The organism is Nonomuraea wenchangensis (assembly GCF_900111685.1).
Classification (GTDB): Bacteria; Actinomycetota; Actinomycetes; order Streptosporangiales; family Streptosporangiaceae; genus Nonomuraea; species Nonomuraea wenchangensis.
Genome location: NZ_FOHX01000010.1, coordinates 113,391 through 171,061, shown reverse-complemented (window position 1 = coordinate 171,061; position 57,671 = coordinate 113,391). Strand labels below are relative to the sequence as shown.

Below are 57,671 nucleotides of genomic sequence, written 5' to 3'. Positions count from 1 at the left end.
GGGAGCGCGGAGGAGTACTCAGGAGACCGGTCCAGATCCCCATGACGGCTTCCTCGGTCGGTGTCATTACCGTTCTCCGGAGGTTCAGAGGGCAGGGCTGTCTATTTGGGAGCGCTCCCAATTCAGACCCCGGGAGCGCCCCCAGAACGAGCCTGGAATCACGACACATCATTGTCAAGGGAACAGTCTCTGTAATGTTTCCGAAACTGGCTTGTAAGGAACCGCAGCTAGAAGGGTTATCGTCCGGTTTCAAGGGCTATTTCCATCAAATTTTCAACTGTCGTTGACCGCGACCGGAAAGCCTCCTTACGCTGACGAAGCCGTGGGAGCGTTCCCATGAAATCCGCCTGTCCCCCGCCTGTCCGACGAAGGATGGCGCATGCGCGAACTCCGCGAACCGAACGACACCATGACGGCTCTGGTCGAGGCGCAGGACCCGGTCCGGGTGGCCGTGGTGGACGGCGCGGCCCGCTGGACCTACGGCGAGCTGGACGCCACCGCCAACCGCCTGGCCCACCGCCTGGCCGAGGCCGGCGTGGGGCGCGGGGATGTCGTCGCCCTGTACGCCGGCCGCTCGGCCCCCACCCTGGCCGCCATGCTCGCCGTGCTCAAGGCCGGAGCCGCCTACCTCCCCCTCGACCCGGATTACCCCGACGCGCGGGTGCGGTTCGTCCTGGAGGACTCCGGCGCGCGGACCGTCCTGGTGCCGGACGAGCTGCGCGAACGCCTGCCCACGGTCAGCACGGCGTCCGTTTTATCCCTTGACGACGATTCATCCGCATATAGCGCGGTAAATGTAAAGGTGGCGGTTGATCCGATGGATCCTGCCTACCTGCTCTACACCTCCGGATCCACCGGCCGCCCCAAAGGCGTCGCCGTTCCGCACCGGGCGCTGCTGAACTTCCTCATCGCCATGCGCGACCTGCTGAACTCCGGCGAGGACGACATCTGGCTGGCGCTCACGTCGCTGTCGTTCGACATCTCGGGGCTGGAGCTGTATCTGCCGCTCGTCACCGGCGGGCGGACCGTGATCGCCGAGCCCGCCGCCGCCCGCGACGGTGACCGCCTGGCCGGGCTGATCCGCGCCGAGGGCGTCACGCACGTGCAGGCCACGCCCTCGGGATGGCGGGTGCTGCTGGCCGCCGGGTACGCGGACCCGCACGTCACGGCCCTGGTCGGCGGCGAGGCGCTGACCGTGCCGCTGGCCCGCGAGCTGCGGGCGCGTACGGGACGCCTGTTCAACGTGTACGGCCCCACCGAGACGACGATCTGGTCCACCGCGTGGGAGGTCCCCGAGGAGCCCGTCGACGTCTCCATCGGCCACCCGATCGCGAACACCCAGGTCCACGTCCTGGACGAGCGCGGCGAGCCGGCGGAGACCGGCGAGCTGTACCTCGGCGGCCACGGCCTGGCACTCGGCTACCACCGCCGCCCGGCCCTGACCGCCGAGCGGTTCGTCCCCGACCCGTACGGCCCCCCGGGCAGCCGCCTCTACCGGACCGGCGACCTCGTGCGCGTGGAGCCCGGCGGGCTGCGTTACCTCGGGCGTACCGACACCCAGGTCAAGCTGCGCGGCCACCGCATCGAGCTGGGCGAGATCGAGTCGGCGCTGGAGGACCTGCCCGGCGTCCGGCAGGCCGTCGCCGCCGTCCACCAGGACACCCTCATCGCCTACCTCACCGGCGACGCCCCCGCCGACGTGCGGGAACGCCTCGCCGAACGGCTGCCGGCGCCCATGGTGCCCGCGCTCGTCGTACCGATGGAGTCGCTGCCCCTCACCCCCAACGGGAAGGTGGACCGCAAGGCCCTGCCGGAGCCGGCCGCGCCGGAGGCGGGGGCGGGGGCCGCGCCTCGGACGGCGGCCGAGCGGGCGGTGGCGGAGGTCTTCGCCGAGGTCCTCGACCTGCCCCCGGGGCTCGGGGTGGAGGACGACTTCTTCCTGCTGGGCGGGCACTCGTTGCTGGCCGCCAGGGCGGCGGCCAGGATCACCCGGCGGCTCGGCGTCGAGGCGCCGGTGGCGGCGCTGTTCGCGCACCCGACGGTGGCGGGGTTCGCGCGGGCGCTGGAGGAGCGGGCGGCCCCGTCGGCGCCGCTCCGGCCGCGCCCCGCGGGCACCGCGCCGCCGCTGTCGCCGAGCCAGGAGCGGCTGTGGTTCATGTACCGGCTCGACCCTGAGGACGCCTCCTACAACATCTACCTGGCGCGGCGGCTGCGCGGCCCGCTCGACGACGGCCGCCTGACGGACGCGCTGACCCGCGTCGCGGCCAGGCACGAGCCGCTGCGCACCCGCTTCGCCGAGGTGGACGGCATGCCCGTCGCGGTGGTCGAGCCGCCGGGGCCGGTGCCGGTCGAGCGGCTGGACCTGTCGGCGCTGCCGGAGGACGAGCGGGAGGCGGCGGCCCTGCGGCTGGTGACAGAACGGGTGAACGCGCCCCTGGACCTGGCCGCCGCGCCGCCGGTGCGGGCCACGCTGATCCGGCTCTCGGCGGCGGAGCACGTGTTGTGCGTGGTGTTCAGCCACATGATCGGCGACGGCTGGTCGCAGAACGTGCTGCTGTCCGACCTCGCCGCCTGCTACGCCGGTCACGAGCTGCCCGCCCTGTCGGTCGGCTACGGGGACGTCGTGCACTGGCGGCGTGAACGGGAGGCGGCGGGCGCGGGCGAGACGGCGCTGGCGTACTGGCGGGAGCGGCTGGCGGGCGCGCCGCCGCTGGAGCTGCCCGCCGACCGGCCCCGCTCCCCCGGCCTGGCCCGGCGGGGCGCGTTCCACCGGGCCAGACTGCCGCGCGAGACGGTCGCGGCGCTGGAGGAGCTCGGCCGGCGTACGGGGACGACGCTGTTCATGGTGCTGCTGGCGGCGTACCAGGCGCTGCTGGGCCGGCACGCCGGGCAGGACGACCTGACGGTCGGCACGGCGGTCGCCGGGCGGGACCGGGTGGAGCTGGAGCCGCTGATCGGCTTCCTGGCCGACACGCTGGTGCTGCGCGCCGACCTGTCGGGCGACCCGGCGTTCACCGAGTTGCTGGCGCGGACCAGGGAGTCGGTGCTCGGCGCGCTCGGGCACGGTGACGTGCCGATGGAGCGGCTGGGCGTGGGCGACGGCCGGGCGCTGTTCGGGACCATGATGATCCTGCACACGCAGGACGACGGCGCGCCGGTGCCGGTGGGCGAGGCCACGGCCGAGGTGTTCCACGCCGCGTACGCGCCGGCGCGCTTCGACCTGACGCTGGACGCCTGGCCCGCCGAGGGCGCGCTGGACCTGGTCTTCGGGTACGAGGCCGCGCTGTTCGACGCGCCGACCGTCGAGCGCCTGGCCGGCCGTTTCGCCGCGCTGCTGGCCGGCGTCGTCGCCGAGCCGGAGGCGCGCCTGTCGCGGCTGGCCCGGGTGACGGGCGAGGAGCGGGAGCGGCTGGTGCGCGGCCCGAACGACACCGCGATGCCGCTGCCCGCCGTGCCCGGCCTCCTGCCGCTGATCGAGGCGCGGGACCCGGATCGGGTGGCCGTGGTGGACGGCGCGGCCCGCTGGACCTACGGCGAGCTGGACGCCACCGCCAACCGCCTGGCCCACCGCCTGGCCGAGATCGGCGTGGGGCGCGGGGACGTGGTCGCCCTGTACGCCGGCCGCTCCGCCCCCGCCCTGGCCGCCATGCTCGCCGTGCTCAAGGCCGGAGCCGCCTACCTCCCCCTCGACCCGGACTATCCGGACGCCCGGGTGCGGTTCGTCCTGGAGGACTCCGGCGCGCGGGCGGTGCTCGTTCCCGACGAGCTGCGGGAACGTGTCCCGGCCGCCGCCGCCGCCGTCGTGCTGTCCCTCGATGCCGACTTGTCCGGATACAGCGCGGCGAAGCCGGAGGTGACGATACAGCCTGAGGATCCCGCCTACCTGCTCTACACCTCCGGGTCCACCGGCCGCCCCAAAGGGGTCGCCGTTCCGCACCGGGCGCTGCTGAACCTCCTGGTCTCCATGCGCGACCTCCTGGGCTCCGGCGAGGACGACGCCTGGCTGGCGCTCACGTCGCTGTCGTTCGACATCTCGGGGCTGGAGCTGTACCTGCCGCTGATCACCGGCGGCCGTACCGTGATCGCCGGGCCGGAGGCGGCCCTGGACGGGGCGCTGCTGGCCGGCCTCGTCCGCGCCGAGGGCGTCACGCACGTGCAGGCCACCCCGTCGGGGTGGCGGGTGCTGCTCGCCGGGGGCTTCAGCGCCCTGGAGGTCACCGCGCTCGCGGGCGGGGAGGCGCTGAGCGAGCCCCTGGCGCGGGAGCTGCGGGCGCGTACGCGGCGGCTGTTCAACGTGTACGGCCCCACCGAGACGACGATCTGGTCCACGGCCTGGGAGGTGCCGCCGGACGCCGGGCACGTCCTCGTCGGCCGCCCGATCGGCAACACCCAGGTCTACGTCCTGGACGAGCACGGCGAGCCGGCGCACACCGGCGAGCTGCATCTCGGCGGGCACGGCCTGGCACTCGGCTACCACCGCCGGCCCGCCCTGACCGCCGAGCGGTTCGTCCCCGACCCGTTCGGACCGGCGGGCGGGCGGCTCTACCGGACCGGCGACGTCGTACGGCTGCGCACCGACGGCACCCTCCAGTACGTGGGCCGCACCGACACCCAGGTCAAGCTGCGCGGCCACCGCATCGAGCTGGGCGAGATCGAGTCCGCGCTGGAGGACCTGCCCGGCGTCCGGCAGGCCGTCGCCGCCGTCCACCAGGACACCCTCATCGCCTACCTCACCGGCGACGCCCCCGCCGACGTGCGGGAACGCCTCGCCGAACGGCTCCCGGGACCCATGGTGCCCTCGCTCGTCGTACCGATGGAGTCGCTGCCCCTCACCCCCAACGGCAAGATCGACCGCGCGGCGCTGCCCGTGCCGGGGACGCGGGCGGGCGAGGACGTCCCGCCGCGGCCACGCGAGACCGGCGTGGCGCCGCCGCTGTCGCCCGCGCAGGAACGGCTCTGGTTCCTGCACTCGTACCTGGAGGGGGACACCTCCAGCCACCTGAGCGAGGCGCGCCGGCTGCGCGGTCCCCTGGACGAGGACGCGTTGGCCGCCGCCGTCGCGGCGCTGCCCGCCCGGCACGAGGCGCTGCGCACCCGCTACGAGGCCGACGCCGAGGGCCGGCCGCGCGCCGTCGTACAGGACGCGCACGCCCTGCCGCTCGCCCGTCACGACCTGACCGCGCGGCCCCGTACCGTCGCGGAGCCGGTCGCGGCGGAGCTGGTGGCGCGGATCGCCGGGGAGCCGTTCGACCTGGGGGCGGCGCCGCCGGTGCGGGCGGCGCTGATCCGCCTGGCCGCCGACGACCACGTGCTCTGCCTGGCCGCGCACCCGATCGCGGCCGACGAATGGACACTGCCGATGCTGCTGGCCGACCTGGCCGCGCTGTACGAGGGCCGGGACCTCCCCGCGCCGCCCGTACAGGCGGGCGACGTCACGCTCTGGCGGGCGCGCCGCGAGCGGCTGGCCGAGCCGGCGCTGGAGCAGTGGTGCGCCCGGCTGGCCGGGGCCCCGGTCCTCGACCTGCCACTGGACCGGCCCCGGCCCGCCGTCACCTCCTCGCGGGCCGGCGCCTGCCACGAGGTGCGGCTGAGCGGCGGCCTGACCGCGGAGCTGCGCCGGCTCGGCGCGCAGGCCGGGGGCGGGCTGTCCACGGTGCTGCTGGCCGCGTACCAGGTGCTGCTGGCCCGGCAGACCGGGCAGACCGGCTTCATGATCGGCCGCCCGGTGCCGGGGCGGGAGCGGCCCGAGCTCTCCCGGGTCGCCGGGCACCTCACCCGGCATCTGGTGCTGCGCGGCGACCTGTCCGGCGACCCCGGCTTCGCCGAGCTGCTGCGGCGTACGCGGGAGGCCGAACGGGAGGCGGACGAGCACGCCGACCTCTCCCCCGAACGGCTCGTCACCGCGCTCGGCGTGGAACGGGACCCCGGCCGCGAGCCGCTGTTCCAGACCACGCTCACCGTGCGCGAGCAGGCCCCGCCCGAGGCCGCCTTCGGCGAGCCGTTCGCGCCGCGCCCCGCCGACCTCGCCTACGACCTGGCGCTGGAGGCCCGGCCGGACGGCGACGGCCTGGTCCTGGCCTTCCATCACGACCCGGAGGTGCTGACGGAGGCCACCGCGGCACGGCTGGCCGGCCGGTTCCTGACGCTGCTCGGCGCCGCGGCGAGGGACCCCGCCCGGCGCCTGTCCGAACTGCCCGCGCCGGACGGACCGGCAAACCTGGACGAACCAGGCGAGCGGGTGCTGGATCCGTGGGGCTGCCCCGTGCCGCCGGACGCCATCGGGGAGCTGTGGCGGGGCGGGGTCCGTACCGGTGAGCGGGTCAGGCGGCACCCGGACGGGCGGCTGGAACGCGTGCCCGCCCCGCCCACCGTCGGCACCGCAGGGGCCGGCGCGCGACCCGCCTACGTCGCGCCGCGCACCGACGCCGAGGCGCTGGTCGCCGAGGTCTGGGGCGAGCTGCTCGGCGTCGCCCGCGTCGGCGTGGACGACGACTTCTTCCGGCTCGGCGGCCACTCCCTGCTGGCCGTGCGGGCCGCCGCCCGGCTGCGCGCCACCGTCGAGGTGGACGTGCCGATCAGGACGTTCTTCACGCACCGCACGCTGGCCGGGTTCGCGGCGGCGACGGAGGAGATCCTGCTGGCCGAGCTGGAGGAGCTGTCCGAGGAGGAGGCACTGCGCCTGCTCGACCCCACGGAGGTCCTGTGACCACGCTCTCCTCCCCCGGCGGCCTGTCGCCCGCCAAGCGGGCGCTGCTGGCCCAGCGGCTGCGGCGGCGGGACGCCGCCACCACGGTCCCGCCGCGCCCGCCCGGCACGCCGCCGCCGCTGTCGCACGCGCAGGAGCGGCTGTGGTTCCTGGAGCAGTACGCGCCCGGCACCGCCGCCTACACCGTCTCCTGCACGGCGCGGGTGACCGGCGAGCTGGACGCGGAGGCGCTGCGCCGCGCGGTGCGCGAGGTGGCGGCCAGGCACGAGAGCCTGCGCAGCCGGTTCACAACTGCCGAGGACGGCACGCCGCTGCTGGTGATCGACGCCGAGCCCGCGCCCGAGTTCCTGGTCGCGGCGGCCGGGACGCCGGAGGAGGCGCGGGCGCTGGTGTCGGCGGAGCTGGCCCGGCCGTTCGACCTGGCGGCGGGCCCGCTGCTGCGGGTCCTGCTCATCCGGCTCGGCCCCGCCGAAGCCGACGGCGCGGACGATCACGTGCTCATGCTGGCGGCGCATCACGCGGTGGCCGACGGGTGGAGCTGGGACGTGGTGCTCGGCGAGCTGTTCACGCTGCTGGCCGGCCGCGAGCCGGAGCCGCTGCCCGTCCAGTACGGCGACTACGCGCTCTGGCAGCGCGAGCGCACCGGCTCGGCCGCGTACCGGGCGGACGTGGACTACTGGCGGTCGCAGCTCGCCGGGGTGCCGGCGCTGGAGCTGCCGACGGACCTGCCGCGCCCGGCGGAGCAGACGTTCACGGGGGCGGCGCACGGGTTCCGGCTGGACGCGGAGCTGGCCGGGGCGGTGCGGGCGCTGGCCGAGTCGCTCGGGGCGACCCCGTACATGGTGCTGCTCGCCGCGTTCCAGGCGCTGCTCGGCCGGTGGTCGGGGCAGAGCTCGTTCGCGGTGGGCAGCCCGGTGAGCGGGCGCGGGCTGCCGGAGCTGGACGGCCTGGTCGGCATGTTCGTCAACACCCTCGCGCTGCGGGCCGACCTGTCGGGCGATCCGGCGTTCGACGGGCTGGTGTCGCGGGTACGGGAGACGGCGCTGGACGCCTTCGCCCACCAGGAGCTGCCGTTCGACCAGCTCGTGGGCGAGCTGAACGTGACGCGGGACGTCAGCCGGCCGGCGGTGTTCCAGGTGATGTTCGCGCTGCAGAACTACACCGCCAGGCCGGTGGACGCGGGGCCGCTGGAGCTGGCGTGGTTCCACGCCGACACCGTGACCAGCCGTTTCGACCTGAGCCTTTACCTGCACCAGGCGGCCGGGGGCGGCCTGGACGGGACGTTCGTCTACAACACGGCGCTGTTCGAGGCGGGGACCGCCGAGCGGATGGCGGCGGCGCTGGAGGCGCTGCTGCGCTCCGCCGTGGCCGCGCCGGGCACGCCGGTGTCCGGCCTGGAGATCCTGCCGGCGGACGCGCGGGCCGGGCTGGCCGCGCTGGAGACCGCCGCGCCGCCCGCGCCCCCGGAGGCGGAGCTGCTGCACGAGCTGGTGTTCGCGCAGGCCGGGCGGACCCCGGACGCGACCGCCGTGACCTTCGGCGGCGACCGGCTGACCTACCGCGAGCTGGCCGGACGGGCCCGGCGGCTGGCCGCGCATCTGCGCGCCCGCGGGGTGCGGCCCGGCGACCGGGTGGCGGTGTGCCTGGAGCAGTCGGCGGGGACGGCGGTGGCGCTGCTCGGCGTGCTGGCGGCCGGGGCGGCGTACGTGCCGCTCGATCCCGAGCAGCCGGCCGCGCGGCTCGCGTACCTGGTCGAGGACGCCGGGGTGCGCACGGCGATCACTTCGGAGGGGGCGCGCGGGGCGCTGCCCGACGGGCTGACCGAGATCGACCCGGACCGGGTGCCGGACGGGGACGCGCCCGCCGAGGCGAGGGTCGGGCCGTCGGACCTGGCGTACGTGATCTACACCTCCGGGACCACGGGACGGCCCAAGGGGGTCGCCGTGCAGCACCGGGAGGTGGTGACGTACCTGGCGGGCGTGCGCGAGCGGTTCGGCGTCGAGCCAGGGGCGTCGTTCGCGCTGCCGCAGTCGCTGGCCTTCGACTTCGGGGTGACGGTCTTCTACCTGGCGCTGATGACCGGCGGCCGGCTCGACCTGCTGCCGTCCCGTACGTCGGCGCGCGAGCTGGCCGAGCACTTCCAGACGAGCCCCGCCGACTACCTGAAGATCACCCCGTCGCACCTGGCCGCGCTGCTCGCCGAGGCCGGGCCCGCCGAGCTGCTGCCGCGCCGGCTGCTGATCCTCGGCGGCGAGGCGTCCTCGTGGGCGTGGGCGCGGGAGCTGGCGGCGTACGAGGCTCCGGGACGCGGCCGGTGCGCCGTCGTCAACCACTACGGGCCAACGGAGGCGACGGTCGGCATCACCACGTTCGCCGTGGACCCGGAGCTCCCGGCGCGGGAGACGACGCTGCCGATCGGCCGGCCGCTGCCGGGCGCGCGGGTACGGGTGCTCGACGAGCGGCTGCGCCCCGTGCCGGTGGGAGTGGTCGGCGAGCTCTGCCTCGGCGGGGACCGGCTGGCCCGCGGCTACCTGGGCCGGCCAGGACTCACCGCCGAGCGGTTCGTGCCCGACCCGGACGGCCCGCCGGGCGCCCGCCTGTACCGGACCGGAGACCTCGGGCGGTGGCTGCCGGACGGCACACTCCAGTTCCTGGGCCGCCGCGACCTGCAGGTCAAGATCCGCGGGTACCGGGTCGAGCTGGGCGAGGTCGAGACCGTGCTCGCCGAGTTCCCCGGGGTGGCGCAGGCGGTGGCCGAGCTGCGCGGGGACCGCCTGGTCGGCTACCTGCTGCCGGTGGAGGGCGGCGTGCGGGCGCCGGCCGCCGAGGTGCGCGCCTGGCTGCGCGAGCGGCTGCCCGACTACATGATCCCGGCCCGGTACGTCTGGCTCGACCACCTGCCGCTGAAGTCCCACGGCAAGGTCGACCGCGCCGCGCTGCCCGACCCCGAGGACGACCGCCCGGACGACGGCGCCGCCTTCGTCCCGCCGGACGGGCCGGTCGAGGAGGCCGTCGCGGCCGTGTGGGCCGACGTGCTCGGGCTCGCCAGGGTGGGCGCGCTGGACGACTTCTTCGAGCTGGGCGGTCACTCGCTGCTGGCCATGCGGGTGCTGGCGCGGCTGCGCAGGATCGCGCCTGAGCGGCGGGTCACGCTCATGGACCTGTTCACGCACACCACCGTCAGGGAGACGGCGGCGCTGCTCGACGGGGAGGAGCGGGCTCGCGAAGGGGACGGCGGGCTGCTGCGCCGGCTCACGCCCGCGCGCGCCGCGACGACGGCCACGCTGGTGTGCGCGCCGTACGGGGGCGGCAGCGCGGTGATCTACAAGCCGCTGGCCGACGCGCTGCCCGGCGACTGGGCGCTGTACTCGATCGCCGTCCCCGGGCACGAGCTCGGCGAGGAGGCGATGCCGCCGGAGGAGGTCGCGCGGCGCTGCGCCGAGGAGATCCTGGCCGGGATCGAGGGCCCGGTCGTGCTGTACGGGCACTGCGGGCTCGGCGCGATGATCACCGCCGAGATCGCGCGGTCGCTGCACAGTTCGGGACGCGAGGTCGAGGCGGTCTACCTGGGCGGGATCTTCCCGTTCGCCCGGCCGGGCGGCCGGACGGCCCGGCTCCGGGACCGCCTGGACGACCTGCGCGGCGACCAGGGACGCATCAACGCGCTCACGGCGGCCGGCCTGGACGTGTCGGACCTGAGCCCCGAGGAGCTGCGGCTGATCGTCCGCAACCGGCGGGAGGGCACGCGGGCGGCCGAACGCTACTTCACCCGGCTGTTCGAGGAGGACAGCGACCGGCTCGGCGCGCCGGTCATCGCCGTGGCCGGGGAACGGGACCCGATCATGGAGTTCTACCAGGAGCGCTTCCGCGAGTGGCACGTGCTGTCGCCGGTGACCGCGTGCGCGGTGCTGGACGAGGCCGCGCACTTCTTCGTCAAGTACCGGGCCGGGGAGCTCGCGGAGATCGTCACCCGGACGCACGCCGCCCTCGCCTCCGGGGAGACGGCGGGGCTGGAGCGCGGTGACGGCGGGCGGACGTGGTGGATCGAGGGCGTCTCCCACGAGACCCCGGCGGCGCTTCCCGAGGCGTCGTCCTCCGGTGCCGGGTCACGGACCGCGGGCGTCCCGGCGGCCGAGGCGAGGGCGGCCGCCGGGGGCCCGCCCTGGCGCGGGGCGGCCGGTACACCGGACCGACGCGTGGCCCCCGGGCCGCGGCCCAGCATGCGGCGCTTCTTCGCGGTGGCGGCCGGGCAGGCGGTGTCGATCGTCGGCTCGGCGCTGACCGAGTTCGCCGTCCCCCTCTGGATCTACCTGACCACGGACTCGCTCGTCGACTTCGCCCTGTTCTCGGTGCTGGCGCTGGTGCCCGGCATGATCGTCGCGCCGCTCGCCGGGACCATCGTGGACCGCAGCGACCGCCGCCGCGTGATGCTGCTCGGCGACGTGGGCGCGTTCGGCACGCAACTGCTGCTCGGCCTGCTGCTGTGGACCGGGAACCTCCAGGTGTGGCACATCTACCCGCTGCTGGTCGGCCTGTCGGTGGCGCTGGCGTTCCAGCGGGTGGCGTACCAGTCGGCCGTGCCGCAGCTCGTGCCCAAACGTTTCCTCGGCCACGCCAACGGCGTGGTCGGCATGATCAACGGCGTCGCGCAGCTCATCGTGCCGCTCGCCGCGGCCGGGCTGATGTCGCTCATCGGCCTGGAGGGCATCCTGGCCCTCGACGTGATCAGCTACGCGATCGCCATCGGCAGCCTGCTGCTCATCCGCTTCCCCGCCACGATGGCGCTGCGCCGCCGCGAGACGGTGGCCGCCGAGCTGGTCAACGGCCTGCGCTACTCGTGGGGGAACAAGGGCTTCCGGCGGATGGTGACGTTCTTCGCCGTGGTCAACCTGTTCATGGCCGCGCTGTTCCTGATGATCTCGCCGCTGGTGCTGTCGTCGGGAACGATCGCCGACGTGGGGCGGGTGTCGTTCGCCGGCGGGCTCGGGGTGTTCCTCGGCGGGCTCGTCATGGCGGTGTGGGGCGGGCCGCGGGTGCGGCGCTTCCGCGGGCAGCTCATGTTCACGCTGACGCTGGCGCTCTCGGCCGTGGTGATCGGCGCGCGGCCGGACCTCGTGGTGGTCACGGCGGGGGTGTTCGGGCTGTTCCTGTCGCTGACGCTGCTCAACGGCGTCTACACGACGATCGTGCAGGTGAAGATCCCGCAGCGCTACCACGGGCGGGTGTTCGCGCTCAACCAGCTCGTGGCCTTCTCGACGCTGCCCATCGGGTACGCCGTCGTCGCGCCGCTCGGCACGTCCCTCCTCGAACCGCTGCTCGCCGACGGCGGCGCGCTCGCGGACACCGTCGGCCGGGTCATCGGCACCGGCGAGGGCCGCGGCATCGGCCTGCTGTACGTGCTGCTCGGCGCCGCCATCGCCGCCTGCGTGCTGGTCGCCAGGCGGCGGCGGGTCCTGTGGGACTTCGACGCGCTGGTGCCCGACGCGCTGCCCGACGACCTCATCGGTTTCCAGGCCCTGCGCGAACGCGGGGCCCCGGTCAAGGAGGACGCATGGACGACTACCAGGTCGTGATCAACCACGAGGAGCAGTACTCGGTGTGGCCCGCGGACCGGGACGTACCGGCAGGCTGGCGGGCGACCGGGTTCCGCGGCGGCAAGGACGACTGCCTGGCGCACATCGAGGAGGTCTGGACCGACATGCGTCCCCTCAGCGCCCGCTGACCCGCCCGTCCCAGGAGGCCCTTCCGAGCGGATGTTGGCTATCGTGTGGAACGCTCACACTGATGTCCGCGGAAGGAGCGGGGATGCCGCAGATCCGCCCGCTCCGGCCGGGCGACCCCGAACGGGTGGCCGGCTGGCGGCTCGTCGGCGTGCTCGGCTCCGGCGGCCAGGGAACGGTCTACAAGGCGGTCGGCGACGACGGGCGCGAGGTCGCCGTCAAGCTGCTGCACAGCCATCTGAGCGGTGACGACGCCATCACCCGTGGCTTCCTGCGCGAGGTCGAGGCGGCGCGGCGGGTTGCCGCGTTCTGCACGGCGGCGGTGCTCGACGTGGGGACGGCGGACGAGCGCCCCTACATCGTGAGCGAGTACGTCGCGGGCGACACGCTGCAGCAGGTCGTCCGGTCGGAGGGGCCGCGCACCGGCGGGACGCTGGACCGGCTGGCGATCTCGACGCTGACCGCGCTGGCCGCCATCCACCAGGCCGGGATCGTGCACCGCGACTTCAAGCCGGGCAACGTGCTCATCGGGCCCGAGGGGCCCATCGTCATCGACTTCGGCATCGCCAAGGCGCTGGACGCGACGACGATGGCGTCCGGGGTGGTGGGGACGCCGACGTACATGTCGCCCGAGCAGTTCGAGGGGCAGCGGGTCGGGCCGGCGTCGGACATGTTCAGCTGGGCCGGGACCATGGTGTTCGCGGCCACCGGGCGGCCCGCCTACGCCGGGGCGACGGTCCCGGCGATCCTCAACGCCGTGCTCAGCGGCTCGCCCGACCTGGACGGGGTGCCTGAGCGGCTGGCGGAGGTGCTGCGGGCGTGCTTCGCCAGGGACCCGGCCTTACGGCCGTCGCCCACGGAGCTGATGAAGCGCCTGATGACCCACCGCGGCCCAGCCGTCCCCTTTCCCCCGCCCGGCCCTCCGGAAGGGCCCACTCCACCCGCCACCCCAACCCCCGCTGGGCCGGGCGCGGCCTTCAACGGGCCGGGCGCGCCGCCGTCGGGCCCCGAAGCCATGCCGGGCGCCGCTGGGCGCGGCGGGGTGGCGGGCGCCGCCGGGCTTGGCGGGGTGGCAGCGGGGCAGGCCGCTGCTGTGCGGGGCGACGGGGACGGCGTGCCCGCGTCGAGTCCCGTCGGCCCGTGGCCTGCGCCCCGTGGGGGTGGCGGGCCCGCGTCGGAGCCCGCAGGCCCGTGGTCGGGGCCCGGTGGGAGTGGTGTGCCCGGGACTGGGCCTGGCGGAGGCGCAGGGCGTCCGACCCCCGAGGGGTACGGGGGGTCCGGAGGGCTTCGGGGGCAGGGGACTGTCGAGGGGCGGGGCCCTAATGCGCGAGGTCGTGGGTTCCAAGGGGCGTATCACGGTGGGATGACGGATGCGGAGACGTCGCCGGGAGGTGGGCGGAAGGGGGCCAGTCGGCGGGCGGTGCTGAGCGCCGGGGCGGCGGCGTTGGCGACGGCGGCGGTGTCGGCGTTCGTCGTGCTCAGGCCGGACGGCGGCGCGGCGGGCCATGACGGGACGCTGGGTCAGCCGCCTGTTCCTGACACCGGCATCGGCACCGGCATCGGCACCGGCGCCACGGGGACGCCGCCTGCCACCGGGTCACCCGTCCCCCTCACCACCCAGACAGCCGCCACGCCGGTCGCGGCGGAGCCGTTCGGGACGTTGATCGGGGACCCGGCGGCACTGCCCTCGGGCACGGGCGCCCCGTCGGCGGCGATGGGGGCGCGCGGGCCGTTCGTGGCGCTCGGCGGCGGCAACGGCTCCGTCGTCGCCTGGGACCTCACCGCCGGCCCGGCCCGCAGGCTCGGCGACGGCGGCGCGGCGACGACGGCCGTCGCGTACGGCAACAGCCGGGGCGAGCCGGTGATCGCCTCCGGTCACGCCGACGGCCGCATGCGCCTGTGGAGCCCGTCCGGCAAGAGCCTGGCCGCGCACAAGGCCACGGATCCGATCATCGCGGTGACCGTCACGGCCGAGGGCCGGGTGGTCGCGGTGTCGCAGAAGTACGACAGCCTGCGCGACCTGCGCGGCACCGTCCGCCTGTGGGACGTCACGACCGGCAGGCAGATCGGTCCCACGAGCACCGAGCACTTCCAGGGTGTCAACGGCCTGGCCTTCGGCCGGCTGGGCGACACCGACGTGCTGGTGACGGGCGACGGCGCGAACCGGGTCCGGGTGCGTCCCCTGTCCACGGGCGTGGTGTCGGGCACGTTCAAGACCGAGGAGATCGGCGGCATCGAGCTCCTGGCGTGCGCCGAGCTGAAGGGCGAGCCGGTGCTGGTCTCCACGCATCTGGACGCCACCTTGCGCGTGTACGACCTCAAGTCGGGCAAGCGCAGGAAGAAGTGGGACTTCAGCGACCGCAGCCCCGACGACCGGGGGACGGCCGCGCTGGTGACCGGCACCCTGGGCGGCGTGCCGGTCGCGGTCGTGGCGCACACGCCGTCGGGCGGGGACGCGTTCGTGCGCGTCTGGAGCCTCGCCGACGGGGAGCTCGTCGGCGAGTTCGGCTCCGGCGAGGGCGGCGGCATCCGCGCGCTGGCGCTCGCCGAGCAGCCGGTGACCCGTCCCGTCGTCGTCGCCGTCGGCGCGGACCGCCGGCTGCGCCTGTGGAGCCTCGGCACCGGCTGAGCCGTCGTCCCGCTCCCGGCAGCCGCCCCCGCTGGTTTGCGTCCGTGCCGTGAGGTGTGATGTCGTACCGCATCGTTTCTCAGAAAGGCTGTGCCGTGCCGATCATCGTGGACCTGACCAGCGGATCCGTCGAACGCGAGCGCCGGGACGACGAGTCCGGCCACCATGACGGGACGATCCTCGGCCTGCGGCTGATGACCGAGCGCACGCCGCCCGGCCTGGACCCGTACGACCCGCGGGCGCTGCTGTTCGTGGCCGCCGGCCGGCTCGGCGGCGTCCGCGCGCCCGGTCTGGCCAAGGCGGTGTTCCTGGCCAAGTCGCCGTTGACCGGGGTGGCCGGCGAGGCGCACGCGCTCGGCCCGTTCGCGGCGGGGATGCGGGCGGCCGGGGTGCGGGCGCTGGCGGTGACCGGGCGGGCGGCGCGGCTGTCGTACCTGCTGGTGGAGGACGGCGAGGTCAGCGTGCGGGACGCGGAGGAGCTGCGTGGCCTCGGCACCGCCGCCACCACCGACGCGCTGAGGGCCAGGCACGGCCGCGACGCCTCCGTGGCGGCGATCGGCCCGGCCGGGGAGAACCTGGTCAGGTACGCGAGCGTCGTCGCCGACCTCGCCCATCCGGCCGCCCGGTACGGCATCGGCGCGGTGTTCGGCGCCAAGAACCTCAAGGCCCTGGTGTGCGCGGGCGACGCCGAGGCGGCAGTGGCCGACCCCGGGGCGCTGGCGGGCGTCGCCGCCTTCTACCGGGAGGCGCTGTCCGTCAACCGGCTGGCGGCCTGGCAGCACGGCGAGCCGGGGTTCGCGGGATGGACGGACGAGCCGCCCACGCCCGGCTACGTCGCCGTGCGCAACTTCTCCGTCACGGCCGCGACCGGGCTGCGCGCCCCTCAGGAGGGCGATTACGCGGGCCGCGCGGTGACGCTGCGCGGCGCCTGCCCGGGCTGCCCCAACGACTGCCTCAAGGTGTACGCCCCGCCGTCCGCGCCGGAGCGCCGCTCGGGCGGGCTCGGGCAGGAGGCGTTCCCTTCGCTCGGCTGGAACCTCGGCATCGACGACCTCGACACCGTGCTGGCCGCGAACGCCCTCTGCAACGACCTCGGTCTCGACCCGGTCAGCCTGGGCGGCACGCTGGCCTTCGCCATGGAGTGCGCCGGGCGCGGCCTGCTGCCCGGCGGGCCCGCCTTCGGTGACGCGGCGGCCCTGCCCGGCCTGGTCGCGGACGTGGCGCACCGGACGGGCGCGCTCGGCGAGCTGCTGGCCGGGGGCGCCGCCCGCGCGGCGGCAGCGCTGGGCCCGGAGGCCGCCCGGTACGCGATGACGGTCAAGGGCGCCGAGCTGCCCTGCTTCGATCCGCGCGTCCAGCCGGGGCTCGGTCTCGGCTACGCCCTCGCTCCCGGCGGCCCCCGCTACGACGCGCTGGAGCACGACCTGGACTTCGACCCGGTGGAGGGGCTCACGTACTGCTTCCCCGAGGCGGCGAGGATCGGGGCGGAGCCGGCGCCGGCCGGCCGCCTGGACGCCGAGCGGGGCGCGCGCACCGCCCGCCTGCTGCGGCTGTGGAGCGCCCTGGACGCGCTCAACGTGTGCCTGTTCGCCTCCTCCCCCACCCGCCCGCTGACGCTGGACCACCTGACCGGGCTGGCCGCCGCCGTGCTGGGCCGCGAGTTCCCGGTCGCGGAGCTGCTGGCGGCCGGGCAGGAGCGGCTGGACGCGATGCGCGCCTACGCCGCCAGGGAGGGCCTGGCGGGCCGCGAGGAGCTGCCCGCGCGGCTGCACGAGGAGCCGGTCGCCGAGGGGCCTTACAAGGGGGCGGTGCTGGAGCGGGAGGCGTTCGCCGAGGCGCGGGCGGCGTTCCGCGCCGAGCTCGGCTGGTAGAGCCCTGCGGGGCGCGGTGAGTTTTCGGCGTGGACGGTGTCCCATGGGGCATGAGCAAACTCCTCTACTCCGCGACGATGTCCCTGGACGGCTTCATCGCCGGGCCGGGCGGCGACATGTCCTGGCTGACCCCGTACCTCGGCCCCGATCCCTTCGCCGACGACCTCGCCGGGCGGATCGGCTCGCTCCTCGTGGGCCGGCGCACGTACGGCGGCGACGACCCGCACCGGGGCACGGAAGGCGAGGGTCAGGCGTTCGGCGGCGGCTGGAGCGGCCCGCAGGTCGTGCTGACCCACCACGCCCCCGCCGAGCCGGTGCCGGGCGTGGTGTTCGCCGGCGACCTCGGCACCGCCGTCGCCACCGCCAAGGAGGCGGCGGGCGGCAAGTACGTCAACGTGCTCGGCGCGGACGTGGCCCGGCAGTGCCTCGAGGCGGGGGTCCTGGACGAGATCCTGGTGTTCGTCGCGCCCGTCCTGCTCGGCGACGGCGTCCGCCTCTTCGACCGCCCGGGCGGCGCGCCCGTCCACCTCGAACGGCTCGGCGTCACACAGGCGCCGTCGGCCGCGCACCTGTGGTGGCGGGTCCCGACGCCGGGGTGAGCCCGTACCGCGCGGGTAGGGGCCGTCCATCCGCCCCGGAAGGAGAGGTCGATGCGGAGCGACGGCGAGCGCGCCCTGGGCGGCCTGCTGGCGGCCAGCCACCTGGCCACCATGGAGGACCTGCCGGCCCTGGTCGCCGAGCACGCCGCGACGATGGGCTTCTCCGGCACCCTGATCTACGTCGTGGACCTGCAGCAGCAGACGCTGGTGCCGCTGCCGGGTCAGCGCGACGCGGCCGGCCGCCCGCCGGAGCGGCTGGGCGTCGACACCACGCTGCCTGGCCGGGCGTTCCAGACGGTGTCTCTGGTGTACGCGATGCCGGGCCCGGGCGGCGGCCGGCGCCGGCTGTGGATGCCGCTGCTGGACGGCACCGAGCGGGTCGGGGTGCTCGGGACCGACGTGCCGGACGAGGATCCGGAGCTGGCCGAGTGGCGGGCCGCCCAGCTCGCCGCGCTGATCGCGGTGCTGGTCGTCAGCAAGCGCCCCCACAGCGACTCCTACTCCCGGCTGGTGCGGTCCCGGCCGATGACGTTGTCGGCGGAGGTCATGTGGAGCCTGCTGCCGCCGGGCACGTTCGCGAGCGAGGGCGTGGTGGTGAGCGCCGCCATGGAGCCCGCGTACGAGGTGGGCGGCGACGCCTACGACTACGCGATCGACGGGGACGTCCTGCACGTGTCGCTGTTCGACGCGATGGGGCACGACACGGCGGCCGGGCTGACCGCCTCGGTCGCGATGGCCGCGTCCCGGCACGACCGGCGCCGGGGCACGGGGCTGCCCGAGGTGAGCGAGGCGGTGGACGCGGCGATCAGGGCGCAGTTCGTCGGCCGGTACGCGACCGGCCTCCTGGCCTCGCTGGACCTGCGGACCGGCCTGCTGCGCTGGGTCAACCGGGGCCACCACCCGCCGCTGGTGATCCGGGGCGGGCGGCGGGTGGCGACGCTGGAGACCGTCCCCGTGCCCGATCCGCCGATGGGCTTCGGGCTGGGCGTGTCCAGGGGGCTGCTGCGCTACCAGCTCGAACCCGGCGACCGGCTGCTGTTCTACACCGACGGCATCGTGGAGGCGCGCAGCCCGGACGGCGAGGTGTTCGGGCTGGAGCGCTTCGCCGACTTCGTGGTGCGGCACGAGGCCGACGGCGTGTCGGCGCCGGAGACGCTGCGCCGGCTGATCCAGGCCATCCTGCGGCACCAGGGCGACCGGCTGCAGGACGACGCCACGGTGATGACCGTCGAGTGGTACGGCGAGCGGCACCGCCTCCTGACCCTGCCCTGACCTGCGGCGGCATTACCATCTCCAGTCTCTCAGCCGATCAGGAGGAGAGGTTGTCCCCAAAGGTGCCGGGTAGGCCGGAAACCGGATGTTCCCGACCAACGCAAGGAGCCCGGCGTCATGCCTTTCAACCCATTGCAGGAGCGGGGTATCCCGCTGGACAAGCAGCTGCGGAACTGGCGCGAGCTGAGCGTGACCCCCGTCGATCCCGACCACTGCGACCCCTACACGCTCTGCCGGATCATCACGATGAACGGCATCGAGATCGAGGCCATCCTGTTCAGCCACCAGCTCGCCCGGCACTGCCCGGACATCGAGCTCAAGCAGCAGCTCGCCCGCTCCCGCTACATCGAGGCCCAGCAGCAGAAGGCCGTCAACTGGCTGCTGCCCGGCGTGTCCTCGGTGCTGGAGACGACGATCTCCTACGAGCAGGTCGCCGTGGACCTGACGGCGTGGGTGGCCCGCATGGAGCCGGATCCGTACCTGCAGCAGGCCTACCAGTTCGGGGTGCTGGAGGACTTCGACCACCTCTACCGTTACGCCAACCTGTACGAGATGATCGAGCACCGCAAGGCGGAGAAGATCGTCGACAACCTGACGGAGGTCATGCCGGGACGGCCGACCTACTTGCATCACCGCAACCCGGTGGACAACGTGCGCGAGCCCTATGACCGCTCCAAAGCCGCGCCGATCTCCAAGCTGCACGCGCTGACGGTCATGTCCGCCGAGCAGCAGACGATGAACTTCTACATGAACGTCGGGCCGACCTACATGGAGCCGATCGCCCGGCAGCTCTACCAGGAGATCGGGATGGTGGAGGAGGAGCACGTCACCCACTACGAGTCCCTGGTGGACCCGGGCGAGAGCTGGTGGGAGATGCTGCTCAACCACGAGTACAACGAGTGCTACCTCTACCACTCGTTCATGCAGACCGAGTCCGACCCCAAGGTGAAGAACATCTGGGAGCTGCATCTCAACATGGAGCTGGAGCACCTGCGGCTGGCGGCCGAGCTGTTCAAGAAGTACGACGGCCGCGACCCCGAGCAGGTGTGCGCGCCGGAGCTGCCGGCGCCGGTGACGTTCGAGCCGAACAAGGCTTACCTGCGCGACCTGCTGGCCACCCAGATCGACTACACGACGCTGGGCACCGGCTACGTGCAGGAGGCCCACGAGCGGTTCGAGAAGATGCAGGAGGCCGTCATGGGCGGCGAGCAGCCGGCCTCCGAGCGGGTGATCGCGGAGAACCGCGCCAAGTCGGGACGCGAGTACCGGCTGCAGACCGAGGGCGAGCACCCGGTCCACAGCCTGGCGCTGAGCCGCCGCTGACCCGGGTGATCCTGCGCCGGCGCTCGGCCCGCGCGTAGACCGTTGACATCCGCACAAATCGGACTTTAGGTTGTGCGAAACGTTTCGACAACCTCCCGTCAGGGGTCTGATGTCCTCGTTACGTGACGTGGCCGAGCGGGCCCAGGTCGCGGTCAGCACGGTCTCCGCCGCGCTCAACGGCACCCGGCCGGTGGCCGCGGCCACCAAGCGGCGCATCGAGCAGGCCGCCGCCGAGCTCGGCTACCGCCCCAACCTGCTGGCGCGCGGCCTGCAGAGCAAGCGGACCAGGATCCTCGCGCTGCTGTTCCCCACGCCGGCCGGCGGCTTCGGCCACACGGAGATGCTCTTCGCGACCGGCGCCGCCGAGGCCGCCAAGGAGCTGGGCTACCACCTGCTGCTGTCGCCGGAGAGCGCCGACCCGGTCGACGAGCTGCGCCACCTCACCGGCCTGGGCCTGGTGGACGGCGTGCTGCTCATGGAGGTGCGGCTGGACGACGAGCGGACGGAGTTCCTGTCGGCGGCCGGGGTGCCGTTCGCGATGATCGGCCGCACCCGCGAGCCGGACGCGATCGACCACGCCGACATCGACTTCGCCGCCACCGCCCGCGACGCGGTCGCGCACGTGGCCGGGCTCGGCCACCGCGAGCTGGCCTTCTTCAACCTCTCCCCCGGCCGGTACGCCGAGAGCTACGGCCCGGCGGCCCGGATGGCCGGGGAGTTCGCCACGGCCGCCCGCGAGGCGGGCCTCGGCTACGCGGACGGCTTCCGCCCGGGCTCGGCCGAAGAGGGCAGGCAGGCGTTCGAGCGGCTGATGGCCGAGCGCCCCGGCGTGACGGCGCTGGCCGTGGCCGACGACCACGCGGCGGCCGGCGTGCTCGCGGGCGTGGCGGCGCGCGGCTGGCGCGTCCCGGAGGACCTGACGCTGGTGCTGGTGCTGTCATCGGCGCGGGCGGCGGCCATGTTCCACCCGAGCCTGACGACGCTGGAGCCGCCGAGCGCCGAGCTGGGCCGGCTCGGCGCGCGCATGCTCATCGACCGGCTCCAGGGCGACGGTCCGCCGCGCCAGCGGCTGGTGCCGTGCCGGCTGGTGCCCGGCGGCAGCTCGGGTCCCCCGCGAGCGGGCTCATGAGCGGGCTGCGGCGCCTCACGGCGGGCCGCGGCCTGCTGTTCGGCGGCGACTACAACCCCGAGCAGTGGCCGGAGGAGGTCTGGGCCGAGGACGCCGCGCTGATGCGCGACGCCGGGGTCAACCTGGTGACGGTCGGCGTGTTCAGCTGGGCGCGGCTGGAGCCGGAGCCGGGGGCCCGCGACTTCGGCTGGCTGGACCAGGTCATGGACCTGATGGCCGGCGCCGAGATAGCGGTGGACCTCGCCACCCCGACCGCCTCGCCGCCGCCGTGGCTGGGGCATCTCCAGCCGGAGACGCTGCCGGTGGACGCCTCGGGGCACCGGCTCTGGTACGGCTCGCGCAACCAGTTCTGCCCGTCCTCGCCCGTCTACCGGGAGCGGGCGCTCGGCATCGTGCGCGACCTCGCCGCCCGCTACGCGGGACACCCCGCGCTCGCCCTCTGGCACGTCGGCAACGAGTACGGCCAGGTCTGCCACTGCGACGTCTCGGCGCAGGCGTTCCGCGCCTGGCTGGAGCGGCGTTACGGGGGCCTGGACGCGCTCAACGCGGCGTGGGGCACCGCGTTCTGGAGCCAGCGTTACTCCGGCTGGGCGGAGATCCTGCCGCCGCGCCGGGCCCCTTACCTGGTGAACCCGACGCAGAGCCTCGACTGGCAGCGGTTCTGCTCCGACGCGCTGCTCGACCACTTCCGCGCCGAACGTGACGTGCTGCGCGAGCACACCCCGGACATCCCGGTCACCACGAACTTCATGGGGCTGTTCAAGCCGGTGGACGCCTGGAGGTGGGCCGCCGAGGAGGACGTCGTCTCCAACGACTGCTACCCGGACCCGGGCGACCCGCTCGCCCCTGCGCGCGCCGCGCTGGTCCACGACCTCATGCGCGGCCTGGCGGGCGGCCGGCCGTGGCTGCTGATGGAGCAGGCGGCCGGCGCGGTCAACTGGCGCCCGCACAACCTGCCCAAGCCGCCGGGGCAGCTCCGGCTGGAGTCGCTGCAGGCGCTGGCCAGGGGCGCCGACGGCCTGTGCTACTTCCAGTGGCGCGCCTCCCGCTTCGGCGCCGAGCGCTTCCACTCGGCGATGGTGCCGCATGCCGGCCCCGACACCCGGCTGCACCGCGAGGTGCGCGCGCACGGACGGGAGCTGCGCGGGCTCGGCGAGGTGGCGGGGCAGCCGGTGCCGGCGCGGGTGGCGCTGGTGTTCGGCTGGGAGAGCTGGTGGGCGCTGGAGGAGCCGGGCCGGCCGAGCGACCGGCTGCGGGCCGACGAGCAACTGCTCGCCTACTACCTGCCGCTGTGGGAGCGGGGCGTCGCCGTAGACGTGGTGCCGCCGGACGCCGACCTCGGCGGGTACGCGCTGGTCGTCGTCCCGAACCTGTTCCTCGTCGCCGACCGGGACGCGGAGGCGCTGACCGCGTACGCGCGGGGCGGCGGCACGCTGCTCGTCGGCCCGTTCTCCGGGGTGGTGGACCCGGACGGGCACGTACGCACCGGCCGGTTCCCGGCGCCGCTGCGCGCGGCGCTCGGCGCGTCCGGCGAGGAGTGGCTGCCCGCGGCGGGCGAGGTCGGCTGCCGCTGGCGCGACGGGGACACGTTCACCGCGCACACCTGGACCGAGCTGATGGCCGCCGAAGGAGCCGAGGCCGTGGCCGAGTTCACCGGCGGCGACCTGGCCTGCCGGCCGGCGGTGCTGCGGCACCGCGCCGGCGACGGCGTCGCCTGGTACGTCGCCACCCTGCCGGAGCCCGCCGCCCTCGCCGAGGTCATGGCGCGGGCGCTGGCGGACGCGGGCGTGCGCGGCGAGGTCGCCGAGCTGCCGCCCGGCGTCGAGGCGGTACGCCGCGGCGAGGTGCTGTTCCTGCTGAACCACGGCGCCGCGACCGCCCGCGTGGACCCGGGAGGACGCTGCGAGGACCTGCTGACCGGAGCCGTCGCCGACGGCCCCGTGACCCTGCCGCCGCGCGCGGTCGCCGCGCTGCGCCGGCACACGTGACTCGACCTCTGGGGCGGACGGGATGAAGTTCAAGGACGGTTACTGGCGGATGCGACCGGGGGTGCGGGCCTCGTACGCCGCCGCTGCGCACGACGTCACGGCGGATCAGGCGGGCGGGTCGTTACGGATCCTCGCGCCCACCCGCCCGATCACCCACCGCGGCGCCACCATCGACGGCCCGGTCCTGCGCGTGGACGTCTCCTCACCGATGCCGGACGCGATCAGCGTCCGCGTGGTGCACCTCGCCGGTTCGGTGCCGGACTCCCCCGTCTTCGAGCTGCACGGGGAGCCGGGCGTGGCCGAGATCGCCGTGGACGCCGAGCACGCGAGCCTGACCAGCGGCTCGCTCACCGCGCGGCTGCGCAGGGACGCGCCGTGGGAGCTGGTGTTCAGCGCCGGCGGCAGGGAGCTGACCCGCGGCGACGGCAGGAGCCTCGCCGTCATGGAGGACGCCGACGGCCGGCACTTCCTGGCCGAGCAGCTCCGGCTGAGCGCCGGTGAGCTGGTGTACGGGCTCGGCGAGCGCTTCGGCCCGCTGGTGCGCAACGGGCAGACGGTGGACATCTGGAACGACGACGGCGGCACGGCCAGCGAGCTGGCCTACAAGAACATCCCGTTCTACCTGACCAACCGCGGCTACGGCGTGTTCGTCAACCATCCGGGCCGGGTGTCGTTCGAGGTGGGGTCGGAGACGGTGTCGCGGGTGCAGTTCAGCGTCGAGGGGCACGAGCTGGAGTACCTCGTGATCCACGGCCCGACGCCGGCCGACATCCTGCGCCGCTACACCGCGCTGACCGGCCGCCCGGCGCTGCCGCCCGCCTGGTCGTTCGGGTTGTGGCTGTCCACGTCGTTCACCACCGACTACGACGAGGCCACGGTCACGTCGTTCGTGGCCGGGATGGCCGAGCGGGACATCCCGCTCAGCGTGCTGCACTTCGACTGCTTCTGGATGCGGCAATACCGCTGGTGCGACTTCGAGTGGGACCCGGAGACGTTCCCCGACCCCGAGGGCATGCTGCGCCGGCTCAAGGAGCGCGGGCTGCGGGTGTGCGTGTGGATCAACCCGTACGTCGGGCAGGCGTCGGCGCTGTTCGACGAGGGCCGGCGGCTCGGCCACCTGCTGCGCCGCCCGGACGGCACGGTGTGGCAGGACGACCACTGGCAGGCGGGGCGGGCGCTGGTGGACTTCACCTCGCCGGCCGCCCGGGAGTGGTACGCGGGCAAGCTGCGCGCGCTGCTCGACATGGGCGTGGACGCGTTCAAGACCGACTTCGGCGAGCGTGTCCCCACGGACGTGGCCTACGCCGACGGCTCCGACCCCGAGCGCATGCACAACTACTACACGCTGCTCTACAACCGGACCGTCCACGACGTGCTGGCCGAGCGCGGCCCCGCCGTGCTGTTCGCCCGGTCGGCGACCGTCGGCGGGCAGCGGCTGCCGGTGCACTGGGGCGGCGACTGCGAGTCCACGTTCGAGGCGATGGCCGAGTCGCTGCGCGGCGGGCTCTCGCTCGGCCTGGCCGGGTTCGGGTTCTGGAGCCACGACATCGGCGGGTTCGAGGGCCTGCCTGATCCGGCGGTGTTCAAGCGGTGGGTGGCCTTCGGGCTGCTGTCGTCGCACAGCCGGCTGCACGGCAGCTCGTCGTACCGGGTGCCGTGGCTGTTCGACGAGGAGGCGGTGGCCGTGCTGCGCGCCTTCACCAGGCTCAAGGCCCGCCTCATGCCCTACCTGTACGGGGCCGCGGTGCGCGCGACCACGGACGGGCTGCCGGTGATGCGGGCGATGCAGCTGGAGTTCCCCGGCGACCGGGCCTGCGACCACCTCGACGCCCAGTACATGCTGGGCCAGGACCTGCTGGTCGCGCCGGTGCTGTCGGCGGAGGGCGAGGTCTCCTACTACGTGCCCGCGGGCGAGTGGACCCGCCTGCTGGACGGCGGCACGGTGACCGGGCCCGGCTGGCACGCCGAGGTGCACGGCTTCGACAGCCTGCCGCTGCTGGTGCGGCCGGGCGCGGTGCTGCCGGTCGGCGCGCGCGAGGACCGGCCCGACTACGACTACGCCGACGGCGTGACCCTGCAGGCGTACCGGCTCGCGGACGGAGATCACCGCACTGTTACCGTTCCCACCGTGGACGGGGGCGTCGGGGCGGTCTTCGAGGTGTCGCGGGCCGGCGAGCGGGTGCGGGCCCGGCGTGTCGAGGGCCCGGCCACGTCCTGGAACCTGCTGGCCGGCGGCGTGCGGGCGACCGCCGGGCCGGACACGGACGAGATAGAGATCATCCTTGAAGGAGCAGCATGACCACCTTCCCCGAGAGTTTCCTGTGGGGCACCGCCACCGCCGCCTACCAGGTCGAGGGCGCCTGGAACGAGGACGGCCGCGGCCCGTCCATCTGGGACACCTTCTCGCACACCCCCGGGCTGGTCGCGAACGGCGACACCGGTGACCTCGCCTGCGACCACTACCACCGGCTGGAGTCCGACCTCGACCTGCTGGCCGGGCTCGGCGTCGGCGCCTACCGCTTCTCGATCTCCTGGCCGCGCGTCCAGCCGGGCGGCGCCGGCGGGCTCAACGAGCCGGGCGCGGCCTTCTACGACCGGCTCATCGACGGCCTGCTGACCCGCGGCATCGCCCCCGTCGCCACCCTCTACCACTGGGACCTGCCGCAGGAGCTGGAGGACGCGGGCGGCTGGCCGGCCCGCGACACCGCGCTGCGCTTCGCCGAGTACGCCCGCCTGATGGGCGAGCGGTACGGCGACCGCGTGCACACCTGGATCACGCTGAACGAGCCGTGGTGCTCGGCCTACCTGGGCTACGGCTCCGGCGTGCACGCCCCGGCGCGCACCGACCCGGCCGCGGCCCTCGCCGCCGTCCACCACCTCAACCTCGGGCACGGCCTGGCGGTGCAGGCGCTGCGCTCGACCGCGGCCGGGGACGCCGACATGTCGGTCACGCTCAACCTGCACCACGTGCGCGGCGTGTCCGAGGCGGACGCGGCGGCGGTGCGCAAGGCGGACGCCCTGGCCAACCGGGCCTTCCTCGGGCCGATGCTGGAGGGCGCCTACCCGCGCGACCTCATCGAGGCCACCTCCTCGGTGACCGACTGGTCGTTCGTGCGCGACGGCGACGAGGCGGCCGCCTGTCAGCCGCTGGACGTGCTCGGCGTCAACTACTACAACCCGACGCTGGTGCGGCACTGGGACGGCTCCGGCGCGAAGGAGACGGCCGACGGCCACCAGGACGGGGCCGCCTCCCCGTGGATCGCCTGCGAGGACGTGGAGTTCGTGCGCCAGCCGGGCCCGTACACCGAGATGGGCTGGAACATCGACGAGACCGGCCTGACCGAGCTGCTGCTGCGCCTGCACCGCGACCACCCCGGCCTGCCCCTCATGATCACCGAGAACGGCGCCGCGTTCCCCGACCCGGTCGGGCAGGACGGGCTGGTCCACGACGCCGACCGGATCGACTACCTGCGCCGGCACCTGTCCGCGGTGGCCGAGGCCATCGCGGGCGGCGCGGACGTGCGCGGCTACTTCGTGTGGTCGCTGATGGACAACTTCGAGTGGGCGCACGGCTACGCCAAGCGGTTCGGCATCGTGAGGGTGGACCGGGAGACGATGGAGCGCACCTGGAAGGACAGCGCCCACTGGTATCGCGACGTGGTGGCCACGGGCAAGCTGCCGGAGTGAGCCCCTATGGCTTGCGCCCCACCCCGCCGACGAAGGTGTGGTAGGTGATGCCGAGATCAGGGTCGTACCCCTCGTCCGGCCGCCACTCCGGCAGCGGCACGAGGCCGGGCTCCAGCAGCTCCAGGCCGTCGAAGTAGGCCAGCAGCTCCTCGCGGGTGCGCCAGCGGCCGGTGCCGAGATGCTCGTTGAACAGCTTCTCGGCCTCGGCCGCCTGCGCGGCGACCTCGGGGTGGGCCGCGCCCGGGTTGTGGAAGTGGGAGATGACCACGTGGCTGCCGGAGGCGAGCGGCGCCACCAGGCGGGCCACGATGCCGGCCGGGTCCTCCTCGTCGGCCAGGTGGTGCAGCAGCCCGAACATCAGCAGCGCCACCGGCCGGTCGAAGTCGATGAGGGCGCGCGTGCGCGGGTCGGCGAGGATGCTCTCCGGCTCGCGGGCGTCGGCGTGCACGACGGCGGTCGTGTCGTCGTCGGCGAGCAGCGCCCCGCCGTGGACCTGCACCATCGGGTCGTGGTCGACGTAGACGACGTGCGTGCCCGGCGCGACCTCCTGGGCGATCTCGTGCACGTTGCCCTGCGTGGGCAGGCCCGAGCCGACGTCGAGGAACTGCCGGATGCCGGCCTCGCCCGCGAGGTGGCGGACCGTGCGCCGCAGGAACGCCCGGTTGGCCCTGGCGGCCTGTGGCGCGTCCGGCGCGATCTTCAGCGCCAGCTCGGCGACCTGCCGGTCGGCGGCGTAGTTGTCGGTGCCGCCGAGCATGAAGTCGTAGACGCGCGACACGCTCGGCCTGCTGGTGTCTATCCCCTGTGGTGCGCTTTCCTGCTCGCTCTCGGGCATCGCCGGCTCCTTGGGATACGGGGGGATTACGCCGGTGATCTTAACCGGTCACCAGCCGTCGAGGTGGAGAACGTCGTCAAGCGGCTGCCTGCGGGCCGGCTTGAACGCCTCGCCCGTGTAGTAGGCCGTGGGGATGAGCGCGCCCTGCCGGACCTCGGACGGGATGCCGAGCAGCTCGGCGATCTCGGTCTCGTACACCAGGTGCAGGCTCGTCCAGGCGGTGCCGAGGCCGCGGGCGCGGGCGGCCAGCATGTAGCTCCACGCGGCCGGCAGCAGCGAGCCCCAGAGCCCGGCCTGGTTGCCCTCGGGCAGCCTGGGCGCCTCGATGCAGGGGATCACCAGGACCGGGACGTCGCCCATGTGCTCGCCCAGGTGGGCGGCGCTGTCGGAGACCCGCCGCTGCACCTCCGCCCGCTCCGGGTCGTCCTGGAACAGGGCGCCGGCCGAGGATTTCGAGGCGAGGTAGGCGCGGGTGGCCCGGCCGTAGTAGTCACCGATCGCCTTGCGCCGCTCCGGGTCGGTGACCACGACCCAGTGCCAGCCCTGGGCGTTGCCGCCGGTCGGGGCCTGCAAGGCGATCTCCAGGCACTCGCGGACGAGTTCCATCGGCACGGGCCTGGTCAGGTCGAGGCGCTTGCGGACGCTGCGGGTGGTGGTGAGCAGCTCGTCGGGTGTCATGGCCCCATCATGCCAACCCGCCACCCGCGCGCCCGGGAGGCTCAGGCGGCGCCGAGCCAGAGGTCGGGGCCGAAGACCTCGTAGTGGATGTCCTTCGGCGCCACGCCCGCCCTGATGAGGTCGCCGCGGACCGCCCGCATGAACGGCACCGGCCCGCACATGTAGACCTGCGCGCCTTCGGGGATCCGCACGCCGGCCAGGTCCATCAGGCCGGTACGGGCGCCTTCGGGGGCGTCCCGCTCGTACCAGAGGACCTGCTCGGCGCCGGCCGCGGCGGCGAGGCGGGTCATGTCCGCGCGCAGCGGGTGGCTCGTCACGTCCCGGTCGGCGTGCAGGAGCAGCACCTGGCGGGGGTCGCCGGTGCGGGCCAGGTGGCCGAGCATGGCGGTGATCGGGGTGCAGCCGATGCCGGCCGAGACGAGCACGAGCGGGGCGTCGCCGTCGCGCAGCGCGACGTCGCCGAACGGCGCGGACAGGGTCAGCTCGTCGCCCTCGGCGACGGTGGCGTGCAGCAGGGCGGAGACCTCGCCGTCGGCGACGCGCTTGACCGTGACGCGGCGCAGGCCGTCGTCCTCCTCGCCGGAGAGGGTGTACTGGCGGAGCTGGTGGACGCCGTCGGGCATGCGGACGCGGATGCTCACGTACTGGCCGGGCAGGGCGGGCGGGACGGGCTCGTCGCCGAGCGGGCGCAGCAGCAGGGACACGGCGTCCGGGGTCTCCTCGCGCCGCTCCACGACCTGCCAGGTGCGCCAGGTGCGGCCGCCCTCGGCGCCGGCGGCGGCGTACACGCGGGACTCGATCGCGATGAGCGCGCCGGCCATGAGCCAGTAGACCTCGTCCCAGGCGGCGGCCACGTCGGGGGTGACGGCGTCGCCGAGGACCTCCGCGATCGCGCCGAACAGGTATTTGTGGACGATGACGTACTGGTCCTCGGTGACGCCGACGGCGGCGTGCTTGTGCGCGATGCGCGACAGCATCATGTCGGGGCGCTCGTCCGGGTGTTCCAGGAGCATGGTCGCGAAGGCGGCGATGGAGCCGGCCAGGGCGCGCCGCTGCTCGCCGCTGCGCTGGTTGCCGCGGTTGAACAGGCCGTCGAGCAGCTCGGGGCGGTCGGCGAACATCGTGTCGTAGAACCGCGCGGTGATGGTGTCGAGCTGGGCCGCGACGACGGGCAGCGTCGCGCGGACGACGGCCGCGCTCTCCTCGGACAGCATGGATGAACCCCCAGATTCTTAATTGGTATCTGGGATTCATATTATTTGGCCGGAAGGGCGGCCCTTTCCCCGGGGGGCGCGAGGGACAGCAGCACCGGCCCGGTCGGCGCCTCGACCAGCGAGGCGACGGTGACGCCGTCGAGCGCGGCGTAGAACGCCTCCCGGGCCTCGCGCAGCGCGCCGCGCAGCCGGCAGGCGGCCCGCAGCGGGCAGGGCACGGCGTCCTCGCACCCCACCACGTCGTCGCCGCCCTCCAGCGCGCGCACGATGCCGCCGACCGTCGCGGCGCGCCCGCCCGCGGCGAGCTGCATCCCGCCGCCCCGCCCCCGCCTGGCCTCGACCAGCCCCAGCTCACTCAGCCTGGCGACGGCCTTGGCCGCGTGGGTGTACGGGACGGCGAGCACATCGGCCACGGCCCGCGTGGTCAGCAGCTCGTCGGCGTCCGCCACGGCCAGCCGCATCACGATGCGCAGGGAGATGTCGGTGAAGGCGGTCAGGCGCATACGTCCACGGTATGCCGCCCGGCCGCCTTCCCGGGCCGCCTTCCCGGGCCGCCTTCCCGGGCCGCCTTCTCAGGTCACCGTTCTAGACCCCGCCGAGCACCGCCATGGCGGGCAGCGGGCGGTCGGCGAAGTCGAAGAGCGCCTGGTTCTCCCAGGCGTTGCCGGAGGACGGGTCGGCCGGGTCCCAGCCGTTGCCCGGCACCCCGGTCCAGGTCGCCTCCCAGGTGAACAGGCCGAGGCCGAGACCGTTCGGGACCTGCCTGACGATGTCGGCGACCTTCGCCAGCATCGCCGCCTGCCCCTGCGGCGTGGACCGGTAGCCGGGGTACGGCTCGGGCGAGACGATGAGGTTCTCCCAGCCGTCGTCGTCGGCCGTGGTGAAGGGATAGCCGGTCTCCACCACGACGATCGGCTTGCCGTAGCGGGTGGCGACGTCGTTGAGGTTGGCCTGGAAGCCCTCCAGCGTCCCGTGCCAGTACGGGTAGTACGACACCCCGATGACGTCGTGCCTGATGCCGTACGCGGCGGCGTTGTCGAACCACCACCGGTACAACCCGTTGTCGCCGCCGTTGGCCAGGTGCAGCACGACCTTGGCCGCGGGCGAGACCCGCTTGACGGCGTCGTAGCCGGCGTTCAGCAGCGCGGCGGTGTTCGCCCAGTTCGCGTTGGAGCCGTCGGGCCAGAGCAGGCCGCCGTTGATCTCGTTGCCGACCTGGACCATGTCGGCGGGGGTGCCCTGGCGGCGCAGCGCGTCGAGCACGTCGTAGGTGTGGTCGGCGACGGCCTGCCGGAGCCGGTCGAAGCTCAGCGACTCCCACGCCGCCGGCTTGTACTGCTTGCCGGGGTCGGCCCAGGTGTCGGAGTAGTGGAAGTCGACGAGCAGCTTCAGCCCCTGGGCCTTGGCGCGCTTGGCGACGGGGAGCACCCTGGCCTTGGTGTTGTAGCCGTCGGCCGGGTTCACCCAGACCTTGAGCCGGATGAAGTTGAGCCCCGCCTGGGACAGGACGCGCAGGGCGTCGGCGCGGCGGCCGAGCGCGTCGCGGTAGACGCCGCCGAGCGCCTCGGACTTGGCCAGGCTGGAGACGTCGGCGCCGCGGATCGCCAGGCGCGTTCCGGGGCCGTGCGCCTGTTCCGCCTGGGCGGGCTGGGCCGCCAGTGAGGCGGCGGTGAGTAACAGCAGGGACAGGACGGTCAGGATGCGCCTCATGCGCGTTCTCCTTCGGTTCGGGGGGTTTCCTCGACGACCGTGACGGCGCCGGCCGCGACGGTGACCCGGCCGTCGCAGCGCACGCCGTCGAACACGCTGACGCCGGTCACCCCCTCGACCGTCACCGGCTCGTCGCCGTGGTTGACGAGGAACACGTGGCGGCCCCGGCGGACCAGCTCCAGGTGCTCGGGCAGGCCGCGCGGCCGTGACACGCCCGCGTGGTCGAGCACTGGGCCGAGCAGGTCCCGCAGCGCCCGCCCGCCGACGGGGGCGGTGGCGAGATACCAGGCGGTGCCCGCGCCGAGGTCGTGCCGGGTGAAGGCCGGGTGGCCGGCGTCGGGGCCGGCGGCGAAGGCGCGCACGGTGACCGCCCCCGCCGGGCGCACCCGCTCCGACCAGATCCGCCCCGGCAGGGCCTCCGTCCCGGCCGCGTCCGGCTCGGCGGCCAGGAGGACGGTCTCGTCCTGCCGCAGCGGGTGGAACTCCTCGACCGAGAGGCCGAGCAGCTCGCGCAGCGCGCCCGGGTGGGGGCCGGGGTGGATGGCGTCGTGCTCGTCCACGATGCCGGAGAAGTACGACACCAGCAGGTGCCCGCCCGCCTCGACGTACCGGTGCAGGTTCTTGGCGCCGGCCTCGGTCAGCAGGTACGCGCTGGGCGCCACCACCACCCGATACCCCGAAATATCAGCAGAAGGGTGGACGAAGTCCACGGTGACGTGCTCCCGCCACAACGCCTCGTAGAAGGCGTCCATCCGCTCGCGGAAGGACAGGTCCACCGACGGCCGCCAGTCCAGCTCCAGCGCCCAGTACGACTCCCAGTCCCAGACCAGCGCCACCTCGGCCCGCACCCGGCTTCCCCGCACCCCGGCCAGCCGCCGCAGGTCGGCGCCCAGCCGGACCACCTCGCGCCACTGCCCGGAGTCGGTCCCGGCGTGCGGCACCAGCCCCGAGTGGAACTTCTCGGCCCCGAACCTGGAGGCCCGCCACTGGAAGAACAGCACGCTGTCGGAGCCGCGCGCCACGTGGGCGAGGCTGTTGCGGCGCATCTCGCCGGGCCGCTTGGCGAGGTTGCGCGGCTGCCAGTTGACCGCCCCGGCCGAGTGCTCCATGAGCATCCAGGGCGCGCCGCCGGCCACCGAGCGGGCGAGGTCGGCGGACATCGCCAGGTCGATGTGGTTGTCGGGCTGCTCGGCCCGCAGGTAGTGGTCGTTGGCCACCACGTCGAGCTCGCGGGCCCACTGCCAGAGGTCGGTGGACTTGCAGTTGACGGTGCCGGCGAAGTTCGTGGTGACGGGCAGGTGCGGGGTGAGCTCGCGCAGGATGTCGCGCTGGAGCGCGTAGTGCTCGCGGTGCTGGCCGTCGCTGAAGCGGGCGTAGTCCAGGCGCTGGGCGGGGTTGACGACCGTGTGGTTGAAGCGCGGGGCGTCGATCTGCGACCAGTCGGTGTAGGTCTGGCCCCAGAAGGTGGTCCCCCAGGCGTCGTTCAGCGCGGAGAGGTCCTGGTAGGTCGCCCGCAGCCACCCCCGCCAGGCGGCCACGCTGTGCTCGCAGTAGCACTCGCCGAGCGGCGCCCCGTACTCGTTGTGCACGTGCCACATGGCCACGGCCGGATGGTCGCGGTAGTGCTCGCCCAGCGCCCGCACCAGCCGGGCGGTCGCCTCACGGAAGGCCGGCGCGCTGGAGCAGGCGCTCTGCCGCCCGCCGAACCCGATCCGCACGCCGTCCCTGGTCACCGGCAGCACGTCGGGGTGCGCGGCGACGAACCAGGCGGGCGGCGCGGCCGTCGGGGTGGCGAGGTCCACGGCGACGCCGGCCGCGTGCAGCCGGTCGAGGATCTCGTCCAGCCAGCCGAAGTCGTAACGTCCCTCGGCCGGCTCCATCAGCGCCCACGAGAACATGCCCAGGCTGACCAGGTTGACCCCGGCCTCCCGCATGAGGGCCGCGTCCTCCTCCAGGACCTCGCGCGGCCACTGCTCTGGGTTGTAGTCCCCGCCGAAGGCGAGGCCGGCAGGACGCTCCGGATACATCCATCCCCCTTGGAAATCTTCTGTGAACGTGCACAGTAATCCCTCCCCACGCCGTTGGGAACAGCCCGGGGACGGATCAGGGATTTTTCGCGGGTTAACGAGAACGTAACGCCTCTTGACGGGCATTTCGGCGCTGCTCCACTCTGTGCACGTTCACAGAACCTTACGGAGGTACGCATGCGCGCCAACCGTCTCGGAGCAGCGCTGGCCGTCGCGCTCACGGCCACCCTCGCCGCCTGCGGGTCCGGCGAGCCCACCCCCCAGAGCTCCGCGGCGCCGCAAAGCTCCGCCCCCGCGGCCCAGGGACCGGTCAAGCTCACCTACTGGACCTGGGCCCCCAACATGGACAAGATCGTGGACGTCTGGAACAAGGCGCACCCCGACATCCAGGTCACGGTCAGCAAGCAGGCCGGCGGCGACGACGCGGCCGCCAAGTACCTCACCGCCGCCAAGGCCGGCAACCCGCCCGACCTGGTCCAGGCCGAGTACCAGCACCTTCCCTCGTTCATCGCCGCCGACGCGGTGGCCGACATCAAGGCCGAGACCGCCGCGATCCAGGGCGAGTTCACCGAGGGCCTGTGGCGCCTGGTCACGCTCGGCACCGAGGGCGTCTACGGCATCCCGCAGGACAGCGGCCCGATGATGCTCTTCTACCGCCAGGACCTGTTCGACAAGTACGGCATCGAGGTCCCGAAGACCTGGCAGGAGTACGCCGACGCGGCCCGCGCCGTGCGCAAGAAGGACCCGAAGGTCCACCTCGGCACGTTCTCCAGCAAGGACCCGGGAGCGTTCACAGGCTACGCCCAGCAGGCCGGCGCCCAGTGGTGGTCGATCGAGGGCGAGTCCTGGAAGGTGAACATCGCCGACGAGCCCACCAGGAAGGTCGCCGACTACTGGAGCGGCCTGGTGAAGGAGGGCGCTATCGACGACATGCCGTACTTCACCCCCGAGTGGAACAAGGCGCTCAACGACGGCAAGCTGCTCACCTGGCCGTCCGCCGTCTGGGCGCCGGGCGTGCTGTCGAGCAACGCGCCCAAGGCCAAGGGCAAGTGGGCCGCCGCACCGCTCCCCCAGTGGAACGCCGGCGAGAACGTCAGCGGCTTCTGGGGCGGCTCGTCCACCGCCGTGTCGGCCAAGACCCCGAACAAGGCCGCCGCCGCGCAGTTCGCCACCTGGCTCAACACCGACCCCGCCGCGATCGAGCTGCTGGTCGAGGAGGCCGCGATCTACCCGGCCGCCACCAAGGCCCAGTCGGCGCTCGGCGAGGCCCCCGAGTACTTCGCCAACCAGCCCGACTTCTGGCAGCAGGCCGCCGCCGTCTCCGCCGGCGCCCGCGGCTTCACCTTCGGCCCGAACGTCGGCGTGACGTACAACGCCTTCAAGGACGCCTTCGACAAGGCCGTCCAGAACAAGTCGTCCTTCGCCGAGGCCGTGCAGTCCATGCAGGACACCACGGTCGCCGACATGCGCAAGGCCGGCTTCCAGATCGCCCAATGAACCAGGGACGAAGGAGCGCCTGGCCGTACCTCTTCCTGACCCCGGCGGTCGTGCTGTTCACGCTCTTCCTCGCCGTGCCCATCGGCTACACGGTCTACCTGGCGACGCGCCGGACCAAGGTGTCGGGGCTCGGGCTCGGGAAGGGGGCGCGACGGGAGGTGTTCGTCGGCTTCGACAACTTCTCCGCCGCGCTCGCCGACGCCGAGCTGTGGCAGGGCTGGCTGCGGGTGCTCGGGTACGGCGCGTTCGTGCTGGTCGTCATGCTCGGCCTCGCGCTGCTGTTCGCGCTGCTGCTGGACTCGGCGCGGGTGCGGCTGGCGCGGTTCTCCCGGATCGCGATCTTCCTGCCGTACGCGGTGCCGGGGGTGGCCGCCACCCTGCTGTGGGGGTTCCTCTACCTGCCCTCGCTCAGCCCGATCCGCTCCGTGCTCGACGCCGACCTGCTCGGGCCCACCACCGTCACGTACTCCATGGCGAACGTGGCGGTGTGGGGCGGCACCGGCTTCAACATGCTCGTGCTCTACACCACGCTCCGGGCCATCCCGCGCGACCTGTACGAGGCCGCCCGGCTCGACGGCGCCTCGGAGCTCCAGATCGCCCTCCGGGTCAAGATCCCGATCCTGACCCCGGCGATCATCCTCACCACGGTGTTCTCGATCATCGCCACCGTCCAGGTGTTCACCGAGCCCACCACGCTGCGCCCGCTGACCAACACGATCAGCTCCACCTGGAGCCCGCTCATGAAGGTCTACCGGGACGCCTTCGTCACCGGCGACCTCTACTCGGCCGCCGCCACCTCGATCGTCATCGCGGCGGTCTCGCTCGTCCTGTCGTTCGGGTTCCTGCGCGTGGTCCGCAACCACGCCTTCGGGGAGGGCTGATGGCCGGGATCACCGCCGCCACCTCGCACCGCCGCCGCTCGCGCGGCCCGGCCGGCCGCGGGTCGTGGGGCATCGCGCCGACCGCGCTGCTGCTCCTCGGGGCGGTCTACTGCCTGTTCCCGGTGTTCTGGGTGTTCATCGCGGCCACCAAGTCGCCGGGCGAGCTGTTCAGCACCTCGACGCTGGCGTTCGGCACGGGCTTCCTCGACAACGTCGAGCAGCTCTTCGCCTACCGCGACGGCGTGTTCTGGCTGTGGGCGGGCAACACGCTGCTCTACGCGGGCGGCGGGGCGCTGCTGTCCACCGCGGTCTCGGCGATCTCCGGGTACGCGCTGGCGAAGTACCGCTTCCCCGGCCGGAACGTGATCTTCAACATCCTCATCGGCGGCATCCTGGTGCCCGCCGTGGTGCTGGCCATCCCGCAGTACCTGCTGTTCAGCAAGTTCGGGCTGGCGGACACGTACTGGGCGGTGCTGCTGCCGCAGATCCTGCACCCGTACAGCATCTATCTGGCCCGCATCTACGCCTCGGCGGCCATCCCCGACTCGCTGCTGGAGGCGGGCCGGATCGACGGGGCGGGCGAGGGCCGGCTGATGGCGCGGGTGGCGATGCCGCTCATGGTGCCCGGCATGGTGACGATCTTCCTGTTCCAGTTCGTGGCGATCTGGAACAACTTCCTGCTGCCGTTCATCATGCTGGGCGACGACGGCAAGTTCCCGCTCACGGTCGGCCTCTACACGCTGCTCATGGCGGGGGCCAACCAGCCCGCGCTCTACAACCTGATCCTCACCGGGGCGTTCCTGTCGATCGTGCCGCTGATCGCGCTGTTCCTCACGATGCAGCGATACTGGAGGACCGATCTGTCCTCCGGAGCCGTGAAATGAAACGCCCTACGATCCACGATGTGGCCGCGGCCGCGGGCGTGTCCCGCGGCACGGTCTCCCGCCTGCTCAACGGGGACAAGTACGTCAGCCCCGCGGCGCGCGTGGCCATCGAGCGGGCGATCTCCGAGACCGGCTACGTCGTCAACCGCGCCGCGAGGAGCCTGGTCACCCAGCGCACCGGCTCGGTGGTGATGGTGCTGTCGGAGCCGCACGAGAAGCTGTTCGAGGACCCCAACTACAGCACGCTGATCCGGGTCGCGATCAGGATGCTGGCCGAGCGGGACCTGTCGCTGGTGATGATGATGGCCGGCGACGAGGGCGACCGCGAGCGGGTGGTCCGCTACGTGCGCGGCGGCCACGCCGACGGGGTGCTGCTGGTCTCCACGCACGCGGGCGACCCGCTGGTGGAGGCCCTGGGCTCCGGCGGGCCGCCCGCGGTGTCGGTCGGCGCGGTCATCGGCCACGAGAACGTCATCCCGTACGCGGCCGCGGACGAGCGCATGGGCGCCCGGCAGATGACTGAATACTTCGTCCGCCAGGGCCGGCGCAGGATCGCGATGATCACCGGGCCGATGGACACGCCGGGCGGCATCCAGCGCCTGGAGGGCTTCGCCGAGGTGCTGGGCCGCAAGGCCACCCAGCGGCTCATCGCGCACGGCGACTGGACGCAGGCGAGCGGCGAGCGGGCGATGCGCGAGCTGCTGGAGCGCTCCCCCGACCTCGACGCCGTCTTCGTCGCCTCCGACCTGATGGCGGCCGGGGCCCTCGCGGCGCTGCGCGCGGCCGGGCGGCGGGTGCCGGACGACGTGGCGGTGGGCGGGTTCGACGACTCGGCGGTGGCGGTCTCGACGCATCCGCCGCTGACCACGATCCGCCAGCCGCTCGCGAAGATGGCGCAGGAGACGATGCGGCTGCTGTTCGCGCTGCTGGACGGGGCCGGTCCCGTCGAGCCCGTGGTGCTGCCGACCGAGCTGGTGGTACGGGAGTCCGCCTGATCGGGATAAATGGCAGAAAGTCGGGATCTTCCGGGGTCCGGCGTCGTACGATCATCCGCAACGTCCCCCGTGACGTCGCAGGCAGGAGGAGCCGACGGTGGCCGAGAGCGAGCAGGAGCGCGCGCCGCGCGGGATCGACACGACGAGACCCAGCGTCTCGCGCGTCTACGACTTCATGCTCGGCGGCAAGGACAACTACGAGGCCGACCGGATGGCGGCGCGGCGGGCGCTGGAGGTCGCGCCGGACGCGCCCCAGGCGGCGCGGGCCAACCGCGAGTTCCTGGGCCGGGTGGTGCGCTTCCTCGCCGGCGAGGCCGGCATCCGGCAGTTCCTCGACATCGGCTCCGGCCTGCCCACCCAGGGCAACGTGCACGAGATCGCCCAGTCGGTCGCGCCCGGCACGCACGTCGTCTACGTCGACCACGACCCGATCGTGCTCGTCCACGGCCGGGCCCTGCTGGCCGTGGACGACACCACCACCGTGGTCGAGGCCGACCTGCTCCACCCCGAGGCGATCCTGCACAATCCCGAGGTCCGGCGGCTGATCGACTTCGACCGGCCGGTGGCGCTGCTGCTGCTGGGCATCCTGCACCACCTGGCCGACCACGAGGACCCCGGCGGCATCACCCGGCGGCTGATGGACCGCCTCGTGCCCGGCAGCTACCTCGCCGTCTCCCACTTCCACAACCCGGGGCCGGAGCTGCCCGAGGTGTCGCGGCAGGCGTACTCGGCGGAGAAGATCTTCAACGAGACGATGGGCACCGGGCGGTGGCGCACCCGCGCGGAGATCCTCGCCTACTTCGACGGGCTGGACCTGCTGGAGCCCGGCCTCGTGCCACTGCCGGAGTGGCGGCCGGACGAGGGCGACCACGCCATGCCCGGCATCACCTACCACACGTTCGTGGGCGGGGTGGCCCGCAAGCCGGAGCTGTGACGGCTCAGAGCGCCCCGGCGTAGACCCAGCGCCCGTCCAGCCGGACGAACCGGCTGTGCTCCTCCATCTCGCCCGGCCGCCCGCGCTCCACGTAGTGGGCGCGGAAGCGGACCGTGCCCTCGGTGTGCACGACGCTGCCGCCCGTGGCCTCCAGGACCTCCAGCCGGGTCCAGCGCAGCCGCTTGTCGAGGTCGAGCCGGGCCGGGCGGCCGGCCGGATGCCAGGTGCGCAGCAGGTAGGCCGCGTCGCCCACGGCGAACGCGCTGAAACGCGAGCGCATGAGCTGCTCGGCGGTGGCCGCCGCCGTCTCGCCGCGGTGCAGCCGGCCGCAGCAGTCGTCGTAGGGGGCGGGCAGGCCGCAGGGGCACGGTCGGGCGGGCATGCGCCCTATTGTGCACCCAGCCGGCCGGCCAGGGCGGTCAGGGTCGCGCCGAGCGGGGCGTCCACGAGCAGCGCGGCGTCGGCGTCGCCGCCGGTCGGGCCCTGGTTGACGATCGCGATCGGGACGCCGCGCGCCGCCGCCCGCCGCACGAACCGCAGCCCCGACCTGATCGCCAGCGAGGAGCCGAGCACGAGCAGCGCGCGGGCGCTCTCCACGACGGCGAAGCACTCCTCGACGCGCGGGCGCGGAACGTTCTCGCCGAAGAACACCACGTCCGGCTTGAGCAGGCCGCCGCAGCCGGTGCAGTCGACCACGCGGAACCCGGCGACCTGCTCGTCCGTGAGCACCGCGTCGCCGTCAGGGTTGATCACGTCGCTGGTGGCCGCCCAGCCGGGATTGGCCTCGCGCAGCCGGCGGTCCAGCTCGGCGCGCGGCGTGCGCTCGCGGCAGCTCAGGCACATCACCCGGTCGAGGCCGCCGTGCAGCTCGATCACCCGGTCCGCGCCGGCCGCCTGGTGCAGGCCGTCGACGTTCTGGGTGACGATGCCACTGACCAGGCCGTGCCGCTCCAGCGCGGCCACGGCGCGGTGCCCGGCGTTGGGCCTGGCCAGGCCGATCTGCCGCCAGCCGACGTGGCTGCGCGCCCAGTAACGCCGCCGCGCCTCCTGGCTGGCGACGAAACGCTGGTAGGTCATCGGTTCGGCCCGCCGCGCCTGCCCGGTCGGTCCCCGGTAGTCGGGGATGCCCGACTCGGTGGACAGCCCGGCGCCGCTCAGCACCGCCACCCCGCCCCGGCCGACCAGCGCGTCCAGCTCGTCGAGACCGCCGGGTGACGCCTCCATGGTGCCGCCTAGTGTCACGCCTTCCATGGTGCCCGACGCGGCGCCGTGCCCGGTCACCCCCTCCCCGCCAACGCGGTGCCGTGCCCCGGTCACTTCCTCCCCGCCCTACCGCAGGACGCCGGCCGCGGCGAGCTCGGCCGTCAGGCGGCGGCGGGCGGGCTCGGCCAGGTGGTCGAGGGCGTGCGGGTCGGCGGCCAGGCGGCTGACCGGGGCGACCAGGAGGTGGTGCAGCCGGATCGACCGGCCGGAACGCAGGTTGACGGCGAACGTCCCCGGCCCCCGCCCGTCGGGCCCCGCGCCCGCGACCACCTCCGTGCAGGGGTCCCAGGCCGCGCCCGGCGGGCCGGGGGCGGCGGGCCCGGCGACGGAGCAGGCCGCCAGCCGCCCGGCCGGCACGCCCGGCAGCCGCTCCAGCCACCGCCGCAGGAGGATCGTGACCTCGTCCTGCGACATGCCGCCCGGCGCGTCGAACTCCGTCCACCGGGCCAGGTCGTGGCCCGCCCTGGGCGGGCGCCGCAGCACGCCGCCCGCCGTCCAGGGCGCGCGCACCGCCATCCGGTACGGCCGGACCCCCGCCGGCCGTACCCCCGCGAGCCCGCCCGCCAGCAGCTCCGCCGACTCCTCCGCCGCCTCGGCGGTGACGCCGGGCGCGCCCACCGCCAGCTCGCCCGTCACCGGCACGCCCGGCGGCAGCGCGGCCCGCAGGCGGCGCAGGTCGGCGGCCCCGCCGGTGAGGCCGGTGGCCACGCCCAGGAAGTCGACGCGGGTGAGCATCAGCGTCAGCCCCCGGCACCGGGCCAGCGCCTCCCCCGGGAGCGCCGCCGCCCGCGCCACGTCCAGCCGCCCCGCCCACGGCGCCCCGCCCCCGGGCACCGGCCGGGTCCCCACGATCCACCGCACCGGCTCGACGCCCCCGCGTCCCGAGCCGGTCGCCTCCCCTCCGTCGCGTCCGCACCAGGGCGGTCTGATCAGCTGGTCGGGTGACCAGCCGCCCCACCTCACCCCGGCCAGCTCCGGGATCCGCCGCAGCGCCCCCCGGTGCTCGGCGACGTGCCGCCCGCACAGGGTCACGCCCTCCCCCAGGGCGGCGACCAGCGCGAACGCGGCCGGGAGCTGGTCGGCGCGGTCGATCAGGACGTGCGCCCGCCGCCCGCGCGTCACCTCCCTGGCCAGCTCGATCTCGGGCGCGAACAGCTCGCACCTGCGGGCCGCGCCGAGCAGGTCGCGGCTGCTCTCCTCGCTGCCCTCGGTGAGCTCCAGAGCGTCCACGGCGAGCCGGACGGCCGGATCCGCGGCCAGGCCCAGCGCGGCGCCGACGGCACGTACGTGGGCGTCGTCGTACGCCCCCCGCGCCAGGATGGCGGCCGCGGCCCGCCCGATCAGCGCGGTGAGCGGCCCTCCTGGCCGCCGGTCGGCGGCGGCCCGCAGCCGGGCGGGGTCGGCGAGCCGCCGGACGAGATGCTCGTTGAGGTCGAGGAGCGCCGTCCCGGCGGGCGGCGCCACCACGGTGGTGAAGTCCGCCAGCGGAGGCACGACGAGCACGTCGGGCACGTCCATCAGGCGCGTTCCTCCGTCCGGGGACGGGGGCACGGGCCGGCGCCGGGACGCCCGGCGGGCCGCAGGTAGACGCAGCGCAGCACGGCGGCGAAGCGCAGCCCGCCCTCGCGCAGCCAGCAGTCGTCGGGCCCCGGCAGGGCCTCGGTGAGCGTGAGCCGGTCGCCGGCGGTCCCGGCCAGGGCGGCCAGTTCGGCGATGAGTGAGGGGGCGCGGGTGTCGACGTAGAGGGGGTGCCGGTCGGCGGGGCCGGCGGCGGCGAAGAAGGTGCGGGGCAGGTCGTGCGTCTCGCGCAGCCTGGCCATGGCGAGCAGCAGGTCGCGCTCGCCCGAGCCCGAGGCGTGCCGCAGCGGCTCGGACGCGGCCCGCCCGAGCTGCCAGCGCCGCCGTGCGAGCACGACGTTCCCCCAGGTGAGGCGGGGCAGGGCGGGCAGGCGGGGCAGGACGGGCGGGCGGAGCCCGGGCAGCGCGAGCGCGGTGCGCAGGGCGCTGCCCGGCCCGCCGTTGTGGAACATCAGCGTCTCGCCGGTGCCTTTGGCGCGCAGCACGGCCCGGTGGCCGTCGCTGTGGACGTAGAGGTCGCCGAGTCCGAGCCGGCGCCGCCGGGGGCCGGCCGTCGCGCCGCCGTGCTCCAGGACGGGGCCGGGCAGTTCGAGCGGGGGCAGGCCGTCGGCGCGGGGCGAGACGACGTTGAGCGCGGTGAAGCCGTCGAGCACGCGGGCCACGGCGGCGTCCCGCTCGGCGACGAGCGCGGCGCCGTCGCGGACGGGCGGCGGCTCCCACGGGCCGAGCCGGGGCGCGTCGTGGAGCGCGTCGATGACCAGCGGGGTGACGCCCCCCTCGTACGCCTCCAGCGACGCCGCCGCCACCATGACGTCGGCCGCGCAGAGCACGGGCGCGCCCGGCGGCACGGGCGCGCCGGCCACCGCGGCCAGGTCGAGTACGGCGGCGCCGGGCGGCGCGGCGCGGACGAGCCCGGCGATCCGGTCCCCGTGGCACACCTCAAGATCGCCGGCCGCGCCCAGCGCCTCGGTCAGCGCGAACGTGCCGGCGCCGAGCCGCGCGGCGAGCAGCCGGTTGGTGCGCAGCCTGGTCAGCTCGGCCTCCTCGGCGAGCAGGGCCAGCGCGGCGGGCACGCGTTCGCGCAGGTCAGCGGCGAGCGGCCCGCCGGCGGTGAGGCGGAGGGTGCCGGCGGCGGCCTCGTGCACGATGAGGCGTTCGTCGCGCCCGGCCCGCTGCCCGATGCCGGCGAGGGCCTCGATGCGGCTCTGCACGGCCAGCTTCACCTCGGGCGCGGCGGCGGGGTAGTGCTCCAGCAGGCCGGCGATCTCGCGGACGCGCCGTGCGACGGGCAGGTCGGCGCTCCCGGCGGCGCGGGGGCCGGCGAGCGCGGGCCGCGGCTGCTGCGCGGGCACGCCGCGGGCGGCCACGAGGCCGCGTTCCTGCACGGCGGGCGCGTCGTCGCCGGGCAGCCGCGCCAGCAGCCAGCCGACCGGGTCGGGGACGGTGGCGGGCGGGCAGAGGTCGTGGGTGAGCAGCCCGCGGCGCACCGCGACGGCGAGCGCGGCCGAGGCCCGTTCCATGCTGATGCCGCAGTCGGCGGCGATCTCGGCGACGGTGCGGCGGCCGTCGCAGCGGGCGGCGAAGGCGGCGGCGTCGCTCGGGGGCGCCACGCCGGCGCGCAGGCGGGGCACGAGCCCGGCGACGACGGCGGGGTCGGCGAGGAGACGCTGCTGGAGCGCCTCGCCGACACGGGCGGCGGGGTAGGCGTGGCGGCTGCTGAGCTCGCGGTATCCGGCCCAGGTATAGCCGCTGGGGAGGGCGGGCTCGACGCGGGTGGCGCCGATGGGGGCGTGGAAGCCGGTCGGGGCGGCCCGGGTGGCCAGCCGCTGCACGTGGGTGGCGAGCCTGGCGGGGTCGGCGGGGCCGCGCCGCAGCTCACGGTAGGCGGCGGGGGCGGAGCAGACGAGGGCGTCGAGGAAGCGCTCGTCGGAGGCGACGCCGGCGACGGCCGCCCTGGCCAGCGCGGTGTCGGCGGCGACCACCTCGGCGAGGGCGAGCCTGGCCTCCTCCAGCAGGCCGGTGACGTGGTTCCAGTCGGCGAGCCAGTCCTCGGGGCCCGGGGTGCCGGGCGGCAGGGGGCGCAGGCGGCGCAGGCGGCCGCGGAGCCCGCGCGGCAGCCGGGAGGCGCCCGTCCGGCCGGCGTGCGGGCCGGACGGACGGGCCTCGCGGCGGGCCGGTGCGCCGGCGAGCAGGCCGAGGGCCCGCGTCTCCAGCAGGGCGACGGCGGCCGCGGTCTCCGCGGCCCTGGGACAGGCCAGGGATTGGACGAGCTCCCAGGGGAACCCGGCGGTCCTGACGACCGCGGCCGGCAACAGGGTCCACTCGCGGTCTTGCAACGTGCCGGGTTCGCCCATGTACACGTTCCCCTTTCTCAGGGTTATTTTTCGGAATGCGGTAACACAGATATTTACAAGATCATTTACTTCTGTCAATGTGTTCCGTGATGAGAAATCGTCACACTCGGCTAACCCTCCGCACCGGATAAATCCTCATCAAACCCGACATATCACTTCATGCGAGTCACGGACGTTTACTTTCCGTAGTCGTGGGCATATCAGGGCTGCACAACCCGCCCATGACGGCGGTGCCAGCGGCGGATAATTTCTTATAGGAATGGCGGGTAATTGTCCGCGCCCGGCCCGGTCCCGTTGTTTTCCGCACCCGCCGAGCCGGGCACGACTCACCGGGACGGGGGAACGACGGCGCGGAATGAGGGACGGCCGTGGCGAATGGCGGTGAACGGCGGCGTGTGGGCCCTTCCCTTTCGACGCCGGTGTTCCTGGGGGCGCTCGTCTGCGTCACCATGGCGCTGATCGCCCTCGACACGTTCACCGGGACGGCGGTGCGCCTGCTGCCGCTGCTGGTCTTCCTGCCCTCGATCGTGGCGGGGCTCGGCAACCTGCGGCAGACCGCGTTCGCGTCCGCGTGGGTGGTGCTGGCGATGGTAGGCACGCTCGCCTACCTGGGGGCCGACCTGGGCGACAACCTGCTCGCCGCGGGGTTCGCGGCGCTGTTCGGCGTGGCGGCCATGATCAGCTGCCGCTACCGGGTGCACCGCGAGGAGGAGGTCTACCGGCTGCGCTCGGCCGCGGCGGCGCTCCAGCGGCAGATCGTCCGCCCGCTCCCCCTGCGCAGCGGCGACGTCGTCGTGGACGGCCTCTACCAGCCGGTCGAGGAGGACGCGATGGTGGGCGGCGACATGTACGAGGTGGCCGCCTCCCCCCACGGCACCCGCCTGCTCATCGCCGACGTCCAGGGCAAGGGCCTGCCGGCGATCGGCACCGCGCTCGCCGTGCTCGGGGCCTTCCGCGAGGCCGCCTACCGCGAGCCCACCCTGATCGGGGTGGTGGAGGCGATGGAGTCGGCGGTGACCCGGCACAATCTGGGCGCCGGCCGCGGCGGCGAGCCCCACCGCCTGGTGACCGCCCTGGTGCTGGACATCCGCCGCGGCCCCGTGGTGGAGGCGGTCAACTGCGGGCACATCGCCCCGTACATCATCCAGGACGGGCGGGCCTACCAGGCCGGGCTCGGCGAGCCCGCGGTGCCGCTCGGCCTGGCCGACCTGGCTCCCGGCCCGCGTGCCGTCGCCTGGTTCGCCTTCCCCACCGGGGCGACCATGCTGCTGTGCACCGACGGCGTCACCGAGGCCCGCGACAGCGAGGGCTCGTTCTACCCGCTGGCCGCGCGGCTGCGCACGTGGGCCAGGCATCCGCCCCGCCGCCTGGCCGAGACGGTCGGCGCGGACGTGCGTCGCTTCACCGGCGCGCCGCCGCGCGACGACATCGCGATCCTGACCCTGACCAGGACCCCCAGACCCTCATGAACCACTGCGGCAAGTAGCGCGTATCTCCACACATCGGACACGTGGTGTTCCATGGAGGTGTCGTGGAGCTCAGCCTGCTGCGTACACAGGCGCACAGCCCTTCGTACTTCTCACTGTTGCGCGGCTCCGCCGGAGAGCGCGCACCGGTGGACTTCTGCATACCGTGCAACCCGTACTTCCCGACGCCCGAGATCTTCGAGCACCTCGGGAGGAATCTGGAGACGATACTCAAGTTCTACCCGAGCGACGCCGCCACGATCACCGCCGAGCTGTGCGCCACGCTGGGGCTGCACCCTCAGACGGTCGCCATGGGCAACGGCTCCACGGAGCTGATCACCTGGATCGACCACCTGCTGGTGCGCGAGAGCCTGGCGGTGCCGATCCCGACCTTCGGCCGGTGGACCGACCAGCCGCTGGAGACCGGCAAGCGGGTGGACATGTATCCGCTGCTGGAGAGCCGCAACTTCGCCCTCGACGTGGCCGACTACGTCTCGTTCGTCCGCACCCGCGGCTCGCGCGTGGCGGTGATCTGCAACCCCAACAACCCCGACGGCGGCTATCTGCCCAAGCACGAGGTCGTCCGGCTGATGGACGAGCTCATCGACCTCGACCTGGTGATCATCGACGAGTCGTTCGGCGAGTTCGTGGACGCCGAGCCGTACCCGGGCGTGGCGGCAGAGGCGGCGGTGCGGCCCAACGTGATCGTGCTGCGCAGCCTGGGCAAGAACTTCGGCCTGCACGGCATCCGCTTCGGCTACATGGTCGCCAACCCGGCGCTGGCGGGGCGGGTGCGCGACGCGCTGCCCAAGTGGAACCTCAACTCCTTCGCCGAGGTCATGGTGTTCCTGATGAAGCAGTTCGGCGCCGAGTACCAGGAGAGCCTGCGACGCCTCTCCAGCGACCGGCGGGCGATGTTCCAGCAGCTCAGCACCATGCCGGGGCTGTCGGTGTACGCCTCGCAGGGCAACTTCCTGCTGGTCAAGCTGCCGCCGGGGCACGACGGGGTGCCGCTGCGCGACCACCTGCTGACCGAGCACGGCGTGTACGTCCGCGAGTGCGGCAACAAGCTCGGCACCACCAGCCAGTTCCTGCGCCTGGTGGTGCGCCCCCAGGAGGACGTACGGCGGCTGCTCATCGGCATGACCCAGTTCCTGTACTCGGGCAGCCTGCACGAGATCCCGGTGATCGGCCTGCACCACCGGCACGCGAACCCCCTGTCCGCCTGAGCGCTGGGGCGTAGGGCGTACGGTACGCTGTACGCCGAACACGGAGCACCCGGGACGATGTACGCTGTCCCGGCTAACTCCTTACGCCCTAAGCAATCTCGCCGACAAAGGGGTCCCGTGGTTCCCACGCACCGCCACGACCACACCGCCGCCGACGGCCACGACCTCATCCAGGTCCGTGGCGCCCGGGAGAACAACCTCAAGGACGTCTCCCTCGACATCCCCAAGCGCCGGCTCACCGTCTTCACCGGGGTGTCCGGCTCGGGCAAGTCCTCGCTCGTCTTCGACACCATCGCCGCCGAGTCGCGGCGGCTCATCGACGAGACCTACAGCGCGTTCGTGCAGGGCTTCATGCCGAGCCAGGCCCGCCCTGACGTGGACGCCCTGCACAACCTGAGCGCCGCGATCATCGTCGACCAGGAGCGCATGGGCGCCAACGCCCGCTCCACCGTGGGCACCGCCACCGACGCGCACACCATGCTGCGCATCATCTTCAGCCGCGTCGGCGTCCCCCACGTCGGCTCCGCCTCCGCCTTCAGCTTCAACCTGGCCGAGGGCATGTGCCCGGCCTGCGAGGGCCTCGGCAAGGCCTCGGAGATCGACGTGGACGCGCTGGTCGACAGGGAGCTGTCGCTGAACGAGGGCGCCGTCAAGGTCCCCGGCCACGCGGTGGACAGCTGGCTCTGGCAGGTCCTGGCCGCCTCCGGCCTCTACGACCCCGCCGTCAAGCTGAAGGACTTCACCCCGCAGCAGTGGGAGGACCTGCTCCACAAACCCCCCACCAAGATCAAGTACGGCTCCAACTCCTTCACCTACGAAGGGCTCGCCGTCCGGGTCCGGCGCTCCTACCTCGGCAAGGACCGCGAGTCGATGCAGCCGGCCGCCCGCGCCTTCGCCGACCGCGCGCTCAAGCTGACCACCTGCCCCGACTGCGGCGGCTCCCGGCTCAACGAGGCGGCCCGCTCGGCCAGGATCGCCGGGCGCAACATCGCCGAGTGCTCGGCCATGCAGGTCGACGACCTCGCCGAGTTCGTCCGCGGCCTCTCCGCCGAGGCCGTCGGCCCGGTGCTGGACGGCCTGCTCGCCACGCTCGACTCGCTGACCGGCATCGGCCTCGGCTACCTCAGCCTGGACCGCGAGTCGGCGACCCTGTCGGGCGGCGAGGCGCAGCGGGTCAAGATGGTGCGCCATCTCAACTCCAGCCTCACCGACGTCACGTACGTCTTCGACGAGCCCACCGCCGGGCTGCACCCGCACGACGTCCAGCGGATGAACGACCTGCTGCTGCGGCTGCGCGACAAGGGCAACACGGTGCTGGTCGTCGAGCACAAGCCGGAGACGATCGCCATCGCCGACCACGTCGTGGACCTCGGGCCGGCCGCGGGCGCCGGCGGCGGGCAGGTCTGCTACACGGGCGACCTCGACGGGCTGCGCGCCTCCGGCACGCTCACCGGCCGCTACCTCGGCCACCGGGCGAAGCTGCGCGAGCGGCCCCGCACGCCCTCCGGCCACCTGCGGATCGAGGGCGCGAGCCTGCACAACCTGCGCGACGTCACGGTGGACGTGCCGCTCGGCGTGCTGACCGTGATCACCGGCGTGGCCGGGTCGGGCAAGAGCTCGCTCATCCACGGCTACGTCGCCGGCCGCGAGGGCGTGGTCGTGGCCGACCAGTCGCCGATCCGCGGCTCGCGCCGCAGCAACCCGGCCACCTACACCGGCCTGCTCGACCCGATCAGGGCCGCCTTCGCCAAGGCCAACGGGGTCAAGCCGGGCCTGTTCAGCGCCAACTCCGAAGGCGCCTGCCCGGCGTGCAAGGGCATCGGCCTCATCTACACCGACCTGCAGATGATGGCCGAGGTCGCGTCGGTGTGCGAGAAGTGCGAGGGGCGGCGCTTCACGCCGGAGGTGCTGACGTACACGCTGCGCGGCAAGAACATCAGCGACGTGCTCGGCATGCCCGTGGCCGAGGCCGCCGGGTTCTTCACCACCGGGCAGGCCAAGGGGATCCTGGAGCGGATGTCCGCCGTGGGCCTCGGCTACCTCGGGCTGGGGCAGCCGCTGACCACGCTGTCCGGCGGCGAGCGGCAGCGGCTCAAGCTGGCCATCCACATGGCGCGGGGCGGGACGACGTACGTGCTGGACGAGCCCACCACCGGCCTGCACCTGGCCGACGTGGACCAGCTGCTCGGGCTGCTGGACCGGCTGGTCGAGGACGGCAACTCGGTGATCGTCATCGAGCACCACCAGGCCGTGATGGCGCACGCCGACCGGATCATCGACCTCGGTCCAGGCGCGGGTCACGACGGCGGCCGGGTGGTCTTCACCGGCACCCCGGCCGAGCTGGTCGCGGATGGCGAGACGCTCACGGCCCGGCACCTGCGGCAGTACGTGGCCGGCTGAGCCTCAGACCGCCAGGCGGGCGAGGACCCGCGCGAACTCCGGCGGCGGGGCCACCACCAGGCGGGTCTGGCCGCCCCTCATGACGATGTCGGCCTTGATGAGGGTCAGCCGCCCGCCGTGCCACCAGTGCACCTGCGGGCTCAGCCCGCCGGTGCGGGCGGCGTGCACGCGCAGCCGCTCGATGGCGCGCACCACGCCGATCCCGTCCACCGGGTGCACGAGCAGCGTGTACGGATCCGGCAGCACCACCAGCACGCCGTCCGGCGGCACCGTCAGGTAGTCGTCCAGCCACCGCAGGTGGGTGGCGGCCGACGGCGCCGTCCCGGTGAGCCGGAGCACCGGCGTGCCGGACAGCTCGATGGGCTCCACCGGCAGCCGCTCCTCCCGGCGTACGTTCGCCACGGCCAGGTCGAGCGCCTGCGCCGTGGGCACGGGCCAGCACCCGGCCTCCTCGGGCCGCACCGGGCGGCCGGCGGCGGTCAGCAGCTCCACCAGGTCGGCGTTGAGGTGGCGGCCCACGATCCTCGCCGGGTCGGCCAGCTCGTCCACCGACTCGACCCGGGTGCGCAGCAGCGGGGCGGCCTGCTCCAGGTCGCACAGGTCCGCGGGCTCCCCAGCGGTGGCGACGGCGTGCGCCAGGTGCTCGCTGACCAGCACGGGCCAGTCCTCCCTGGCCCGCCGTCCCGCCTCGCGGCGCAGCCCGGTGAGCCGGACGGTCAGCGTGGGCTCGCCCCGCAACGTGAGCGAGCCGCCGTCGGCGGCGAATTCGCAGACGAAGCCCCTGGACTCGGCGACCAGCGCGAGCAGCGAGTCGAGGTCGGCGTCCGCGTCGGGCCGGCGCGCGGGCTCTCGCTCTCGCTTGAAAAAGCTCACGCGCGCTGTCCCTTTCTTCCGGATTCGTCCTTCCTAGGGTGCCTGCTGCCCATCGCCGTCCGGACCAGACAGGGAGCACGATTCGGTATCGATAACTCCAAGTCTGCCCAGCCAGAGGCTACTCTGCGGGGACCCGTGGCCGGCCGGAAGCCCGGCCAGAACGGGCACGCCGAGCGGCGCCAGCCGGTCCCGCAGCACCGGGTAGGGATCACCGCACTCCACCCACGACCCGAGCGCGATCCCGCGCACCCCGTCGAACGCCCCGGCCTGCAGCAACTGGGTGAGCATCCGGTCGATCCTGTACGGCTCCTCCCCCACGTCCTCCAGGAAGGCGAGACGCCCCTCGAACGACGGCTGCCACCGGGTGCCGCACATGGACGCCAGCAGCGACAGATTGCCCCCTGACAGCTCGCCCTCGGCCCGGCCGGGCACCAGCACCCGATCGCCGCGCACGCTCTCCTGCGCGCCCGACAGGGCCGTCTGGAGGCTCGCCCAGGTGCGCGGCTCGGGGCCGGCCTCGCCGCCCAGCAGCTCGCAGGCCGGCATCGGGCCGTGCAGGGTGGACACGCCCAGCTCGATCGCGAAGGCGTTGTGCAGCGCCGTGATGTCGCTGGAGCCGAGCAGCACCTTGGGCCCGGCGGCCCGCATGGCGTCCCAGTCGAGCAGGCCGAGCAGCCGGCCCGCGCCGTAGCCGCCGCGGCAGCAGAACACCGCCTTGACCGCCGGGTCGCACCAGGCGGACTGCAGGTCGGCGGCGCGGTCGGCGTCCGAGCCCGCGAGGTAGTCGAGCTCCTGCCGGTCGAGCACGTGCGCGCCCACGACGACCTTCAGTCCGAGCCCTTCCAGCCGGCGCACGCCCTCTCTGAGCAGGGTCGCGGGGGGCGGGCCCGAGGGCGCGACGATCGCGACCGTGTCACCGGGCCGCAGGTCAGCTTGCTGCATCGATCAACTCCTGGACATGGGCCTGCGGCGCGGTTGGCTCGTTCACCAGGCAAACGGTGTCACACTTGTGTCGCGTATGCGACTTCCGCCCCACATCCTCGTCGTCAACGGCGTCAAGGTCCGCCGCCCGGTGTTCCTGCTGGGCGCTCCGCACTCCGGCGCCGCACTGCTGGCCCGCGCCCTCAAGCGCGCCCCCGGCTTCCACATGACGATGGGCCGGTCGAGCGTGGCGCACGTGCTCTACGCCTTCGCCCGCAAGCCGTCCATCGCCCGCACCTCCGGGGCCGTGCGCGTGCTGCGGGACGCGCTAGCCGAGTCGTGGCAGGTGCTGCCCGGCTCGTGCGGTGAGTGCGCGGCGCCGTGCCGCGAGGCGGGCGGCGTCACCGGCGCAGGCCCGTGCGTGGCCACCGGCGACATCGTGCGCTTCGGCGACGGCAGCCCCGACCTCATCTACAGCGCGCCGGTGCTGCTCCAGGCCTTTCCCGACGCCCGGTTCGTGCAGCTCGTCCGCGACGGCCGCGACGTCGCCGCCGACATGCTCGCCGATCCCGCCTGCCTGGCGTGGTTCCGCCCGGCGATGCTGGGCGACGGGACCGAGTTCCCCAACGCCTTCCTCGGCGTCAGCAAGGACGAGCATTTCGAACACTGGAAGGGCATGCCGGCCGCGGGCAAGTGCGCCCTGCGCTGGCGCAGCGCGGTGCGGCTGAGCGCCGAGCTGCGCCGCTCCCTGCCCGCCGGTCAGCTCCTCACCCTGCGCTACGAGGACCTGGTGCGCGGCCCCGCGCAGGCCGCGGCCACGCTCGCCGACCACCTGGAGACGCGGGTGCCGAAGGTCGCGTTGTACGGCCACGAGGCCGGGGCCGGCGCCTGGCGCTCCCGGCTCCGCCCGCAGGACGTGGAGCTGGTGGAGCGGGTGGCGCGCAAGGAGCTCACCCGGCTGGGCTACCTGACGAGCTGAACTGGGTGCGGTAGAGCTCGGCGTACAGGCCGCCGCGCGTCAGCAGCTCCTCGTGCCGGCCGCGCTCGGCGATCCGGCCCTCGTGCACGACGAGGATCTCGTCGGCCTCCCTGATCGTGGAGAGCCGGTGCGCGATCACCAGCGAGGTGCGGCCCTCCAGCGCGGTCTTCAGCGCCACCTGCACGGCCGCCTCGGACTCGGAGTCGAGGTGCGCGGTCGCCTCGTCGAGCACCACCACGCGGGGCGCCTTGAGCAGCAGCCTGGCCAGAGCGAGCCGCTGCTTCTCGCCGCCGGACAGCCGGTAGCCGCGGTCGCCCACCACGGTGTCGAGCCCCTCGGGCAGGGACTCCACGAGGTCGCCGATCTGCGCGGCCTTCAGCGCGGCCCGGATCTCCTCGTCGGTGGCCTCGGGCCTGGCGTAGCGGAGGTTGGCCCCGATCGTGTCGTGGTAGAGATGCGGGTCCTGCATGACCACGCCCACGGTGTCGCGGAGCGAGGCGAGAGTGGCCTCGCGCACGTCGAGGCCGTTGAGCCGGACGGCGCCCGCGTCGATGTCGTAGAGGCGCGAGACCAGCGAGGTGATCGTGGTCTTGCCCGCGCCGGAGTGGCCGACCAGGGCGATGAGCTGCCCGGGGCGGGCCGTGAACGACACGCCCTTGAGCACCGGGTGGGAGGGTCCTGTGTCCTGCCTGGCCACCGACTCCAGGCTGGCGAGCGAGACCTCCTCGGCGGCCGGGTAGCGGAAGCGCACGTCGTCGAACTCGATCGTCACCGGCCCCTCCGGCACCGGCACGGCGCCGTCGCGCTCGGCCACCATGGGCTTGAGGTCGAGGATCTCGAAGACGCGGTCGAAGCTGACCAGCGCGGTCATGACGTCCACGTGCACGTTGGACAGCGAGGTGAGCGGGCCGTAGAGGCGCATCAGCAGCGCGGCCAGGGCCACGAGCGTGCCCAGCTCGAAGTAGCCGGTGACCGACAGGACGCCGCCGATGCCGTAGACCAGGGCCGTGGCGAGCGCGGCGACCAGGCCGAGCGCGACGCGGAAGACGGTGCCGTACATGCCGACGCGGACGCCGACGTCGCGCACCCTGGCGGCCCTCGCGCCGAAGACCTCGGCGTCGTCCTCGGGGCGGCCGTACAGCTTGGCGACCATGGCGCCGGCGACGTTGAAGCGCTCGGTCGTGACCGAGCTCATCTCGGCGTCGAGCTGCATCTGCTCGCGGGTCAGCGCGGACATGCGGCGGCCGACGTATTTGGCGGGGATCACGAAGATCGGCAGCAGCACCAGCGCGACCAGCGTCACCTGCCACGACAGCGCCAGCATGGCGCCCAGCACCAGGACCAGGCTCACCACGTTGGACACGACCGACGACAGGGTGCTGGTGAGCGCGCGCTGCGCGCCGATCACGTCGGTGTTGAGCCTGCTGACCAGGGCGCCGGTCTGGGCGCGCATGAAGAACGCGACCGGCATGCGCTGCACGTGGTCGAACACCTCGGTGCGCAGGTCGTAGATGAGGCCCTCGCCGATGCGCGCGGAGAACCAGCGCTGCACGAGCGTCAGCCCGGCGTCCAGCAGCGCGAGCGCGCCGATGGCGATGGCCAGCCAGATCACCACGTCGGGGCGCTTCGGCAGGATGCCGTCGTCGATGATCGCCTTCATCAGCAGCGGGTTGGCGACCACGATCACCGCGCCCGCCACCACCAGCAGCAGGAACGCCACGATCTGCTGGGTGTAGGGGCGCGCGTAACCGGCGATGCGCCGCGCGATCCCGGGGCGCAGGCGCTGCCTGACCACCGACTCGTCGCGGCGCAACGAGCTCCACACGTGAGGGCCGAAGCCCCCTCCCATCATCGACATCCGGGGGATCCCCTCTCCTCCGCCGGACACAGCGTCCGGATGGCGCCGCCGATTCCCGTCTCAGCTCAGCGCGAAATCATGCCACGAGGGGACGAAGTGGACTTCACGGAGAAGGTCAGCCTCCGAAGAGCGTCTTGATGCGCACGGCCTGCTCCAGCCCTTCGGCGATGCTCTGCTCCTCCAGGGTGCGGGCCCGCGCTCCCTGGAGCAGTCGCTTGGTCGCGGCGGCCGCGTCCCGGTTGGTGGACAGCAGCTCCGCCGCCTTGTCGCGCACGGCCCGGTCGAGGTCGTCCCGCGCGACCACCTGCTCGGCGAGGCCGATGCGCATGGCCTCCTCCGCGTGCACCATCCTGGCGGTCAGGCAGATGTCGACCGCCTTGGCCAGGCCGACCAGCTCGACCAGGGGCTTGGTCCCCGTCAGGTCGGGCACGAGCCCGAGCGCCGGCTCCTTCATGCAGAACTTGACGTCGTCGGCGACGATCCGCAGGTCACAGGAGAGTGCGAGCTGGAACCCCGCGCCGATGGCGTGCCCGTGCACCGCGGCGATGGAAACGATCTCCGGCCTGCGCAGCCAGAGGAACCCGGCTTGAGCCTTTCTGATGTTGTGCTCGAAATCGGTGTCACCGGACCTGGCCACCGAGCTGAACGAGCCCTGACCCGGCACCCCCTCAGGGGTGAACATCCGCAGGTCGATGCCTGCCGAGAAGGACGGTCCCTCACCTTTCACGACGACGACGCGCACCTGCTCGGGCAGGTTGTCGCCGATGGCCGCCAGCGCCGACCAGGTCGCGAACGTCTGCGCGTTGCGCTTGTCCGGCCGGTCCAGCGTGATCGTCGCTATCTCACCGTCCACCTCGAAGCGAAGCCCGCTCTCCGCCAAACGCTCGGCAGAGACGTCCTCCGCGTGCTCCCCGCGCTGTCGCGCCTGAGCTTCCGCCATCGCCCACTCCTCCGGTCCGAAGTGCTGTCCGTCGCGCCCGAGCCTACAGAATATCGTTCTGGCTCGGGCGCGACGGCTGGCTGACTAGGGACGGGCGGCTGCGGTCGCACGTTCCGAGGCGGCCGTCAGCGCTTGGACTTGCCTCGAGTCGCCCCGCCGCGCCCGCGCAGAGTCACACCGGACTCGCTCAGGATGCGGTGGATGAACCCGTAGGACCGACCGGTCGAAGCGGCCAGGGCGCGGATGCTCTCACCCGCGGCGTAGCGTTTCTTGAGGTCGCCGGCCAGTTTCTCCCGGTCGGCCCCGGTGACCCGGGTGCCCTTCTTCAGTGTCTCGGCCACGAGTACCTCCTGTAGTGCCGGACTTCCGCAGCGTTACTCCGCCATGATCAGTCATTTCAGCGGGATCGGCTACCTACTCCACGGGAAAAGATCCGTACCCACTCAAATTAAGATCAGGCAAGTGCCACAAGATCGGAAAATTCGTCGCTCCATGCGTCTTCAGTTCCGTCCGGTAGCAAGATCACCCTATCCGGTGACAGGGCGTCAACGGCACCCTCGTCGTGGGTCACTAGGACGATCGCTCCTGAATACGACCTCAGAGCGTTGAGAACCTGCTCGCGGGAGACGGGATCGAGGTTGTTCGTGGGCTCGTCGAGAAGGAGGACGTTGGCGCTGGAGAGCACCAGCATGGCCAGGGCGAGCCGGGTCTTCTCGCCACCGGACAGGACGCCGGCCGGCTTGTCGACGTCGTCGCCGGTGAACAGGAACGAGCCGAGCACCTTGCGCAGTTCGGTGTCGGTGAACTCGCCGCCGGCCGAGCGCATGTTCTCCAGCAGCGTGCGGTCGGCGTCGAGGGTCTCGTGCTCCTGGGCGTAGTAGCCGACCTTGAGGCCGTGGCCGGGCCGCAGCTCGCCGGTGTCGGGCGTCTCCAGACCGCCGAGCAGGCGCAGCAGGGTGGTCTTGCCCGCGCCGTTGAGACCGAGGATGACGACCCGGTGACCTCGGTCGATGGCCACGTCCACGTCCGTGAAGACCTCGAGTGAGCCGTAGGACTTCGACAGGCCCTGGGCCGTGAGCGGGGTGCGACCGCACGGCTGGGGGTCGGGGAAGCGCAGGCGCGCCACCTTGTCGCTCTGGCGCTCCTCCTCGGTGCCGGCGAGCAGCCGGTGCGCCCGGCGCATCATGTCCTGGGCGGCCTTGGCCTTGGTGGCCTTGGCGCGCATCTTGTCGGCCTGCGCCAGCAACGCGCCCGCCTGCTTCTCGGCGTTGGCGCGCTCGCGCTTCCTGCGCTTCTCGTCGGTCTCGCGCTGGGCGAGGTAGGCCGTCCAGCCGACGTTGTAGTGATCGATCACAGACCGGTTGGCGTCGAGGTGCAGGACCTTGTTGACCGTCGCTTCAAGAAGCCCGACGTCGTGGCTGATGATCACCAAGCCACCTTGATGGCTGCGCAAAAAATCGCGAAGCCAGCCGATTGAGTCCGCATCTAGGTGGTTTGTCGGCTCGTCCAGAAGGAGAGTTTCCGCTCCGCTGAAAAGAATTCGGGCCAATTCCACGCGCCTGCGCTGACCGCCAGAAAGCGTTTTCAGTGGCTGGGTGAGGACCCGGTCGGGCAGCCCGAGACTGGAGGCGATCGAAGCCGCCTCCGACTCGGCGGCATAGCCGCCGAGCACGTGCATCTGGTCCTCCAGGCGGCCGTAGCGGCGCACCGCGCGCTCACGGGTGCGATCGTCGGCCGAGCTCATGCCGAGCTCGGCCGCGCGCAGCTCGCGCAGCACCTCGTCGAGGCCCCTGGCGGACAGGATGCGGTCGCGGGCGAGCACCTGCAGGTCGCCGGTGCGCGGGTCCTGCGGCAGGTAGCCGATCGCGCCGCTGGTGGTGACGGTGCCCGCGGCCGGCAGCGCCTCGCCGGCCAGCACCTTGGTCAGTGTGGTCTTGCCGGCGCCGTTGCGGCCGACGAGCCCGATCTTGTCGCCCGGGTTGACCCGGAATGACGCTTTTTCGATGAGCAGGCGCGCGCCGGCGCGCAGCTCGATATCATTGGCGATGATCATGGTGGCGGAACACTCCCGAGCTAGGAAACGAGGGTTTTGGGCGTGCTACGCCTGATCAATCGGGAGTGTGCATACGATCAGTGTAGGGCTCCCCGCTGGAGCCCCACCTCTGGTTTGACGCTCCGCCGTTCCCTAACGCCCGGCGGCCCTCGCCTCTTCCCGCCGCTCCTGTCAGTCCAGGCGCTCCCCGATCAGGGCCAGGTTGTGGATGGCCGCCAGGGCGTACTGCGCGGCGCTGTTGGTGCTGACGAACGGGGCCTCCCGCACGGGGGCCGGCACCGACGGGCCGTCCACCGTCGTCAGCTCCCACTTCTCCTGCCGCTGCAACGGGTTGGTGTTGAGCTGGTCGCCCTCGTCGCGGCCGAACTTGCGCCACGCCCAGGCGGCCAGCCGGGCGTCCCCGGTGCGCGCCGCCGCGTACGCCGTCAGCCGGCTGTGCGCCTGGATCAGCGAGATCCCGCCGAGCCGCCGCCCCACCTCCGCCTCCTGCTCCTCGGGCGTGGCGAGGTAGAGCCGGCAGTACTCCACCCAGGCGTCCTCGAAGCCGGGCACGTCCACCAGGGCGATGAGCTCGGCGCAGATCTCCGGCAGCCCGAACAGCGACGACAGATGCGAGATCGAGATCTTGTCCACCGAGGTGTCGAAGCGGCCGGTGGCGAGGTCCATCCTGGCCTCGCCGGTCAGGAACCTGCGCGGCATCGCCGCGATGTCGCCCATCGTGCCGAGCAGCCGGTCCCTGGCCCGCTCGTCGCCGTGCCGCTCCCAGCGGGTCAGCCAGGCGGCGGCGAGCGCGCCCCAGTCGGTGCCGAGCCCTACCGACAGCGCCGACGGGTCGGGCGTGTAGACGTCCTCGCGGACCTTGCGCTGCGGATCGACGGCCGTGAACGTCTCCTCCGGCGCGCTCAGCTCGTCCATGAGGTCGCCGGAGCGCTCGTCGGCGGTCAGGTAGTGGTGGAAGCGGCGGTAGGCGGCGTTGGAGATGCGGACCTGCTTGCAGCTGCACCCCCAGTGCTGCACGTTGTGCCGGCTGCCGAGGCCCTTCCAGCGGCCGAGGTGGTAGACGTCGACCTCGCCGGTGTGGCGGGTCATGGCCTCGGCGAAGCGGAAGACGTCGGCGCGGCCGGTGCGCAGGTACTGCAGCCACAGCCACAGGTCCGGCGACAGCTCCGAGTTGTCCC

At 73.6% G+C, this 57,671-nt stretch carries 39 protein-coding genes (2 of these 39 cut by a window edge); 21 read left to right on the top strand and 18 right to left on the bottom strand.

Annotation, left to right across the window (positions count from 1 at the left end; genetic code table 11):
• A protein-coding gene (locus tag BMW85_RS28670; RefSeq protein WP_177240931.1) for a phosphopantetheine-binding protein crosses the window boundary here: on the bottom strand, window positions 1-43 show its 5' end (the start). It extends 278 nt beyond the left edge of the window; only the first 43 of its 321 coding nucleotides appear in the window; it begins with the start codon at window positions 41-43; its stop codon lies beyond the left edge, outside the window.
• 336 nt (window positions 44-379) lie between these two features.
• Here BMW85_RS28670 and BMW85_RS28665 point away from each other — a divergent pair, with 336 nt between their 5' ends.
• The 12 genes from BMW85_RS28665 to BMW85_RS28610 all read left to right on the top strand — a co-directional run bounded on the left by BMW85_RS28665 (window position 380) and on the right by BMW85_RS28610 (window position 26,924).
• Complete coding sequence (locus BMW85_RS28665) at window positions 380-6,706, top strand: non-ribosomal peptide synthetase (RefSeq protein WP_091087448.1); 6,327 nt, start codon at window positions 380-382, stop codon at window positions 6,704-6,706.
• Window positions 6,703-12,279 carry a non-ribosomal peptide synthetase/MFS transporter gene (locus BMW85_RS28660; RefSeq protein WP_091087446.1) on the top strand — a complete coding sequence of 1,859 codons (5,577 nt, stop codon included), beginning with the start codon at window positions 6,703-6,705 and terminating at the stop codon, window positions 12,277-12,279. The genes BMW85_RS28665 and BMW85_RS28660 overlap by 4 nt, the downstream gene beginning before the upstream one ends.
• Window positions 12,258-12,428, top strand: a complete 171-nt coding sequence (locus BMW85_RS28655) for an MbtH family protein (protein WP_091087444.1) — start codon at window positions 12,258-12,260, stop codon at window positions 12,426-12,428. The genes BMW85_RS28660 and BMW85_RS28655 overlap by 22 nt, the downstream gene beginning before the upstream one ends.
• A gap of 83 nt (window positions 12,429-12,511) precedes the next feature.
• On the top strand, window positions 12,512-15,055 hold the full coding sequence (locus tag BMW85_RS28650; RefSeq protein ID WP_177240930.1) for a WD40 repeat domain-containing serine/threonine protein kinase: 2,544 nt from the start codon (window positions 12,512-12,514) through the stop codon (window positions 15,053-15,055).
• A 95-nt stretch (window positions 15,056-15,150) separates the two neighbouring features.
• Complete coding sequence (locus BMW85_RS28645) at window positions 15,151-16,926, top strand: aldehyde ferredoxin oxidoreductase C-terminal domain-containing protein (protein ID WP_177240929.1); 1,776 nt, start codon at window positions 15,151-15,153, stop codon at window positions 16,924-16,926.
• 50 nt (window positions 16,927-16,976) lie between these two features.
• The gene (locus tag BMW85_RS28640; RefSeq protein WP_091087437.1) at window positions 16,977-17,525 is read left to right on the top strand and encodes a dihydrofolate reductase family protein; all 549 of its coding nucleotides are present in this window, start codon (window positions 16,977-16,979) and stop codon (window positions 17,523-17,525) included.
• 51 nt (window positions 17,526-17,576) lie between these two features.
• Window positions 17,577-18,797 (top strand): PP2C family protein-serine/threonine phosphatase, encoded by a 1,221-nt coding sequence (locus tag BMW85_RS28635; RefSeq protein ID WP_091087434.1) that lies wholly within the window; start codon window positions 17,577-17,579, stop codon window positions 18,795-18,797.
• A 117-nt stretch (window positions 18,798-18,914) separates the two neighbouring features.
• Window positions 18,915-20,120, top strand: coding sequence for a hypothetical protein (locus tag BMW85_RS28630; RefSeq protein WP_091087431.1), 1,206 nt, complete (start codon window positions 18,915-18,917; stop codon window positions 20,118-20,120).
• Window positions 20,121-20,229: 109 nt separating this feature from the next.
• On the top strand, window positions 20,230-21,249 hold the full coding sequence (locus BMW85_RS28625; protein WP_091087429.1) for a LacI family DNA-binding transcriptional regulator: 1,020 nt from the start codon (window positions 20,230-20,232) through the stop codon (window positions 21,247-21,249).
• Complete coding sequence (locus tag BMW85_RS28620; RefSeq protein ID WP_091087427.1) at window positions 21,246-23,237, top strand: beta-galactosidase; 1,992 nt, start codon at window positions 21,246-21,248, stop codon at window positions 23,235-23,237. The genes BMW85_RS28625 and BMW85_RS28620 overlap by 4 nt, the downstream gene beginning before the upstream one ends.
• A 22-nt stretch (window positions 23,238-23,259) precedes the next feature.
• Entirely contained in the window at window positions 23,260-25,536 is a 2,277-nt protein-coding gene (gene yicI / locus BMW85_RS28615) for an alpha-xylosidase (RefSeq protein ID WP_091087424.1), read from the top strand.
• Window positions 25,533-26,924, top strand: coding sequence for a GH1 family beta-glucosidase (locus BMW85_RS28610; protein ID WP_091087422.1), 1,392 nt, complete (start codon window positions 25,533-25,535; stop codon window positions 26,922-26,924). Before yicI ends, BMW85_RS28610 begins: the two co-directional genes overlap by 4 nt.
• Window positions 26,925-26,928: 4 nt before the next feature.
• On the opposite strand, the gene BMW85_RS28605 is transcribed toward BMW85_RS28610, so the two are convergent.
• The 6 genes from BMW85_RS28605 to BMW85_RS28580 form a co-directional block, all read right to left on the bottom strand.
• Entirely contained in the window at window positions 26,929-27,759 is an 831-nt protein-coding gene (locus BMW85_RS28605; RefSeq protein ID WP_091087419.1) for an SAM-dependent methyltransferase, read from the bottom strand.
• 48 nt (window positions 27,760-27,807) lie between these two features.
• Window positions 27,808-28,437, bottom strand: a complete 630-nt coding sequence (locus BMW85_RS28600) for a nitroreductase family protein (RefSeq protein ID WP_091087417.1) — start codon at window positions 28,435-28,437, stop codon at window positions 27,808-27,810.
• Between the two features lie 41 nt (window positions 28,438-28,478).
• A complete protein-coding gene (locus tag BMW85_RS28595; RefSeq protein ID WP_091087415.1) occupies window positions 28,479-29,651 on the bottom strand; it encodes a globin domain-containing protein in 1,173 nt (390 codons plus the stop codon).
• A gap of 41 nt (window positions 29,652-29,692) precedes the next feature.
• A complete protein-coding gene (locus BMW85_RS28590) occupies window positions 29,693-30,154 on the bottom strand; it encodes an RrF2 family transcriptional regulator (RefSeq protein WP_091087413.1) in 462 nt (153 codons plus the stop codon).
• 82 nt (window positions 30,155-30,236) lie between these two features.
• Complete coding sequence (locus BMW85_RS28585) at window positions 30,237-31,361, bottom strand: glycoside hydrolase family 53 protein (RefSeq protein ID WP_091087410.1); 1,125 nt, start codon at window positions 31,359-31,361, stop codon at window positions 30,237-30,239.
• Window positions 31,358-33,388: a beta-galactosidase gene (locus BMW85_RS28580; protein ID WP_091087407.1), complete on the bottom strand. Its 2,031-nt coding sequence runs from the start codon at window positions 33,386-33,388 to the stop codon at window positions 31,358-31,360. The genes BMW85_RS28585 and BMW85_RS28580 overlap by 4 nt, the downstream gene beginning before the upstream one ends.
• 177 nt (window positions 33,389-33,565) lie before the next feature.
• Between BMW85_RS28580 and BMW85_RS28575 the strand changes: the two genes are divergently transcribed.
• The 5 genes from BMW85_RS28575 (at window position 33,566) to BMW85_RS28555 (ending at window position 38,579) form a co-directional block, all read left to right on the top strand.
• On the top strand, window positions 33,566-34,885 hold the full coding sequence (locus BMW85_RS28575; protein ID WP_091087406.1) for an ABC transporter substrate-binding protein: 1,320 nt from the start codon (window positions 33,566-33,568) through the stop codon (window positions 34,883-34,885).
• The gene (locus BMW85_RS28570; RefSeq protein WP_091087403.1) at window positions 34,882-35,766 is read left to right on the top strand and encodes a carbohydrate ABC transporter permease; all 885 of its coding nucleotides are present in this window, start codon (window positions 34,882-34,884) and stop codon (window positions 35,764-35,766) included. The genes BMW85_RS28575 and BMW85_RS28570 overlap by 4 nt, the downstream gene beginning before the upstream one ends.
• Window positions 35,766-36,650 (top strand): carbohydrate ABC transporter permease, encoded by an 885-nt coding sequence (locus tag BMW85_RS28565; RefSeq protein ID WP_091087402.1) that lies wholly within the window; start codon window positions 35,766-35,768, stop codon window positions 36,648-36,650. Before BMW85_RS28570 ends, BMW85_RS28565 begins: the two co-directional genes overlap by 1 nt.
• Before the next feature lie 20 nt (window positions 36,651-36,670).
• Complete coding sequence (locus tag BMW85_RS28560; protein WP_218155961.1) at window positions 36,671-37,645, top strand: LacI family DNA-binding transcriptional regulator; 975 nt, start codon at window positions 36,671-36,673, stop codon at window positions 37,643-37,645.
• Window positions 37,646-37,742: 97 nt separating this feature from the next.
• Window positions 37,743-38,579: an SAM-dependent methyltransferase gene (locus BMW85_RS28555; RefSeq protein ID WP_091087398.1), complete on the top strand. Its 837-nt coding sequence runs from the start codon at window positions 37,743-37,745 to the stop codon at window positions 38,577-38,579.
• 4 nt (window positions 38,580-38,583) lie between these two features.
• On the opposite strand, the gene BMW85_RS28550 is transcribed toward BMW85_RS28555, so the two are convergent.
• The 4 genes from BMW85_RS28550 to BMW85_RS52070 all read right to left on the bottom strand — a co-directional run bounded on the left by BMW85_RS28550 (window position 38,584) and on the right by BMW85_RS52070 (window position 43,774).
• A complete protein-coding gene (locus tag BMW85_RS28550; RefSeq protein WP_091087395.1) occupies window positions 38,584-38,961 on the bottom strand; it encodes a YchJ family protein in 378 nt (125 codons plus the stop codon).
• Window positions 38,962-38,966: 5 nt separating this feature from the next.
• Entirely contained in the window at window positions 38,967-39,830 is an 864-nt protein-coding gene (locus BMW85_RS28545; RefSeq protein ID WP_397032041.1) for an NAD-dependent protein deacetylase, read from the bottom strand.
• A 78-nt stretch (window positions 39,831-39,908) separates the two neighbouring features.
• Complete coding sequence (locus BMW85_RS28540; RefSeq protein WP_091087392.1) at window positions 39,909-41,360, bottom strand: hypothetical protein; 1,452 nt, start codon at window positions 41,358-41,360, stop codon at window positions 39,909-39,911.
• On the bottom strand, window positions 41,360-43,774 hold the full coding sequence (locus BMW85_RS52070; RefSeq protein WP_091087389.1) for a lantibiotic dehydratase: 2,415 nt from the start codon (window positions 43,772-43,774) through the stop codon (window positions 41,360-41,362). Before BMW85_RS52070 ends, BMW85_RS28540 begins: the two co-directional genes overlap by 1 nt.
• 395 nt (window positions 43,775-44,169) lie before the next feature.
• On the opposite strand from BMW85_RS52070, the gene BMW85_RS28530 reads away from it, so the two are divergent.
• From BMW85_RS28530 to BMW85_RS28520, 3 genes are all read left to right on the top strand, one after another.
• Window positions 44,170-45,243 carry a PP2C family protein-serine/threonine phosphatase gene (locus tag BMW85_RS28530; RefSeq protein WP_091087386.1) on the top strand — a complete coding sequence of 358 codons (1,074 nt, stop codon included), beginning with the start codon at window positions 44,170-44,172 and terminating at the stop codon, window positions 45,241-45,243.
• Window positions 45,244-45,305: 62 nt separating this feature from the next.
• Window positions 45,306-46,469 carry a pyridoxal phosphate-dependent aminotransferase gene (locus BMW85_RS28525; RefSeq protein ID WP_177240928.1) on the top strand — a complete coding sequence of 388 codons (1,164 nt, stop codon included), beginning with the start codon at window positions 45,306-45,308 and terminating at the stop codon, window positions 46,467-46,469.
• A 117-nt stretch (window positions 46,470-46,586) separates the two neighbouring features.
• A complete protein-coding gene (locus BMW85_RS28520; RefSeq protein WP_091087381.1) occupies window positions 46,587-48,869 on the top strand; it encodes an ATP-binding cassette domain-containing protein in 2,283 nt (760 codons plus the stop codon).
• A 3-nt stretch (window positions 48,870-48,872) separates the two neighbouring features.
• On the opposite strand, the gene BMW85_RS28515 is transcribed toward BMW85_RS28520, so the two are convergent.
• The gene (locus BMW85_RS28515) at window positions 48,873-49,742 is read right to left on the bottom strand and encodes a hypothetical protein (protein ID WP_091087380.1); all 870 of its coding nucleotides are present in this window, start codon (window positions 49,740-49,742) and stop codon (window positions 48,873-48,875) included.
• A gap of 33 nt (window positions 49,743-49,775) precedes the next feature.
• Window positions 49,776-50,684, bottom strand: a complete 909-nt coding sequence (locus BMW85_RS28510) for a S66 peptidase family protein (protein ID WP_091087377.1) — start codon at window positions 50,682-50,684, stop codon at window positions 49,776-49,778.
• Between the two features lie 76 nt (window positions 50,685-50,760).
• On the opposite strand from BMW85_RS28510, the gene BMW85_RS28505 reads away from it, so the two are divergent.
• Window positions 50,761-51,642 (top strand): sulfotransferase family protein, encoded by an 882-nt coding sequence (locus tag BMW85_RS28505; RefSeq protein WP_091087375.1) that lies wholly within the window; start codon window positions 50,761-50,763, stop codon window positions 51,640-51,642.
• On the opposite strand, the gene BMW85_RS28500 is transcribed toward BMW85_RS28505, so the two are convergent.
• The 5 genes from BMW85_RS28500 to BMW85_RS28480 all read right to left on the bottom strand — a co-directional run.
• Window positions 51,614-53,500 carry an ABC transporter ATP-binding protein gene (locus tag BMW85_RS28500; protein WP_091087372.1) on the bottom strand — a complete coding sequence of 629 codons (1,887 nt, stop codon included), beginning with the start codon at window positions 53,498-53,500 and terminating at the stop codon, window positions 51,614-51,616. The two genes, BMW85_RS28505 and BMW85_RS28500, sit on opposite strands and share 29 nt — an antisense overlap.
• 115 nt (window positions 53,501-53,615) lie before the next feature.
• The gene (locus BMW85_RS28495; protein WP_177240927.1) at window positions 53,616-54,440 is read right to left on the bottom strand and encodes an enoyl-CoA hydratase/isomerase family protein; all 825 of its coding nucleotides are present in this window, start codon (window positions 54,438-54,440) and stop codon (window positions 53,616-53,618) included.
• A gap of 125 nt (window positions 54,441-54,565) precedes the next feature.
• Entirely contained in the window at window positions 54,566-54,781 is a 216-nt protein-coding gene (locus BMW85_RS28490; RefSeq protein WP_020547488.1) for a helix-turn-helix domain-containing protein, read from the bottom strand.
• Window positions 54,782-54,894: 113 nt separating this feature from the next.
• Window positions 54,895-56,493 (bottom strand): ABC-F family ATP-binding cassette domain-containing protein, encoded by a 1,599-nt coding sequence (locus BMW85_RS28485; RefSeq protein WP_091087368.1) that lies wholly within the window; start codon window positions 56,491-56,493, stop codon window positions 54,895-54,897.
• Window positions 56,494-56,664: 171 nt separating this feature from the next.
• Window positions 56,665-57,671, bottom strand: the 3' end of a protein-coding gene (locus tag BMW85_RS28480) for an exo-rhamnogalacturonan lyase family protein (protein ID WP_091087366.1). 1,567 nt of this gene lie beyond the right edge of the window; only the last 1,007 of its 2,574 coding nucleotides appear in the window; the start codon falls outside the window, past its right edge; the stop codon is at window positions 56,665-56,667.

What these genes read in the sequence shown, in the direction of transcription:
- BMW85_RS28545 (WP_397032041.1), bottom strand. Translation starts at nt 39,830, where the DNA reads ATGGAAGGCGTGACACTAGGCGGCACCATGGAGGCGTCACCCGGCGGT.
- yicI (WP_091087424.1), top strand. Translation starts at nt 23,260, where the DNA reads ATGAAGTTCAAGGACGGTTACTGGCGGATGCGACCGGGGGTGCGGGCC.
- BMW85_RS28640 (WP_091087437.1), top strand. Translation starts at nt 16,977, where the DNA reads ATGAGCAAACTCCTCTACTCCGCGACGATGTCCCTGGACGGCTTCATC.
- BMW85_RS28570 (WP_091087403.1), top strand. Translation starts at nt 34,882, where the DNA reads ATGAACCAGGGACGAAGGAGCGCCTGGCCGTACCTCTTCCTGACCCCG.
- BMW85_RS28590 (WP_091087413.1), bottom strand. Translation starts at nt 30,154, where the DNA reads ATGCGCCTGACCGCCTTCACCGACATCTCCCTGCGCATCGTGATGCGG.
- BMW85_RS28540 (WP_091087392.1), bottom strand. Translation starts at nt 41,360, where the DNA reads ATGGACGTGCCCGACGTGCTCGTCGTGCCTCCGCTGGCGGACTTCACC.
- BMW85_RS28625 (WP_091087429.1), top strand. Translation starts at nt 20,230, where the DNA reads ATGTCCTCGTTACGTGACGTGGCCGAGCGGGCCCAGGTCGCGGTCAGC.
- BMW85_RS28565 (WP_091087402.1), top strand. Translation starts at nt 35,766, where the DNA reads ATGGCCGGGATCACCGCCGCCACCTCGCACCGCCGCCGCTCGCGCGGC.
- BMW85_RS28505 (WP_091087375.1), top strand. Translation starts at nt 50,761, where the DNA reads ATGCGACTTCCGCCCCACATCCTCGTCGTCAACGGCGTCAAGGTCCGC.
- BMW85_RS28495 (WP_177240927.1), bottom strand. Translation starts at nt 54,440, where the DNA reads ATGGCGGAAGCTCAGGCGCGACAGCGCGGGGAGCACGCGGAGGACGTC.
- BMW85_RS28630 (WP_091087431.1), top strand. Translation starts at nt 18,915, where the DNA reads ATGCCTTTCAACCCATTGCAGGAGCGGGGTATCCCGCTGGACAAGCAG.
- BMW85_RS28620 (WP_091087427.1), top strand. Translation starts at nt 21,246, where the DNA reads ATGAGCGGGCTGCGGCGCCTCACGGCGGGCCGCGGCCTGCTGTTCGGC.
- BMW85_RS28580 (WP_091087407.1), bottom strand. Translation starts at nt 33,388, where the DNA reads ATGTATCCGGAGCGTCCTGCCGGCCTCGCCTTCGGCGGGGACTACAAC.
- BMW85_RS28500 (WP_091087372.1), bottom strand. Translation starts at nt 53,500, where the DNA reads ATGTCGATGATGGGAGGGGGCTTCGGCCCTCACGTGTGGAGCTCGTTG.
- BMW85_RS28605 (WP_091087419.1), bottom strand. Translation starts at nt 27,759, where the DNA reads ATGCCCGAGAGCGAGCAGGAAAGCGCACCACAGGGGATAGACACCAGC.
- BMW85_RS28595 (WP_091087415.1), bottom strand. Translation starts at nt 29,651, where the DNA reads ATGCTGTCCGAGGAGAGCGCGGCCGTCGTCCGCGCGACGCTGCCCGTC.
- BMW85_RS28610 (WP_091087422.1), top strand. Translation starts at nt 25,533, where the DNA reads ATGACCACCTTCCCCGAGAGTTTCCTGTGGGGCACCGCCACCGCCGCC.
- BMW85_RS28650 (WP_177240930.1), top strand. Translation starts at nt 12,512, where the DNA reads ATGCCGCAGATCCGCCCGCTCCGGCCGGGCGACCCCGAACGGGTGGCC.
- BMW85_RS28585 (WP_091087410.1), bottom strand. Translation starts at nt 31,361, where the DNA reads ATGAGGCGCATCCTGACCGTCCTGTCCCTGCTGTTACTCACCGCCGCC.
- BMW85_RS28550 (WP_091087395.1), bottom strand. Translation starts at nt 38,961, where the DNA reads ATGCCCGCCCGACCGTGCCCCTGCGGCCTGCCCGCCCCCTACGACGAC.
- BMW85_RS28485 (WP_091087368.1), bottom strand. Translation starts at nt 56,493, where the DNA reads ATGATCATCGCCAATGATATCGAGCTGCGCGCCGGCGCGCGCCTGCTC.
- BMW85_RS28635 (WP_091087434.1), top strand. Translation starts at nt 17,577, where the DNA reads ATGCGGAGCGACGGCGAGCGCGCCCTGGGCGGCCTGCTGGCGGCCAGC.
- BMW85_RS28510 (WP_091087377.1), bottom strand. Translation starts at nt 50,684, where the DNA reads ATGCAGCAAGCTGACCTGCGGCCCGGTGACACGGTCGCGATCGTCGCG.
- BMW85_RS28575 (WP_091087406.1), top strand. Translation starts at nt 33,566, where the DNA reads ATGCGCGCCAACCGTCTCGGAGCAGCGCTGGCCGTCGCGCTCACGGCC.
- BMW85_RS28600 (WP_091087417.1), bottom strand. Translation starts at nt 28,437, where the DNA reads ATGACACCCGACGAGCTGCTCACCACCACCCGCAGCGTCCGCAAGCGC.
- BMW85_RS28665 (WP_091087448.1), top strand. Translation starts at nt 380, where the DNA reads ATGCGCGAACTCCGCGAACCGAACGACACCATGACGGCTCTGGTCGAG.
- BMW85_RS28655 (WP_091087444.1), top strand. Translation starts at nt 12,258, where the DNA reads ATGGACGACTACCAGGTCGTGATCAACCACGAGGAGCAGTACTCGGTG.
- BMW85_RS52070 (WP_091087389.1), bottom strand. Translation starts at nt 43,774, where the DNA reads ATGGGCGAACCCGGCACGTTGCAAGACCGCGAGTGGACCCTGTTGCCG.